The organism is Thermomicrobiales bacterium (genome assembly GCA_041390825.1).
In the GTDB taxonomy this organism is placed as follows: domain Bacteria; phylum Chloroflexota; class Chloroflexia; order Thermomicrobiales; family UBA6265; genus JAMLHN01.
The window spans coordinates 55,935-113,605 of record JAWKPF010000005.1; the positions used below are offsets into that span (position 1 = coordinate 55,935).

The following is a 57,671-nucleotide window of genomic DNA, read 5'->3' on the forward strand; positions in this document are numbered from 1 at the left end:
CTCCTTCTGTGGGGTGTCGGAAAGTCTCGCCTGCAGAACTTGTATCGCGGGGCGCTTTTTCTACCCACGATCGTGGCGTGGTCGGTCGCTTCGATCCTCTGGCTTTGGATGCTGAATTCCAACTACGGCGTTATCAACCAGGTGTTGGGCGTTTTCGGCGTCGACAACGTGAACTGGCTTGGGGAGCGGAATACCGCCATCTGGGCGGTCATCCTTGTTGCCACCTGGAAGACCTTGGGATTTCACATGTTGCTCTACCTGGCTGCGCTCCAGGCTGTCCCGCGCGACTATGTGGAAGCCGCGCAGGTGGATGGGGCTTCGTCGTATCAGGTCATGACGTCAATTCGATTCCCTTTGATCACGCCGACGTTTTTCTTCGTGCTAGTAACAACCGTGATCACCGTAAACGAGGATGTCTTTGCGGCCATCAATGTGCTGACTGATGGCGGCCCATTCGAGTCGACTACCAACATCGTTTACTACCTGTATCAACAGGGGTTCGTCTACTTCCAAATCGGTGCTGCCAGCGCAGTGGCAGTTATCGTGTTTCTAGCGACGGTGTTCTTTACCTGGCTGCAATTCCGCTACCTGGAAAGACATGTGCACTATGGATAGCGACAATGCTCGCCGGACCTCCAGCAGCCGAATCTACGAGTTGGTGATCGTCCTGATTTGCCTGATTACGATCTTTCCCTTTCTCTGGATGATTTCCACAGCGTTCAAAGAATCCACTGAGGTGTTCACGAAAGACATTCGGCTCATTCCTCAGCATCCCACTCTGCAAAACATTCCCGATGCACTCCAACTTTTTCCAGTTAAGAACTGGATTTGGAACAGCTTTGGAATAGCGGTGCTGATGACCGCAGGCAAGCTTGCTATCAGCATTCCGGCAGCCTTCGCGTTTGCGAAATTGCGATTCCGGGGCCGGGGCCTGCTCTTCGGGATGGTGCTCGCCACGATGATCGTGCCGTTTATCGTTACGGTTGTTCCGAACTACATCTTCACGTCCGACCGCGGGTGGATGAACAGCTGGACTGGAGTGATTGTTCCATCGATTCCGTTTACGGCTTTCTTTGTCTTCCTTTTGCGGCAGAACATGATGGTGTTGCCGCAAGATCTCATCGATGCGGCCAAGATCGACGGGGCTTCTACGATCAAGATACTTTGGCAAATCGTGGTTCCCAACATCAAGCCCGCGATAGCCGTGGTGACCATTCTCTCGTTTCTGGGCGCCTGGAACCAATACCTCTGGCCATTGCTCATCCTGAACGATTTCGAAGCCAAGACGCTCTCGACCGGCATGCAGTTCTTTACGAACAATGTCGAGTCAGCACAAATGTGGGGACCGATGATGGTCACCGCTGCTGTGGCAATTATTCCCCCCTTCATCGTCTACCTGGTTGCGCAGAAACAGATCATCGAGACGTTCGTGAACTCGGGCATGAAGGGGTAGCATCAGGGTCGGCTGGCGCGATTTTTTCCTACCAGTTCGTGAACGAGCCGTCCAGACGGTGAAGATGGGGGATCTCAGTCAGCTGGAATGGATGCGCCAGCGCGGCCTCACGGTCGAACTCGATGCCGAGTCCCGGACGGTCCGGCGGGAGGAGATAGCCGTTTTCCACGGAATCTGCGGAGCTGGGGACAAATGCTCGTCAACATGGTGCCGGGCATGCGCGGCTGCTCCTGAACCGCGAAGTTCGAGGTGGCCAAATTCAGTTGCAAACAGGCGGCCGACGACACGGGCCCGAGCGGGTTGCGGACTGCCGCTGCGGATGTAGTGGGTTTCGCAACTGCCCGCGATCTTGCGACTCGGTGAACCCGCCAGCAAGGCAGAGATCGATGCGGGCGAAATCGACCAGGTCTTCCTCGATGATCTGACGGAACTGCCATTTGGAGGTGAATTGCTCGGCAATGGGCACATCTGTGCCTGCGCGGACTGCGCGCAGAGCCTGCATGCTCTCGGCGCGCACCGTCTGATGAAGAAACGGCTGAACTGCCCAGTTCGTTGCACAGATAGACCGAGTCACGCTGATCGAGCCGTGTATGGATATCGAAGGTGATTTCGATCCGTCTCCAACCGCGTCGCGTACGGCTGCGAACTGCTCAATCGCCGTCTTCATGGCGTTCGCGGCTCGTGCACATCGCCCGACGGGAGTCCAAACGCACGAACTTCCAGCCGGTCTCGCAGGTTTCCAGGCACGACTCGACCAGCGCGGATCGGGGCTGCCAGCGGATAGGCGATCACCTGCATCCGTTCATAGACTGGCACATTCAGGGCTTTCCCTTGATGTCCCAGAGCGCAATATCGATTGCCGACAGTGCTGCCGCTACTGCGCCCCCAGCGGGGAAGAATCCGCCACGCGATGTCTGTTACAGGTGTTCGATGGAACGGATCCTGGCCGATCAGCAATGGTTTGAAATGCTCGATCGTGCCGGTGACGGCCAGTTCGCGGCCAGTCAGGCCCGATTCGCCAACGCCTGATGCCTTCGTCGGTGCCGGATGACCACGAACAGGAAGTTCCGAAAGCCGCCCCACGGGCACAGGTGACATCGGTGATGCGCATATGGGCCAGTCCTCTTCGCCGGTAATCAGTGCGTTGCTGCTTCAGGGTGTTCATGTCCCGGGCCCGCGGAGAGGAGGATGATGATCGCCATCCACACGGGCGTATGGAGCCAGGCCGATCCCACCACGAAGCACGCCGCGACCGGAGTCGCTGGCCGGCGAAGGGGAGGTCCGGGCTTCGGTAATATCGTGGAAACCCCAGAGACTGAGCAAGAAGATGGCGAGGGGGACTGCCATCAAGAGATGGGATTGTGTGCGGTCAATTCAACGGTCGTCGGTCGCGTAGTCGATGCACACCGCGGCCCTGGCGGATCGCGCCTCCAAAGATGGGCGTGCCCAGACGAACGTCTTGCGAATCGTGTATGATGTCGGGCGCGTTGTAGTCGAAGTAGACCCACCACATCATGTAAAGGAGGCGATGGTGGCGCCCACCGCGATGGCGGCGCGCTCGCCGTCGAATGTGCGCGTGTCGACGACTGTCATGAGCGATGCCGACAGGACCGCTTCGCCAAGGACGATGATGGTGAACAGACCGTGGCGCTGGATGATGTGATGCGATGCCAGGTGGTGGGCGCCGAATTGTTCTGCCCAGATAGGAACGAGTCGAGAATCGCTGCGGACGATCAAGACTGGCCAGGAGAACGAGTCTCGCAATGAATCCGAACCAAACCCATCCGATTTGCACCAGCGTGATGCCACCGGCGTATGCAGCGCGGTGGATCTGCGTTCGAGGTCGGAACGGGCAACACGTAACCACTGCCCAACGAGACAAGACGCATGATGACGTAACCGGCGATGCAGATCCGGAAGTCCTGCTCCGAGAACGCCTGGGGATTCCGGCCGCGAGAACCAGCGCGCCGGTCATCTGGATCAGCACCATAATCCGATAGATGATGCCACACATCGTAGGCGCTTGAAACCAGGTGAAGTTCAGCCAGGCGGGATTGATACAGGTTAAGAAGATCGGAAGAAGCTCAGATTCCGTGACGAATGGTTTTCGGAAATGTCGGGTGAAGAGCTGATGGGCGAAGCCGACGGCACGGTGACAAAGACCAGATCGAAGAAGAAATCAGCTATGTCGATACCGGTGCGGCTCGAAGAAAGCGCGGCGCCATCCTCTGATCCACCTGCCCACGCGGCGGCGGCCCTCCTGATTCCTGTGTTACGAGCGTTCACGGTCCCGCACGTTGCTCACGATCACAGGGAAGCATATCCGGTTCCGGGCGACAGTTGGTTCGCTGGTATGCTCGATATTCGTGCTTCAACCGTTCGCACTCTGTATGAAGGACAAAGGACCGCGCATGAAATTGGTCATCGCCACCGAAGAGGGCGACGCGTATTTTGCTGCTGGACGCGATCTCCAATCTGAGATCGTCCGGGTCGATCCGATGAGCAGCTGCAGGAGGATCGGCGACGCCGATGTGCTCTGCGGCCGTCCCGATGCTGAGGTGCTGGCGGCAGCGAAGCAGCTCAGGCTGGTCCAGTCGCAGAGCGCGGGTGTCGATTTCCTGATGAACTTTCCTGAGCTGGTCGAAAGCGACGTCGTCCTCTCGAAGACGCGTGGCGCGCACGCGCCGTCGATTGCCGAGCACGCGTTCGCGCTGTTGCTGGCCTTGACCCGCAAGATACTGGCTTCGCTCGACTATCAGCACAAGCACCAGTGGCGGTGGACGGTTCGTATCGTGAGCCTGCGAGATCATGGGCAGTCGTCGATCGGCATTCCCGGCTACAGGCAACCGGGCGGCAGCAGCGCGCCTCCGGCTTCGAGGTCGATGCTTGCGGTCGACGTGCATCCGGTGGCGATCGCTTGTCGATGCTGTCTGGCCGGTGGACAAGCTGCACGACATGCTGGCCATGTCCGACATTCTGATGGTGGCAGCGCCACTGACCCGGGAGACGCATCACACGTTGGGCGCCAGTGAATTTGCCGCCATGCCGAAGAACTCGATCGTGATTGCCGTTTCCGCGCTGGGGAATCATCGACGAACCTGCTCTGGCGGAGGCGTTGGCGTCGGGGCGTGGGGCGCTGGACTCGATGTGAATGAGGTGAACCGGTTCCGGCAGACAGTCCATTCTGGGACATATGCCGAATGTGGTGATGAGTCATCTGCCGGCTCGTCCTGGCAAAGGAACGCCGCTGCGTCGAGATTCTGGTGGAAAACGCGCCGCTTGCAGGACGGGGTCGAACTGATCAACGTGGTGGACAAGCGGGCTGGTTAGGGCGACCGAGAAACGATCGACGGGGACAGCCGGTGGAACGCACGAATTCGTTGCGCGTCCGCTATACGGGCGACGCAATCGAGAGTGAGCACGAGGCGGTTACGGTGGCGGACAGGGAGGCTGGCTGCTGCGGAGATCCTGATCTTCGCCTATTTTCGGTCGTCCGCGAAACCGTTCCAGGCGATTCCGCTCGTCGAGAGCGGCGCGGCGACGCGTTCGGATTCACCGTGACCTGAACTGGTTCTGTTGCTCGTCGCACTATGGCGAAGCCGGTCAACAACAGTCTGTCGCATGGTAATGCTCGAGAAGGTTGGAGCGGAGCCGGGGCTGCTGCAGTGCGGCGCGGCTCCACCGTTCGACGGGGCGGAGCTCGCGCGTTTGTCGCTTGGCCTCGTCGACGCGCCCTAATTACAGAACTGTTGCTCTGGCAAGCACGCGGGCATGTTGGCGACCTGCCTGCATCTCGGCTACCTGACCGAATCGTATTCGTCGCCGGAGCACCCGCTCCAACGGCAACCTCGAAATCGTGGCAGACGCGATGCAGGTCGATCCTGCTGCGGTGTCCTTGGCCGTGGACGGATGCAGTGTCCCGACGTTTGGCGCTCGATTGACCGACTGCAGCCTACGCAGCGCTCGCGCCCGGCGCAATCGCTCTTCGCCTGATGCGAACGCACGAATCCGCGATCGCTCGACTGCTTGGAGCGATGGCTGCGTATCCGGAGAATATTGCCGGTCCCGGTTCGATCGACACGAGTTGATGCGCCTGTCGAACGGATCCGTCGTTGCAGACGGGGCAGAAGGCTCTCTGCCTGGCCGTTCCTGCGCATGAGCTCGGGATCGCGATTCGCATATACGATGGGTCGTACCGGGTTTGAATGTGTTGGCCGTATCGGTGCTGAGCAACTCCGGCCTGGTCGAGCCGACCGTGCGATGAGATCGGAGTTGGTCCAGCCGGTGACCAATGCGAACGGTTGACCGGGCGGAGCAGGTGCGAACGAACCTCGTGTTGAACGCGCGGCCGCGGACGCGATCGAAGCCTGACTCGACCACGGCCGCAGGCTGGTCGCCTGGCTCCTGGACGGTTGCGGCGCTGGCGCCCACGTGTCGACACGCTCGGCCGCGATGCGGAGCGCCATCGTCAGTCTGTCCGCCTGGCATGGACGGCCATGATCGAATCATTCCCGATTGGCAGGCGATCCCGGACTGCGTGTGGAGTGACGTTGCCGACGATTGCCGTCTCACCGCTCGACCACGGCAACGGTGCGAACGGCATCAGATCATCGAGCCTCACGGAGCTGCCCTGACCGCGGTCGATGCGGGTGTCGGTCTTGACCGGCCAACCGGCAGCCACGGGGTGATCGCGCTGCCGACCGTTTTCTCGTTGCCGGCAAGTTTGTTCGCGTCGATCCGCTCGACCTTCCGCACCGCCTGCTCGCCTCCGCTGCCAAAACCCATGCGCAAGCTCGAGCCATCGGGAAAGTCCGGTCAACTCGGCGATCCAGGCACCCAAGTGTGTTCTTCATTCCTCACCAGCCGACCGCGATGAACGCCACTTGCACGATGACGATGATGGCGGTGAGCCAGGAACGCCTGCCAGGGTACATCTGCGACCAGTCGCCGGAGATGTTCAACAGCAAGTCCATGGCCGGGTAGAAGACCAGCGCGTTGATACCGGAGATGAAGACGAACTGCAACAGCAGCTCGTTCCAGGGGCGCAACGGCGGCTTGAGGAAGACCACTGCCAACGCGATCACGATCAAGACCAGATTGACGAATGTTCCGGCGAACGCGATCAGCGTCTGTTGCACATCCGAGAAACCGGTGGGGGCTTGTACGAGACATACCCGGAGAAGAAGTAGAAGCCGAAATCGAGTACCCGGCCGCCCATTGCCCAAATGGCAGCGGCGTGGCCAAGCCGTGCAACGCGACGGAAACGGAAGCAAGATGAAGAATGCGGCCTTACATCGACCGGTCGTATGGTGTGAAGTCGTTGTCGAAGATTGTTTCCCGGCGAGGATGAACTGAAAAAGAAAACGAACGCCGACAAAGCATGGAAGAGCGAAAGCAGCCCGAAACCGCCCAGGGGCATCGAAGTCGAATTTCTTGCTTTTTTCCGAGGGCGCTCGATGGGCGGCGTCAGGAACGCGCGCGAACCAGGCCCGCGCGTGTTCCGGGATCTGCAGGCGCTGAGCCAGCCAGATTGCGCTGAGCGTGGTGATGATACCAACAGGATCGAGATGGATGTGTTGGTCGCGTTGGCAACCGCTCCGCCAGCAACGCGCCCAACGGCGCGACCCCGGTCGAGACGCGATGTAGACGCTCATCACTCGGCCGTGCAGCTCGTCCGGCGCGGTGAGATTGGACAACGGTATTGGCCATAGCCATGGTGGACGCGAGCCCAACTACCGCGCTGATGACCATGGCGAGGATCAGCTGGGGCGCAATCCGGTCGCGGAGCCTGAGCAATCTCCTGGCGACCGAGCACCAGCCCAGTGGCAAGCATGTGCTTCGATAACTTGCCCTTGCTGGAAGCAAGGGCGCCCACCAACGCTCCCACACCAAGCGACGACATGAGCAACCTGAAGCCACCCGGCCCAGTGTCGATCTCTTGCTCGGCGAGCAAGGGCATCCAGATGCTGAAATTGACTCGAAAACGCCGACCAATCCGGCAAAGACGACCAGGTAGCCACGACGGTGTGGCGGACGTAAGCCAGCCCATCGCGCAGTGACTCCAACGCTGCGCCTGCGCACTGCCTGAGCGACTGGCGAGACGTACCATCAGCAGGCTACCGATCAATCGCCAGGTAGCTGAGCGTCGATGAAGAAGCAGATGGCGACTCCGAACGCCCCAGGACGAGTCCGGCGAGCGCCGGTCCCACAACCGCCCCATGCTGAAAAGCGTGGAGTTGAGCGCGATGGCGTTCGGCAAAATCGGCCTTGTCGCCCACCATCCAGAAACGAACGCTTGCCGCGCCGGCATGTCGAACGAGTTGTTGATCCCCACGATGAGCGCCAGCAGAGAGACGGTACAAAGATCGATATGATCGCCCAGATCAGAATGGCAAGCGTCAGTGAGCAGAGCGCGGCGTAGATCGTGGACTGCGGACGACGAGTAGACCGCGCTTCGGGACCCGGTCGGCCAGCACCTGGGCGAACAGTCCGGAAGACCAGCGTCGGCGCGAACTGGAGCACGTTGACCAGCGCAAGATCGATAGCGGAGGTGGAAGCCGAAAGCACCAGCCAGGACATTGCCAGGCTTTGCATCCAGGTTCCGGTGACGGAGACCGCCTGGCCGAAGTAAAGGCGGTAGTTGCGATGCTTGGAGAGCGCTGAAGCCGTTCGGTAGCGTGAGGTTGGTGGCGAGAATCTGGCGACGCGGCTGTTGGGTTGCGGTCGCATCGGCGCAGACCAATCATGGATAGATTCGGGAGAACCGCTACGGAGCGGTTCTCATTCTCTCATGGGTTGTGTCGGAGGCTCGATTCGATATGCCGAAGCATAGCGTGCATCGGAAAGCGATCTGAGCGGTTATCGAGAGGCGCTCGAGATGGTCAACTCAGGCGTCGACCCCGTCCTCGACTGGCAGCACGTGCGCAAAGCCGAGATCGAGGCTGGCCAGAGATCGTCATCGATCTGGATGGCGCTGCTGGAGACGGGTAATCGACCGCTGTTGCAGCAAGGCAGCCAGGAGCGGCCGAGGGTTCTGTCGAGGTGCTGGCAGAAACGCGTGGTGAGTTCGACACATAGTCCACGAAGGAGTTGGCCGGAGACTGGACGGAAAACGTCGCTGCCCGATCCCAGCGGCCAGTCGGATCCGGGAATTCGGACGATTGCGGGACTCCGGGATCGAATGGTTGCGAGCTGAGCAGGGCTTGCAGATCGCGATTGCGGGCGATGGTCCCCCAGGTGGCGCTCGGCAAGCGTGGGGTCGCTGGCAACCAGACTGCCCACAGGACGACGACAACGCCGCCGCGATGACCGCCTGCGCTGCGCATTTTTCCGAGGATTTCCAGCACAGTCCTTCGGCGATGCGGCCGTTGCCAACAGCTCGGGCCGTCACCATCGAGCATCGAGTTGATCCACACGACCGGCGATTTGCCCAGCCGGCGCTTCCCAAACCGCCGGTACCCGCGCAGGAAGCGCGCGGTAGGCGATGCGTACTGGCGCGCCGCCACCGTTCGCACCGACCAACGCAGAATCGAGCAGCGACGCCATCCCGGTGAGCGAGCTGAGCATCAGCAGGCCCGGCGCGCAGGACAGATCTGGCACCAGCTGTTTTCCGCACCGCCGTCGAACAGCGCGACCGCTTCGCTGATCGTTTCGGAATCGACGCCAGCGCCGAGTAGCGACTCTCGGAGCGCGCCCGTCCTCGATATCGAGCGGATCGCGTCGGATGCACTTCGAGCGAAGATCGAACAGCGCGGGATCAGAGGGCGCAAGAACGCCTGTCCGCGATCAGGTCGGCCGATGGAGCCGTCACCCACGCCGATGCCGGCTGGCGTGGTGGGCGCCAACGAAAGTCCCAGGTCGACCGCGATCGCGCCGCACTTTGCGCGGCGTCAGCACGACCACCCTCGTCGATCGTTGCAATGACCTCTGAAAGCGCTGGTAGACGCCAGTGCCGCGCTCTCGGGAAAGCGTCCCAGAAGCGCTTCCAGCACCGCGCCGCCGCTGCTTCCACCGGTGGGAAGTTGCGCATACCAGGAGTCGCTTGCGATGCCGGCGCGCACGCTATCCGCGTCGAACGCTTCCAGTCCGGGCCCAACATAGCGTCGCCGTCGACGTCACCATCGCCGACATAGCCGGCGCCGCGGCGTCCGACCGAGTTCATCAACGCGAAGAGCTGGACATTGTTGTAGGCCGCCAGCTGCCGGTGTTCGCGGCCGGCGGGTCGACAATGAGCACTTCCGTACGTGAGGCTGTCCAGCAGGCCAGCGATGATCTTCTTCGAAGGAGTTCTCGACACCGTCGTGCATCGATCCATGCACCAGCACTGGAATGAGCTGCTGGGGCGTTTCACCCGGTATCGGTCGCTGAGCAGCAGCGCGCGCCAGTGGAACAGGCAACCTGAGCGTGGCAATGGCCGCACCGAATTCGAGCGGGCGGAAATCGACCGTCTCGAACGCCAGACCTGATTCGCTTCCCCGAGGATCGCATCGATGGTCGCTCGATATGGATCCCAATCGGTCAGCACGGTAGCAGCGCCGCCCGCAGATTCTGAGCGGAATGACAGCTACGATGGCCGACCGTCGAATTGCGCAAGCGCAGCAGAGATTCGCGGCGCGGGCTGTTTCGCAGCTGGAGAAAGTGCCCAATGCCGCGCGCCCAGCGTCCTCGGTAAAGGGCGTTTCGGCCATATGGTTTGAACTCGAACGCCGGGCTGAGATGATCGGGCAGCACGACTATTGCGAGCGCATCATTTCGGCGGCCGACATATCCATCGTGACCGGCTCGAGCATGCGGCCAGCGGTCTCGGAATCGGATTGCGCGGTTGCCTGGAGATGCGGGATGGCTACCAGCGCCAGAACCAGCAGCAGGCGGATGAGCCGATTCATGTGAGCGACTCGTGGAAGATCGGGGGTTCGACCATTCTGCCCAGCCCCGGTCGTAGGTGAGACAGAAACCGGTATTGCGGAGCGCCAGCCAGGAAAGCGCGGTGTCGGATCCGGAATCCATAGACGACGGTCTCTTGCGTGGGATCGAGGCCGAGGTCGTTCGTGTGCTCGAAAAGCAGCTCAGGGGCCTTCAACCGGTTGTTGTCGTCGAGCACGTTGTCCCAGGGAAACCTGATCGAATCGGGATTGCCCCGGCGGCATCTGGCCGTCGAGGTCATCAACCCGCTCGGCGTCGGTTCGAATGTCGATCAGTTGCAGCGTTCGATTGTTCAGCCGGTTCAGTTGCTCCGTCACCAGGTAGAAGCCGGTTTGCGGATCGACTCGGCGACGTAGAGGTCGATGCCGCGACGATGAACCGACTTTCCGCATCCCAATCGGCAAACGCGGCATTCAGCAGCGCAGCGCGAGCGAATCCCAGGAAGCGAGGAACCAAACCATTCTCGCCGCGTGGAATCCGTCTGCGTCGTCGTATACGACAACATCATCGCCAGTGAAGAGGCCGGAGCGAATCGCGCACGCGCTGGCGATGCGCCTCTTCTTGTCGCTCTGGGTCAAGACCGCGCTAAAGACGGTAGTTGGGATCGACGGTATTCGCCACCAGGCATGAGTGGCTGACGCGATATGCCGGTCGCGGTAGACGTGAAGCTGGAGACATCGAGCAGCCTCAGGTCAGCCCGCATGCGCGCTCGCGCACCCAATCGAGATCGACGACGAACGGCATCGCCTTCCGAGCCTGATGCGGTTGCCAGCCGCGAGGAAGAGACCGGTTCCTGCGATGGTGGCCAGAAGGTTGCGGCGAGAGATGGGTTCGAGGTTCATACTGCGCGTCATGATCACAGACGAAGTGTAGTCTGGTGTCGAATGCGGACGCGCAGGCTCCGTGATCTTCGGCTCCCCGTCCGATTGTCCGCAAGGATGCGTTCGACTCGTGAAGGTGGCAAGATGGGCTTGTGGTCGATCCGGAGGCAGTAGTTCCGGGTTGGGGATTTGAACGGGCGTCGATGACTTCTTTGGCTGATTCGGCGGTCGCGACAGATTCGGATGGCGGCGTCTACATACTCAGCCGGGTGCCCATGTGGCGCACCGATTCGACGCGGATGGAACCTGGCTGGAGACTGGAAGCCGATTTCTGCCCGCACGGGCTCTGGATTGGTCCGGACGATCGGGTCTTTGTCACCACGGGCGAGCATGTCGTGCGCATCTTCGACCGGCATGGCAACCTGATGCAGGCCATTGCCTCGCCTGGAGTGATTGGCGCGCCCGGCACGCCATTCAACAGGCCAACCCGGGCGGTGCAGGGTCCATCGGGCGACATCTATACTCTGATGGATATGGACAGAACTGGGTGCATCGTTTCAAATCCCGAGGCGAGTTACGCGCTTCCTGGGGTGGTGACGGGTCGGAGCCCGGCCGGTTTCCAGACGCCGTGCATAGCATCTGGGTGGATGCGGACGAGCGCGTCTACGCGGCGAATGGCCGTGTACAGGTTTTCGACGACCAGGGCGCCGTGCTCGCGATCTGGGACGGATTCAGCTTTCCGCATGACATCTTCCAGACAAGGAGCGAAAGCATCGTCACCGATTGCACGACCCGCGACGACGATCCGCGCCCTATCACGAGCAACTTTCCAGCGCATCCGCTGGTCGAGCTGGAACGCTGGTGGCGAGCGGATCGGTACCGCCAGTGGGATCGGTCCAGGAGAATTTCCTGATTGCCCCCATTCGCTCTGGACTTCCGCCATCGGGCGACGTCTATGTCACCGAGGTCGTCAGCCACAATCGATTGCAGACGTTTCGGGCCAGCGAGGCTGAACGCGAAGAATGATGAAGCGGTTCGCCCCGCTCCGCCGTTCCGTTTTCGACAGCGATGAATTCCCCGTCACCGCTGTTCCCAGGTGATTACGATTCGATGAGCTGGTAAACGACGGTGACGTCCACTGATGGTGGGTCGTTCACCCGAATGGGAGCGGGCGCAACAGATTCTGCTGCCATGCCGCCGCTCCTTGCCATAGATCGGACTCCAGCCAGTTCGGTGATCGAACCACGGGACCGAGCGTCATGCCAGCGGCGGCGGCGAGCCCTGGGCGCTTATTGGCGCTACCCGACCGCGAGCGCACGGGCATCGCTGGTTGCCTGGGACGAATCCTCGAGATAGAAGCCCGTGACCGTGTTTGCGCCAGCGGCGAACGCGCCATCGAGCACGGGGCCGACATTGTCGATATCCCGCACGACCACATTGACCATGTTCTGCACCTGGAAGTTGGAGACTTCCGAGGGATTGCCGTTGCTGTCGTAGGTCGCACGACTGACACGTAGTAGCTCGAGGTTTGAATGTCCTCTTCCACGCCGGCAGCGGTGAGCGCGGCAATGACCGCCTGCATCTGGGTCGACGTCTGGTTCTGCGCGTCGGCAAGGGTCGGTTGGGTCACGGTGACGCCAAGCTGACCGACAGTGTCAGGCGTGGCTGGTTACGATCCCAATGCCACTGACGGAGACCGTGGCCTGAGTCGATGCCGTAGCCGGAGTGGCGTCCTGCGCGGATACCGCGCGATGCGGCGAACAGGGTGGTGGCCATCAGGGCAACCGCCCTGACCGAGGTGAGTTTGCGCAACGAAAGTCCCTGAGCGTTCAAGCAGTTTCTCCTACTTACCAATCCGGCCTCTCACTATTGGGCATTCCGTCCGGGCGATTCCGGACTGGGGTTCCGCCTGTTGAGAGAACGTATGAATGGTGAAAAAGGTTCCGCGTCCGCTTGCAGCGACTGGGCTACTAGAGCGGTTCTTCAAAGTAGGACTGCCATCGCCAAGAAGCGTGACCTTGCTGTTCCCCGCCGCGGCGAGGAGATCTGTCCACTCCGCCTCAGTCGGGATGACGGCATCTTCGCACGCAGGCACGTGTTTCGGCAACCGCTAGTCCAGCGAGTCCACGCCGCGCCGCCCGAACCAGGTGACGATGAGCCAGATGAGGATCATCAGGAGGGCGAGCTCGGCGATCCGCCACCAGGAGAGCGTGAACTCGCTGCTCCATCCGTCGGAAGCGGGCGCAGGGGTTGCGGTGGGGGTGGCGGTAGCGGTCGCTTCCGGGGTCGGAGTAGGGGTTGCGGTTGGTTCGGCTGTGGGCGATGCAAGACCCGGTTCCATCGCAGCTGCTGGGGCGGCCGGCGCCTCTTGCATAGCGGAACTTGTGAACCCGTCTTCGACCGGTGCTGAATCGGCAGCGGATTCGCTCATCGACTCGCCATCCGGTTCATCGGCTCGTTTCGCAGTTTGCGCGCCACCACCCGTGGCACTCTCCTGGAGCGCTGTCTGGCTCTGGCGCGGCGTTGCCGAAGCCGTTTCCACACGGCCCGAAGGCTCGGTTGCGGTAGCGGTTTGGGGAGCCTCGAACGTGAGCAGGCACATCGGCTTCCTGCTTCACCGTGGTGGGTCCCATGCTCTCCTGCGCGCTCTGGTTGGTCAGCACGTCGAATGCCGTTACGGAAATGAACAACAACGCTACGGCGATCGTTGCAGCCTTGATTGCTGGCACGCCGGGAAGCAGGCGTTCGGCAAACCGGTCGAGCCACCTGTTTCGGTTCGGCAGCTTGCTTGCGCTGGTGTGAGCTGGAACGACCTGCGCGGCATGACACTGGGCTTGCCGGGAGGTGCGGCGCGCTGCGGCAGCTGAGGCTTCCGCGAGCATGCATCCGGCGAGGCGGGCCTGGGCCTTGTCAGCGTCGCGTCCGGCCAACGTTCCATCCACCAGCCTGTTGAGCTCGGCATCGGTCAGGTGGTCTTGTGTGGTCTGCTTGGCGTTCGTTGGTCGGCATCGTCAGTCGCTTTCTCTGGTAGAAGAACGACCCGCCGTCAGAGAAGTTCCGCCCAGCGGGCGATGCAATGAGATCGCGTAGCTTCGGGCCTTACCGCGAAACAAGCGCGATTTCACGGTGCCGATGGAGATGGCCATGATCTCATTGCTTCGGCCAGCGGTAACCCCTGAATGTCGCACAACGTCACTGCCAACCGCTGCTCATCCGGGATCTGGCGAGCGCGGCTTCGAGCATGCGGCCCAGGTCTCCGGTTTCGGCGAACCGCACCGATCGACCGGATCGTTTGGGTGCTCCAGTCTGGCTCGGTTTCGAACTCGGCGGCGTCGAGTGAGCCGGTCGGTTTGCGCCCTTTCGAACGCAAGACGTCGTAGCAGGTACAGGCAATGCGCAGCAGCCAGGGCCGAACTGCGCCGCCCTTGAACGACTTGGCGTTGGTCCACGCTTTGATGAACGCGTCCTGGCCTCGCGTCTTCGGCTTCCGGCAGGGTGCCGAGCATGCGCCAGCAGAGGTTCAGATCGAGCGCTCGTGCCGGGTCACGAGCTGATTGAAGGCGTCCAGGTCTCCCTGGCAGCCGCAAAATGAGCCGCTCATCCTGATCCCGTTCGGGATCGCGGCGTGGTCGGCCTCGCTCTGGCGCTGGCAGCAGAGTTCAGTGTGCGTGACTAGCTCGCGCCCAGGGACGCAGATCGAGTTTTCGAGCACGGCGGATTGGCCACGCAGGCGTGGAGCATGCCGCGCAACGCGCAAAGCGCGGCATTGAGCGTATCGATGCGCACCTGCACTTTGGACCGCTCGGAGTAGTAGGCGTCGTGCGGGTCAGAATCATATCTGGCAGCGGCGCGAAGAGCGGAGAATCGGCTGGCAAAGGCTCGGGTACGACGACATCGAGTCCTGCAGCGAAGAGGCGACTCCTCGCTGAGCGCCGCGATGATGGCCTCCATATCCACGATGGCGCCCCGGGCGGTGTTGACCAGCACAGCAGTTGGTTTGACCCGGCGCGAAGAACGCCGCGCCGATCATTCCGCGGGTCTCATCGGTGAGCGGGCAATGCAACGATGATGTCCGACCTTGCTGCCAGCTCGTCCAGTGATACGAGCGCCCGACCCTTACCAGGCCACCGCCGGGTCGAGATAGGGATCGTCGACGACGATGCGGGAGCCGAACGGCTTCACTCGGCTCGCCCACCGCTTGCCTGATCTGCCCGAAGCCGACGATGCCAACGGTCAACTTGCGCAGCGGCGGCATGGGGCCCTCGCAGGATTTCGCGGGGGTGTGATAGGAGCCGATCGACCCAGGCGCCTTGTGCAAGCCTGGTGAAGACGATCTGCCGGTTGAGTGCAAGGATGAGCGCCATTGCATGATCGGCCACCTCATCGGTGCAGTAGTCGGGGCAGTGGCTCACCACGATGCCATGGTCGGTGGCGGCATCGAGGTCGACGTGGTCGATTCCGACCGACATGCGCGTGATGGCGCGGCAGCGGTCGAGGTTCTCGATGACGATGCGTGGCACGGCTTCGCGTGAGGAGACAACGAGCGAGTCGGCGTCCTTCGCCAGGGCAATGAGCTCATCTGGCGAGTTCACGACGCCGCTGACCAGCTCGACATCGATGTCGGTTAGCTTCGAGAGCGCCTCCACCTCATAGCCAAGATCGTATCGATCTGAGGTGTACACCAGACGAAACGAAGAGTCCGACATTCCCGCGCGCATCCTTTCCAGTGGCACCGTCGCAATTCGACAGCGCGACTATCGCATAGAAGTGGGTTGGGAGTCTTGGGTGAGGAGTGCGTTGGGGGCTGGAGGCCGAAGTCTTGGGTCCAGGGTCCAGGGTCCAGAGGGACGGGGCGGGGGCAAGTGATGTGGAGTGAGCGGCGCGACGGCAGAAGATTGCGATGCTGTCGGAGGAGAGAAAAAGAGAAGTCCCGACAAGCCTTGCACTGAGACTCCCCTGACCGGTTCGTTTCCCACAACACGCCCCGCAACGGTTGTGGTTCCCTTGCCGGTCCCGTTTCAGACTGGTTTCGAAGGACTACCCCGCATTGGTCCTTCGCCCGTTGACTGATCCGGTGGGAAGCCGTGAACGCACTCGGCTCCTCGGGACTGCACGGACACTATATCCGTACGTTCGGGGCGTGTCAAGGACTGTACGTACAGTCCATTCGTATACGACAACATTATCCGCGAGCGCGCTGTACGCCTTCCACGAGCACGTCGATGGCATCCTCGGTGTACGGGTCGAGCCAGACCATCAGGTGATCGACGCCAGCCGCCGCATAGCTCTCGATGAACTCGGCAATTTCCGCGGGTGTGCGGGGGTTCGGCGTCGAATCGCCATACTGGGTGTACACGCCCTTCGCCCCTTTCACATCGACAAAGACGCAACAAGAGCGGCCAATCGTGTCCGGGTCTCGTCCGACATCCTTGCAGGCGGCATCGAGCGCTGCAAGCCGGGGGAGAACTTCCTCGACCGAGTAAGTCCACGTGGTGTTCCAAATGTCGGCATATTGCGCCGTGAGCCGGAGCATGCGCGGGCCGTCGGTGCCGATCATGATCGGCAGGTCGCCCTTGCGCGGGCCGCGCGGCCGCACGACCGCTCCTTCGGTGGTGTAGTAGACGCCGTGGTAGGTCGAACCATCCTCATGGATCAGGTCGTACAGGATGCGAAAACCTTCCTCGAAGCGGGAGGCGCGGTGGTCATACGGAAAGCCATAGGTGGTGAATTCCGGTTCGTGCCATCCTGCGCCGAGCCCAAGGATCAGGCGGCCGTTGCTGATTTCGTCGGTCGTCTCGGCAATCTTCGCCAGCAACGCGGGGTTCCGGAAGCCCATGCAGGTGACCAACGGTCCAATTTCGACCTTCGACGTGGACGCCGCGATAGCCGCGAGCATCTGCCAACACTCCCATCGCCCCTCGGTCGGCGACTCGTGCAGCTCGAAGATCATGTGGTCTGCGACCCAGACGGAGTCGAGCCCGGCATCCTCAGATTTCTGCGCAAGCCGCAGCACGTCGCTCCATCGGTGGATGCCCGGGCTCATCTTGCCGTCGCCGTTCGGGAGATAGAGCCCGACCTTGATGTCCGCGGGCGAAACTGGCGTCATTCGATGTCCTCCTGGCAGCGTCGACTCCCCACCGTATCCATCGATCGTTCCGAATGGACCGGTATGAATCATCGCAAATTGCGGCAAATGTTCGATACTGTACGCGCTCTGAGTGGGTTGGGGCGGCAGAGGATTCACACAGCTTGGACTACGTCGTTGCCGGTTTTGGAATTGGCGCCATCCTGGCGCTGATCGGGTTTGCCCTTTGGGAGCTCTTTGGCACTGTCGAAGAGCCTGGTTCGAGTTGGTTGGGCCGTGCCGCGATCGGGTTGATGCTTGGCGCGCTGGTGATCTGGGCGGTCACCGGCGTTTCGCTCATCTCGCATGTCGATGATTCCACTGGTTCTCACCTGGTGCTGCTGACCACGCTGGTGACCCTGGTGGCGATCGCAGGAGGTTCGTTCTGGTACTGGCGCGCGGATCGGGCGCTGGCGGCTTCGCGGCCACGTCCTGCACGCGCTGCGTCGCGGCAGGCTGCCGCGGCTCCCGCCGTGATCGGCGATGTCGAACTGACGGAATGGGATAGCTGGCCAGAACGCGATGCCGGCAAGGGAAATGGAGCGGAAGACCGAGCCGGGACCGAAGCACCGCCGGTTGCGTTCGAGCCGGAGGTCGCCGTCGAAGCCGTTGCCGTCGAAGCAGCGGCCGCTGATAGCGCCGCCACTGGAGAGCCGAAGTCACCAGATTCGGTCGACCTACCTGCCATCGACGCGGCAAGCGGCGATTCGCCAGTCGATCAGGACGCTGCGTCCGAGCAACCGCTCCCCGCGAATGTCCGGCCGTTCCGCTCTCCGGTAGCGCCGCCGGCGCCAGAGGTGGCGGCTCCGGCCGAGGCGGTGGCCGTGGCGCCGACCGGCGACTCTGCGGAGAACGGCGATGTCGACCGACCTGGACCTATTGTCGAACAGGACGACGCTATCGTGGCCATGGCCGTCGATGAGCCCGATTCGGTTGCGGGCGAAAGCGCAGCAGCTCAACAGCCGGTTGCCAGTGAGATGGTGGATGCGCCCGTGGGATTCGAATCGTCGGTGCTCGCCGATATCGACGGTACATTGGCTGACGAAAACGGCGCCTACCGATCACCGCTGCTTTCCGATCTCGGTTCGGACCAACTCGAAGGAGTTGGCCTGGCGAAATGGCGTAGCGATGCCGCGTTGGTCGACGACGACGGCGAGCACGCCGATCAGCCGGCAGCTCGGCGATTCCGGCGCAAGTAGCGGCATCGTCACTCCGAACTGCCGCGGAACATGAACGAGGCGCCGATCGACCGGCGCCTTTGGTTTTCAGCCCACAGGAACAGTTGCTCAGCCGCCCAACGCCTGGAAGTACTCCGCGTACGCGAGCCGTGAAATCGCGACTTCCTCCGGGCGAATCCATTCGTTCGGCGCGTGGGCGCGGCTGCCGGGGAGTCCGAACCCGATGGTGACCGGGCCGATTCCGAGAATCTCCGTGAAGACATCAGTGATCGGCACGGTGCCGCCTGAACGCACCAACGCAGGCGACTCACCGACGACTGCAGTCAATACCGCCATCGCCTCGGCCATTCCGGGAGCGTCTTTCGAGAGCAAGGATGGGTTGGCCGATCCTTTGCCGGGAACCACTTCGATCGTCGCGCCAACCGGTGTGTGCCGCGCGATATGAGCCTCGATGAGCTTCAGGATCCTGGCGGGCCGCTGGTCGGGCACCAGTCGGCTGGTGATCTTGAGGTGCGCCTTGGCTGGCGTGACCGTCTTGCTCCCTTCGCCGGTGAATCCACCCCAGATGCCGTTGAAATCGATAGTAGGCCGGGTCCAGCGCAACTCCAGAACGGTGTAACCCGCCTCCCCAAGAATGGCCGTGACGCCGGCCTCTTCCATGAATTCCTCGTCGGAGCTCATCTCGGCAACTACGGCGATATCCTCGCGCTCCTCGTCCGTTAACGGCCGCACGTCATCGTAGAAGCCCTCGATGGCAACTGACCCATCGGGGTTGTGGAACGATGCCGCGAGCTCAGCAATGGCGCGCACGGCGTTGGGAACGGCGGCGCCATATGATCCGGAGTGCAGATCGGTCGAACTGGTCGTCAGATTGACCTGGCAACCGACCAGGCCCTTGACACCGATCGAGAGCGCCGGTTTCCCGACGCCCATCATGCCGCCGTCACCTGACATGATGAAGTCCGACTTGAGTTCGGACGCGTATTCGGCGACGACGTTTGGCAAGTTCGGGCTGCCGATCTCCTCTTCGCCTTCGAACAGCAGAATCAGGTTGATCGGCAGTTCACCCTTTGTCGCGGCCAGTGCTTCGATTCCCTGCAGGATGCCGAGCAGGTTCATCTTCATATCCGACGAACCACGGGCATAGATTCTGCCGTCGCGCTCGGTCGGCTCGAACGGATCGGAATCCCAGAGCTCGATCGGATCGACCGGCTGGACGTCGTAATGCCCGTAGATGAGCAGTGTCGGTTTTTCATTCGAGGTTTCCCACCGACCGTAGACGACCGGATGGAGCGGGGTTTCGATCAAGGAAACCTCGGTCACTCCTGCTTTGCGAGCGCGTTCCGCCACCCATTCCGCCGTCTTTCGCGTGTCAGCGGCGTGTTTCGGATCGGTGCTGACGCTTCGCATGCGCAGGAACTCGACGAGCTCGGCGTCGTACTGCGCGGCGTGCGCGTCGAGATACTCCCTGATGGTGGCGTTGGTCATTCCCTGCAGGTCCTTCCCGGAACGGCGTTGGTGTGGACGCCGGCGAATCTCGCGTCATGATGCCGCAAACAGTGCTCGCGCGGTTGCCGGCATCCGGGCGCGCCATTGCATGGAGCAAGAAAAGCAGACCCGCCATTCCTGCCGGGGCCCGGCTTCCGGGCCGAGGGAATCGGACACACGATCAGGCTGGGGTGAGGTCGACCTCGAGGAGCTCGTTGCTTGCGTTGCGGAGCTGGATGCGGTCGGCGAGGGACCAACCCGAAAGATCTCCGAGCGAAAGCGGCCGCGCGCCATCGACCTGCAAGCGCAGGAGACCGGCGGCAAACTCACGCGGCTCGACCGTAGTGACAAAATCGAGTTTTTCGATATGGCTTTTCAGCCCGAGCGCGGCAGACGCGCGTGGCACCCCATGCACCAGGAGGGTGGTGGTGGCAGTCGGTGAAAGCGTGCTCGCAGTTGGCGAGGCGACCGGCGGTGCTGCCGGCGCTTGCGAGACGACAGACTCCGCCATTTCCACAGCCGCAACGGTCTCGACGGTCTCGACCGGTTTCGGTGGTCTGGGCTTCGTTCGCGTCGCTGATGCAGCGTTGACCACCGCGGCAGCTTCGGGCGGCGCCTCGGTTGTCAGTCCGATGGCCGGCACCTCGCGTGATGCGCGCTGGGGAGCCGAACCGCTTTCCAGCTCATCGAGCGCTTCGGTTACGCGCCGGGCCAGTTTCTCGCTCTGGGATTGGAGCGCGGTCAAATCGTCGAGGACATCGGAAAGCACCGCGCGATACCTGCTCCGTTCGACGGCGAAATCGGAGTCGAGTCGGGCGGACGCTTCCTTGAGCAGGGCGCTGGACGATGCGATGTTCTGGCGAATGATCTCGTCGAACTGTTCGTAGAATGAAAGCCGCTCGCGGGCGAGATCGAGGTCGGTTTCGGCCTGGCTCTTGCTCTTGCTGGCGCTCATGCGTTGTCCCGATTCTGCACTATTTCGCTCACGATTGAACCCAATTTTCCGATTCTAGCACGGGATTTCGCGTACGCTCGCAGTGTTTCGCCGAGTTCGCGGCGAGCGCAATCACTTGTCCCGTACATATCCGCATTCGGTCAGTTTGCAGTAAGGCAACAGCTCTGCGAAACGAGCGTCGAAGGGGCTTGCCGGGAAATGCGCGCGCCGGTACGCTGCGCTCGATTGTCGAGCACTGGACGTTGGATTCTCGTAAGCAGCGGCAGGGGGGCATATGTCCAGGATCAGGGTAGGGGTGATCGGCTGCGGAGCGATTGCCCAGATTCAGCACCTCCCGCACTTGAAGGAGCTGCGCGGGGAATTCGAGATTTCGGCGCTGAGCGATATTTCGGCGAAGCTCCTCGCGGCTGTCGGCGCCGAATACGACGTGCCACCGGAACGGCAGTATCTCGACTACCACGAACTGGTGGCCAGTGAGCTCGATGCGGTAATCGTCTGCTCTTCTGGCTCACATGCCGGCCCGAGCATCGCTGCCGCTCAGGCCGGAAAGCACGTTCTGGTGGAAAAACCGATGTGCACCACCGTGCGCGAGGCCAGGGAGATGGTCGCTGCGGCGGAGACCGCTGGTGTCGTCCTGATGGTGGCGTACATGAAGCAGTACGAACCTGCGTATCGCTACGCGCGCGAACGGGTGCGGGAGATGAGCGATGTTCGGTTCATTCAGGTCAACCATCTTCATCCCGACAACAGCCTGCACATCTCCGAATTCGATGTTCTGCGGTTCGACGATTACCCCGCGAGCGCGCTCGAGGCGACCCAGGCCGAGCATCGCGCGCTGATTGCCGAAGCGATCGGCTATCCCGGTGGGGATGCCGTACCACCCTCGATGGAGTACGCCTATTCACTCATCCTCGGCAGCATGATCCACGACATCGGCAATTTGCATGGAACCTTTGGACCGCCGACTGCGGTGCTCAGCACCGAAATCTGGGCCGAGGGTCACGGCATTTCCACGGTGTTGGCTTATGACGACGAGAAGCGAGCCGTCTGCACGTGGGTCGACTTGCCCGACCTGTGGGAATTTAAGGAGACGATGGAGGTCTATGGCTCACGTGAACGGGTCATCGCATCGTTCCCAACCGGGTTTGCGCGTGGGTTGCCGTCGACGGTGTCGGTTCATGGTATGGACAGCGACCGTCTGCCATGGCGCAAGGAGTTGAGCTGGCACGACAACCCGTTCAAGCTCGAGCTGCAGCATTTCGGGGCGTGCATTCGCGAAGGCAAGCGACCAGAAACCGACGGCCGCAGCACGATTCATGACATTTCGCTCGTACGGGAGATCGTGCTCGCGTACCTCGGCAAGACGGAGATTCGGCATGAGCATTGAGGTCTTCGATTGCCGCAGCGATGTGCGCAATGTGGTGATCACACCGGAGATCCGCTCGCGGTTCCTTCGCATGGAACCGGGAGAGGTCGCGGTGCGCCATTCGCACGATCTGGGGCATGAGGTTTTTCTCATTCTGGAGGGGGAGTGCGAATTCGAGATCGATGGCGAGCGCGCGGTGCTTGGCCCTGGCCAGATGTGCTTTGCGCGACGCGATCAGATGCACCAGGTGCGCACGGTCGGTGATGTTCCGATGACGATGTATCTCTCGGTCACTCCGCATATCGACCCGACGCACACGTTGTGGAACGAAGATGGCGAGAAACTGCCCTACCACTACGGCGGCGCCACGATCAACGAGCGAGCCGCGCAAGCGGGATCAGACATCGATCTGGCGGAGCTTGGTCAACGCCATCGCGCAGCCGCGCGCGCTCTGGAAGTTGCCGCTCGCGCCAATACTGAAGCGCAGCTGGCAGGTATCGATGCGTTGACCGAGGCCATGAGTGCTGGTGACCGTGCTGCAGTGCGCGCTGCCGTGGATGCAATGTGGGCGCCGCTCTTCCAGACCTATCGGGCACTGCTCGATCTCAGCGAAACCTGGAACACGCTCGCGCCGGAGGCCGGAGCTCCGATCGAAGAATAGGGTCGTCACGATTTGAGAGTGAACGCCGTTCCTGGCGTGTTCGGGCGTAGCGGCGACTGCGCTCATCACGACTTGACGGTTTGCGCCAATATGTCGTGTCACGTCACCTACAATTCCCTGTATGAGTGATCTTCTCCAACTCGCCCGCGAGCGGGTAGTCGTTTACGACGGCTCGATGGGCGCCACCATTCTCAACATGCAGCTCACCGCCGAGGACTATGGCGGCAAGGAGGGATGCAACGACTACCTCGTGATGGTGCAACCGCACATCATCGAAGGGATTCATGCGTCCTATCTCGAGCTCGGCGTCGATGTCATCGAAACCGACACCTTTGGCGGCAGTCTGATCAAGCTCGAAGAGTATGGGCTTGGTGAGCAGACCTATGAGCTGAATCGCACCGCCGCTGCCCTGGCGCGCAAGATGGCGGACGAGTATTCGACTGCCAGCCAGCCGCGCTATGTTGCTGGCTCGATCGGTCCGACGGGACTCTTGCCCGCTTCCGAAGATCCGATGCTGGGCAATCATCGCTTCCTCGAAATCGTGGATCTCTTTACCGACCAGATTCGGGGGTTGATCGACGGCGGCAGCGACATTCTCATCATCGAGACCGTCCAGGACATTCTCGAACTGAAGGCAGCGATCTATTGCGCCATGAAGTTGCGGGAAGCCGGTGGCCGGGCGGTGCCGATTCATGCCTCGCTGACACTCGATACCTCGGAGCGCATGCTGCTTGGCACCGATATTGCCGCGGGGCTGAGCATTCTGGAGCATCTGCCGGTCGATTTCATCGGATTGAATTGCTCGACCGGTCCCGAGCACATGCGCGAACCGGCAAGATACCTGGGCGAGCACAGCACCAAACCGGTGGCGATCATTCCCAACGCCGGGATACCGATCAATCAGAACGGTTTGGCAGTCTTCCCGCTCGAACCAGACTCGATGGCGCGCCAGTTGCGCGAAATGACCGAGAGTTTCCAGGTCGGTATCGTTGGCGGCTGCTGCGGCACGACTCCCGAGCACCTGAAAGAGACGCTGCGGGAGGTCGGTAAACGCCCGGTGACGTTGCGGCCGGAATCGCCGCGACGGCAGATCGCATCGATGATCCGCGCGGTCGACCTCACCCAGGAACCCGCGCCGATGATCGTTGGTGAGCGGCTGAATGCGCAGGGTTCGCGCAAGGTCAAACGGCTGGCGCTGGCGGACGACTTCGACGGCATGGTGGCGATCGGGGTCGAGCAGGTCGAGGAAGGCGCGCACGCGCTGGACGTGTGTATGGCGCTCACCGAGCGCGCCGACGAGCAAGAGATCGTGCGCACGCTGGTAAAGAAACTCGCGCTCAATGTCGAGGCCCCGTTGGTGATCGACTCGACCGAGGCCGGCGTGATCAAGGACGCGCTCGAGCAGTATCCGGGCCGGGCCATCGTCAACTCGATCAATATGGAAAATGGCCGAACGCGCATCGATTCAGTCATGCCGTTGGTCAAGGACCATGGCGCGGCGGTGGTTGCGTTGACCATCGACGAAATCGGCATGGCGAAGACTCGCCAGCGCAAGCTGGACATTGCCCAGACCATCTACGACATCGTCACCCAGGAATATGACTTGCCGGGTGATTCCTTGATCTTTGATGCCCTGACGTTCACGCTGGCGACCGGTGATCCCGAGTTCAACGAATCCGCCATCGAAACGATCGAGGGCATTCGCGCGATCAAGGCGGCCATGCCCGAGGTCTATACGATCCTGGGCGTCTCGAACGTCTCGTTCGGGCTCAGCCAACCGGCACGGCGCGTGCTGAATGCGGTTTTCCTCTATCACTGCGTGGAGGCCGGACTCGATCTCGCGATCATCCATCCGTCCCATGTCATCCCCTTCGCCGAGATCCCCGAGGAAGAGCGCAAGCTCGCCGAAGACCTGGTCTTCTACCGGCGGCCGGAAGCGTTGCAGGAGTTCATTCAGTTCTTCGAAGGACGAGAGGACGTCGCGGCCAGCGGCGGACCCGACCCGATGGCGGGCATGACCGTCCGCGAACGGTTGCACTACCGCATCGTCTATCGCAAGAAAGAGGGCGTCGAGGCCGATATCGACCAGGCAGTGGCCGAAGCAGGCGATCCGGTCGATGTGCTGAACAACGTGTTGCTTCCGGCGATGAAGGAAGTCGGTGACAAGTTCGGCGCTGGCGAGCTGATCCTGCCATTTGTGCTGCAATCGGCCGAAGTCATGAAACGCGCGGTCGCCCAGCTCGAGACCTATATGGAACGGGTCGAGGGGGCGTCCAAGGGGGTGGTCGTGCTGGCCACGGTCTATGGCGATGTGCATGACATCGGCAAGAACCTGGTCAACACCATTCTGAGCAACAACGGCTACACCGTGCACGATCTCGGCAAACAGGTGCCGGTGACCAGAATCATCGAAAAAGCCGTCGAGGTCGATGCGACTGCGATCGGGCTTTCGGCGTTGCTGGTGTCCACGAGCAAGCAGATGCCGCTTTGCGTCGAGGAACTGCGGCATCGGGATCTTCATTTCCCGGTGATGATCGGCGGGGCAGCGATCAACCGCCCCTATGCCCAACGGACGCTGTTCGCCGGTGGCGACGGCGCCTATGAGTCCGGTGTCTTCTACGCTAAGGACGCGTTCGAGGGGCTTTCGATCATGGATCGCCTGATCGTGCCCGAAGAACGTTCGAAACTCCTTGCCAAGACGGTAGAGGATGCGACCAGAGCGCTCGACAAGCCGATGCGGCAGTCGTTCACCCTGCAGGAAGAGCTTCTGCAGGTGGCGGAATCGACGGTGCCGCTGGCGCCGATCGTGACACCGCCGTTCTGGGGCGTCATCGAACCGACCGATTTCACCCTGGCCGATGTCTGGCCGCATCTCGATCTGAAGACGCTCTTCCGGCTGCACTGGGGTGGCAAGGGCGTCAAGGACGACGAGTGGGTCGAACTTCTGCGCGAAGAGTTCCATCCGCGGTTGCAGCGCATGCAGGCCGACGCCGAGGAGAACGGCTGGCTGGAGCCTCGGGTGCGCTATGGGTATTTCCCGGTCAACCGCGACGGGAATGACGTCGTCTTCTTCGATCCGAACGACCCGGAACAGGAAGTCGGCCGGATGACCTTCCCGCGCCAACCGGCACGCGAGCGGCTCTGTCTGGCGGATTATTTCGCGCCAATCGAGGTGGGCGAACGCGACACCGCCGTGCTGCAGATCGTGACTGCCGGGAAGAAAGCAACCCAGCGAACCGAGGCGCTGCAGGCCGCGGGCGATTACTCCGAGAGCTACTTCACGCACGGGCTGAGTGTGCAAACCGCAGAGGGACTGGCCGAATACGTCCACCAGCGGGTGCGGGCGGAGATGGGAATCGGCCCGGAACAGGGGAAACGCTACTCGTGGGGCTATCCGGCCTGCCCTGACCTGTCGCATCATGAATTGGTCGAGAAGCTGCTGGATGCGCCCTCGATCGGCGTCAGGCTGACCGAGGGTTTCCAGTTCGATCCGGAACAGACGACTGCGGCCATCGTGGTGCATCATCCGGCCGCGAAGTACTACGCTATGCTCCGCGCCGGCGGGGATGAGTGATTCCGCCGGCTTGTGGCCCCAACCAATTGACCTAAGACGATGAATCGAAAGAGAGCAATCCTGTGAGCGAGCGATCGTTCTACATCACGACCGCGATCGACTATCCGAATGGGGAGCCGCATATCGGGCATACGCTCGAGAAGGTGTCCGCCGACGTAGTTGCGCGCTATCACCGGCTGTTGGGCGACAACACCGCGTTCTGCATGGGGCTGGACGAGAACAGCCAGCACATCGTGCGGGCGGCGAAGGAGAACAACGTCTCGCCCCAGGTGTGGACCGACCTGATGGACGAGAAGTTCACCCGGGCCTGGAACGCGCTGGAGATCAGCGTCGATGCCTGGACCCGCACCACCGAGCCGCGGCACATGCGCGCATCGGTGGAGCTGTTCGAGCGCGCGCAGCAGAACGGCGACATCTACAAGCATGTCTACGCCGGTTGGTATTGCCCGAATTGCAACAACTACTACACCGACGCGGAGCTGGTCGACGGGCGTTGTCCGAACCATCCGTCCATAACGCCGGACTGGCTCGAAGAAGAGAACTACTTCTTCGCGTTGAGCAAGTACGAAGACAAGCTGCGCGCGCATTTCGACGCGCACCCGGAGTTCGTTACGCCCGCGTCGCGCTTCCCGGAGATGAAGGCGCTGCTCGAATCCGGTCTGAAGGATTTCTCGGTCTCACGCCGTGTGCGCGACGGTAGCGATGCCTGGGGCATCCCCGTGCCGGGCGATCCGGGCCAAGTGATGTATGTCTGGTTCGACGCGTTGACCACATATCTCACCGCGGTTGGATTCCCGGACGACATGGAACGATTCAACACGTACTGGCCAGCCGATTCGCAAGTGATCGGCAAGGACATCACGCGCTTCCATTGTCTCTATTGGCCGGCAATGCTGATGTCGGCCGGACTGCCATTGCCACGGCGTATCGTGGTGCACGGCTTTCTGACGCTCGAAGGTCAGCGCATCTCGAAAACCACCGGCAATGTCATCGATCCGGTCGAGCTCGCGGAGGAGTTTGGGCCGGATCCGATCCGGTTCTACCTGACGCGCGATACCTCCTTTGCATCCGACGGCGATTTCTCGCGCGCCAATCTGATTCGCCGCTACAACGACGATCTGGGCAACGATCTCGGCAACCTGCTCAATCGCATCGTGGCGATGATCGGCCGGTATCGTGAGGGAGCGATTCCGGCGCCTGGTGAGGACGGGGAGATCGAGCGGGCGTTGCAGGCGGTCGCCGCTGAGGCGACCCGCGTTTCCGCCGAGCAGATCGAGAACTGGGAACTGAACGTCGCGCTGGAGAGCATCTGGGTGCTCGTGCGGCGGGTGAACCAGTATTTGGAAGAACGCAAGCCCTGGACGCTAGCCAAGGACCCGGAGAAGGCCAGGGAGCTCGACACCGTGCTCTGGTCAGCGGCTGAGGCGACACGTATTGCCGGGCTGCTCCTGGCGCCTTACATCCCGATGACAAGCGACAAGCTGATGGATCAGCTCGGGCTCGATCCGGTGGCCGCGGGTGATCTGGTGTCGAAGATCGGGTGGGGGAGCGTCGAGCTTGACTCGGTGCGGCCGGCAGGACCGTTGTTCCCGAAGTGGGAAGAGTAGGGCCGAGTCCGCTCGGATGCTCGGGGACCGCGCATCGAGACCCCGCGCGGTCCCACCGTTGAAACGCTGGGCTAAACTCCTCGGCAATCAGCCGATCTGCTTGTCAGACGCGATCAACCTGTTGCTGAAGACTCGATTCTCCATTTCCTATTTCCTATCTCCCATTTCCTATTCGTGTTTCCACCATCGTCTCCGAACCTCGGACCACCCAGAAACACGAAACGCCCGGTGCATTTGCACCGGGCGTCCGCTCTGTTTCGATCGCTGCCGAGGCATACCAGCTTGGCCGCGATCGTAGGCCAGGCGTCGGAGAGGAATTGTAGTGAAGCGATCGTAGACACCCCGGAGGGTATCGATACGACGCGTGGTGGAGGGAAATGAGAGGTATATCTTGCCAGGCGACCGGCTAACGTCGCCCAAGGCGGCTAAGGGAAAGTACCTCCGCGGGTCCAGCATGACTGCGTGAACGTGATTCCCGCGTGGTGGCTCGATTGGGCAGCGCCCAAGAGCCAATCGACTCACTACGTGTCGTCTCAGTTGTTAAGGTCAGCTGAGGCCCGAACTCCGTTGTCCGCCACTCTTCGTTTGCTAACGTGTCATCACTATAACACAGTTTCGTGATATGTGCATAGTCCGTGTGACAACGTCGACAATTGCAATGTTACCTAATTTCCTGCCCGGAACTGTAACGCACGCGCGACGTCGTCCAGGCGCTTCTTGTCGATCTCGTAATACTTCATCCCGCCGCGGGGCCGGACCCGAACCAGGCCCGCTCGTTCCAGCAGTGAGAGATGCCGCGATACCGCCGATTGCGCGATATTGAGGCGACCGACGATTTCCTGCGCATAGAGCTCCCGAGCGGAAAGGAGATCGAGAATCCGGAGCCGGTTCGAATCTCCGAGCGCGCGCAGAGCATCGAGAAACTGATCGTCGGTCAAGTCGATCGTGGCTTCGTTTACTTGACGCAGCGCATGCCCGTTTTGTGAGATGGCAGCACGCGACCGGTTGATGAACTCGGGGGCGGCGAAGAAGACGATGAGCTGCGGCGGATAGAGGATGTAGCTGACGAAGTTGTTCAGATAGTAGGAGGGGCAGAACGTCACCGTCTCGATGTCGTTCAGGCGGCTCACCAATGGCGCCGGCAGACGGTTGCCGGTGAGCTCGGGAAAGGCAAGACCGAATCCCTGGCTTGTCGTCTTGGCGGCCAGCTCGCCGGCTTTCTCGAGGATCTCATGATGCTTGGCATAGTCGGCCGCGTACCCTGCATCCCAGACACCCTGAATGAGCCCTATGGTGCGGCGTTTCAGGTCGGCCGGGTCGAGCACGAGCGCGTAGACATCCTCTGGCGAGGCGGTCGTCAGCGCAGGCAGCACGTATTCGCGCCAGGCGCGCGCGTCGCTCAGGGGCGGTGTGGTGGCGCCGGTCTGCAAATCCTGATGCACCCGCTGCAGGGAATGGAACGCCATCTCCCGGTAGTCTTCGGGAGAGAGTTGCTTCAGGAAGTGCTTGAACTCGTCGAAACTCGAGTTCTTCCGTTCAGGGCGCAGCGGCTGGAAGCGCATCGACGGCTCTTCCATGTAGTAAAGGAGCCGTCCGGAAAATCCATGCAGCAGATCGAGGTCGCTCTGGATCGGATCGGAGAGGGCGCGCCTGGCGGCGACCAGTGACGGATGGAGCCCGCTTCCAGGCACAGCCCGGTAGACGAGCGACATGTACGAGACCAAGTCGACCGGTAACGACACCGCGTACTTGATCTGGAAGGTCGGCCGGCCGAGAACGAGTTCACCCATACTGCATCCAGAGGCGATGCGGCGGAACGCCGCTCGTTTGACATAGCGTTATGAGTATATCGGCATCGAAATGTGCAGGTCAAGCATTCTTCCTGAGGCCAACGGCTCCACGCCACTCCCTGGCTGCGAACTGACGATGCGCTATCGGTCAGCGCGCGATCTATTCGGCAGGAATGACGTAGTCCTCGCGTGGCGGCGCGAAGACATCGACGACAAGGCAGCCCTCTGGTCCCGCGGTCGCGCCATGCACGGCGTTCGGTGGCGCGATGTAGACATCGCCAGCGCGCAAAGCGCGGGTTTCGCCATCGATGGTCATATGGATAAGGCCCTCGATCACCGTGCCACCCTGTTCGTGCGGATGCGCGTGAAGCGGAACCTCGGCGCCTGGATCGATGCGCACGAAGTTGATCATCATCCTCGACCCAGCCGCCGGCCACATGGTGACGCCGGGCAACGGGCTCAGGCTGGGCATCTCGTCGATCGTTCCCCAGTAGGTTGGGGGCACGTTTTCGTCGCTGGGCATTGGGGTTACTCCCGGTAGGGCCGAACGGTCGCAGGAGCCGATTGTAGATGAGCGATCCACGCACCACGGACCAGGCGAACGGGTTGCTCGATCTGGAGACTTCGGCGGAGCTGTTGCTGGATGCGGCCTCGGCTGGCCGGTTCGAGAGCGAGCTTGCGCGTTTGCTGTCCGACCTCGATCGTTCGTCCGAGGCGCGCGCGCCCGTCGACGACTTTCGTTTTCGCATGCTGATGTTCGATGTGGCGATCGTGTCGACGAACGACCCAGCGCTCCGGTGCGAACGGGCCGAAGACATGCTGAGTTCCGCGGTTGCGGCGGGCGAACCGGCCTGGTCGGCGATTCGGTCCTCGAGCCGGCTGGACGAGATCGAAATGCTGGCGACCGAACATGAGACCGGGTTTTCGCTATTGGAGCTGCTGGCGTATTCCACCGACGCCGGAATGCGGTCGTTTGCGGTCAGCCACATCGAGGCCGTAGGCATGCAACAACTCGATCGGGGAGCCGACAGCCGGAGTTGCGAGCGATTACTCCACGCAGTTGGCGCGTCACCCGAAGCGTATCGGCTCGAGGCGGATCGGAAGATGCGCCGGACGATCTCCTTTGACGATGATGTGCCGGGTGAGTTGCCTGACATGCTCGCCAATCGAACGATCGCACTCGCGGGAGGTCATGCCCAATTGCGCGTCACCGCGGCCGCGCTGCTACAACGACATGGCATCGAAGTCGCGTCGATACCCTCCTCGCGCGAGGCAGTCCGGCGGGAGCGGGACATCGTGCAGGTCTTGCAAGGGTGCGATCTGGCGGTCGTGCTGGTGCGTCTGATCACGCACAGCACCAGCGACCAGGTCAGGAGAGGGGCAGCGCGCATGGGCGTGCCGGTGCTCTTTTCGAACGCGCAAAGCGCAGTTTCCGTCGAGCGGCAGTTGCTCGACTACAGCGGATGGTCGAGAAAGGAGTAGTCATGTTGTTCATGGTGGTCGAACGATTCCCGGCTGGCAAGGCAGCGGAGGTCTATCGCAATTTCCGGGAGAATGGCCGACAACAACCGGAAGGACTCACCTATGTGAATTCATGGATCTCGGTCTCACTCGATGTCTGCTTTCAGCTGATGGAATGCGAAGACCCGGCGCTCTTGCAGGAGTGGATCGCCAGGTGGGAGGGATACATGCAGTTCGACGTGATTCCGGTGACGAGCTCGAGCGTGACGTTCGCCATCATGGAACGGATCGCAAACGAGCGGTCGGTTGCCGGCTAACGGTTCTCGCTCGACTGCAGGAGCCGCAGCGCAAGCTCATGGAGCTCGTTACGATGCTGCACCTGAGAGCTCCAGCGTTCTGGAATCGCCGCATATCCGTAGCGGGCGCCTGCCAGCGCGCCGGTGACGGCGCCGGTCGTGTCCGTGTCTCCACCCAGGCCGACAGCGGTGACAACGGCTTCTTCGAAGGTGTCGGTTTGCGAAAGCGACCAATAGGCCGCGCCGAGCGTGTCCAGCACGAATCCACCCGACCTCGTCTCGTCGCGGGTTGCCGATTGCGCATGCGCGATGGAGGCGACCACCTCCGGGTCGTCGATGCCGCGCGCCGAAGCGGTGATGGCGGAATCGACGGGCGCCCCATCGAGCAAGTCGGCAATTGCCTGGTCCACGGCCACCGAGGCCCAGGTGCAAAGCGGATTCGCATGCGTGATACGGGAGACATCGATCGAAACGGAGCGCACCCGTGCGGGATTCGCGCGAAAGCGCATGGCGATCGGAGCGCAGCGCATGATGGCGCCGTTGCCGGCCGAATCGCGCGGACCGCGGCTGATGTGCGCTTGCTCGCCAGCCTCGTCCCAGGGAACCCCGCGCGCCATGCGGTCGAGCGCGTCCCTGGTGGTGTTGCCGATGTCCTTCGGCTCCGAGTTCCGCCAGGCGAGGAACCGGGCGGCCATGTCGTCCATGTTCACGTCCGGAAACGCGGCCAGCGAACGGGCGACATCCAGCGCCATCTGCGTATCGTCTGTGATTTCCCCGGGAAGAGTTCGAGCCATCCGCCCCCGATGAATTCACGCAATCCATCGGGAAAGCGTTCGTCCATCTGCGCGCGGGTATCGAACTCGACCGGGCCGCCAAGCGCATCGCCGCAGGCAAGCCCGATGAGACAGCCGAGATAGCGATCCTCGCGCGAGATCACGCGAGCTCCGGGATGAGATCGCCGTGGGCGACGATCAGCTCGTCGACCATGGCGCGAATCTGTTCCGGGTCGAGCTCGGCCGCGGTATGCGGATCGAGCAGTGCGGCCTGATAGACAGACGCGCGCGAGTGACTGAGCGCGGCGTCGACCATCATCCGTTGCGGATTGATGTTGGTCGTCATCAATGATGCAAGTTGCGGGGGAAGCGCGCCGTATGGCTGCGGGTTGAGCCCGCGCTGGTCGACGTTGCAGGCAACCTCCACCACGCAATCGGCAGGCAGGTTGTCGATCAGGCCAGCGTTTGGAACATTGCCCCAGATCGTCGAGGGTTGACCGGTGGTCATGGCGTGGATGATGAGGGTGCCATATTCGCCAGAATGCCCAGTCTGGTGGGCGAGCCGCTCTTCGAGCAGCCGGGCGCGCAGGCGGCGCTCGCTTTCGGGATCGCGCAAGCGCTCGCGCGCCAGTTTGCGCTCCCAATTGCCGCTCAGGGTCTCCCCTTTGGCGGTTTGATAGGCAGCGATCGCGTCTGGACGATCAGAAAGGAGCGCGGCGCGCATGAGCGACCAGTCGGCGATCTGATCGACGCAGCGGGCGGGATATTCGTCCAGCGGGATGTTGTATCGGTCGATCAGGTCGTCGCGCCCGTCCTTGATGAGCCAGGGCACGTATTCGCTGAGGTGCTCGCTCGATTCGGTCACGAAGTAGCCGAAGTCGCGCATGAGTGTGAATCGTGGGGCTTCCCAGGCCGGATACTGCCTGGTCTTTTCCAATGCGCGGAGCGCAGGGTACAGATCCTCGCCCTGCCGTTCGAATCGGGTGTAGAAGGCCATGTGATTGATACCAGCGCAGTCGTAGTCGATCTCCTCGGTGGGGACATCGAGGAACGACGCCAGTTCGGCGGCGGTTCCTTGCACTGAGTGACAAAGCCCGACGGTCTCGATCGAGGTTGCCTTGGTGACCGCCCACACGAGCGGCGCCATCGGGTTGACGTAATTCATCAACAACGCATCCGGGCAGGAGCGCTCCATCTCTTCGGCGATTCCGTTGAGCACCGGGATCGAGCGCAGCGCGCGCATGATGCCGCCGATACCGAGCGTATCGGCAATCGTCTGCCGCAGACCGTACTTCTTGGGAATCTCGAAATCGGTGACAGTGGCCGGTTCATATCCGCCCACCTGGAACATGGTGATGACGAAGTCGGCGTCTGCCAATGCAGGTGGGAGCGTGGTGTGCGTCGTCACCGGTCCCGTGCCGCCGAATTCCTGCTTCACCCGATTGGCAATGGCTTCGGTATCGGCGAGCCGCGCTGGGTCGATGTCCATCAAACGAAGCTCTGCGCCGCGCAGCTCAGGAAACGTGAACGTGTCGCGGATCAACGCGCGGGCAAAGACCGCGCTGCCGGCGCCGACGAGGGCGATGCGAGGGGAACCCATGAGATCAGTCCTTTCGCTGCGCGTCGATGCGCCAGGAAATCGGGTCGAGATCGAGACCGCTCGGCGTTCGCTGCCGCCGATCGGTGAAATTGAGCCAGATCGAACGATTGCCGAGCGACACCCGGCGCAGGCCATCGGGAAGTTGCAACGGTTCGATACCCACGGCGCGTAGCTCGGATACGAGCAGCTCGTCGACGAGTGATCGGCTCCATGCGCCAATGGTGAGGCACGAACCATTGCGCACGACGGCGGTCATGCCCGAAAGCGGGCCGTCGTCGTATGCGATCACAGGCTCACCCGTGATCGTCTGGTACGACTCGGCCCACATCTCTACTCGGTGGCCGCCAGCAGTGACCGAGACCATCGGTGGCATCGCGTCGAAGTTCATCATGCGGCAACCGAGGAGATCGGCCAATGGCCCCGGTTGGCCACCCGGGTGGACGTTCCCGTTCAGGTCGCGGAGCCCGGTGCGGGGTCCGAACACCATCCGTGCGTGCCGGGCTGCGCGCGCAAGGCGGGCCGTTCTGGTCCCATCGATCAGTTGAATCGCAGGAGCAACGATCAAGCGGTAACGCGCGAGATCGGCATCGGGATGCCGGATATCGACATCGATGCCGAGTCCACGCAGCGCCGCGTAGAAGAGCATGAACTGCTTCCAGTAGGTTGCCCCAGCCGTCTGCGGGTGTTCGTCGTAGACCCAGAGCGATTCGTAGTCATGCAACAACGCGACCGTGCGGGGCGCATCCACGAGCTGCTCGCCATTCAGGGCGAAGGTGGCGATCTCTTCCGCGCCACGGTCGAGCGTTTCAGCGTGACGGACCAGCCCGGAGTGGGTGAGCTCTTGCCCATTGGTCGATGCTCGCCAGCGGAAATAGCTGGTGCACGCTCCTCCGTGGGCCCATGTCTGCGCGGTCCAGAGATCGACGGCTCCTGCTGCCGGCAATGGGTTCGAAGGCGCCCAATTGATCTGACCGGCCTGTTGTTCCATCACCCATGGATGGTGCGGCGCCGGTTTCATCCCCCGATAGAGATCATGATTGACGGAAACCAGATCCGGCTCACCGGTGCGTGCCCAGCGTGCCTTTTCCTCGACGGTGAGATCCGAGTACTCGACGCCGCCGGTGGGATAGGAATCCCAGGTGACGAAGTCGAGCGGGGCGGCTGCCGGATAGTGATCGAACTGGTCGCAGAAGCGCATGAAGTTGTGCGTCACCCAGCGATTCGGCGAATGGGCACGAATGATGGTGGCATGCTCGGTCAGGAACTCGGCGATCAGATTGCTGCTGAATCGATAGAAGTCGAGTAGATGGGCCGGGTTCGCGCCGCCGACCGTGAGATTCGGCAGATCGATTTGCTCCCAGGCGGTGTATTGCTGGCTCCAGAAGCGAGCACCCCAGGCGCGGTTCAGCTCCGCGACCGTGCTGTACCGTTCCGAAAGCCACCTGCGGAACCGGGCAAGCGCGGCGGGGCTGTAGCTTCGGCCCGTGTCGTGGTCGCCGAGCTCGTTGTCGATTTGCCAGCCGGCGACGGCCGGGTGGATCCCATACCGCCGGGCAAACTCGCCGCAGATGCGGGCCGCTTCACGCCGGTAGTCGTCGGAAGCCAGGTCGCAATGCCGCCGGGACCCGCCACGCAATCGACGACCTTCCTTGTCGACCGGTTTGATGTCAGGGAATGCGGCTGTCAGCCATGGTGGCGGCGCGGCGGTTGGCGTCGCGATGACGACGCGCAAGCCTTCGGCAGCCAGCGTATCGATTGCCTCATCGAGCCAGTCCCAGGTCAGCGCTCCCGGTTCGGGTTCGATGTCGCTCCAGGTGAAGTCGCCGACCCGCACATAGACGAGACCGAGCGCGCGCATCTGCCGCGCGTCGACGGTCCAGCGGTCCCTCGGCCATTGTTCCGGGTAATAGCAGACGCCCAACCGGTATCCGGCCACAGATTCCAGTTTCGCTCGCGTGCGCGCCACCGTTTACCTCTCCTGATATGCCCGATGGAGGGTAGCAAACCGGGAAAATTTGCGATAGCGGCGTTCCGTTTGGCAGAATCGCCCTGCGCATTTTCAGGCAGCGTCTGATTTGCGTTGCCTTTTTCTGCGAACGACCCACGAGGACACACCACACCATGCAATCTGCGACCGAACGACGGAGCCATGGCCACCGATGGATGAGCGGTTCCGAGGTCCGGCGTGCCTTCATCGAGTTCTTCGAGGAGCGTGGGCACAAGGAAATCGCCAGTTCGTCGCTGGTGCCGCATAACGACCCCACTGTGCTGCTGACCACCGCTGGCATGCAGCAGATGACGCCTTACTTTCTTGGGCTCGAGACGCCGCCCGCGGTGCGCATGGCCTCTGTGCAGAAGTGCTTTCGCACGGTGGATATCGACGAGGTCGGGGACGAGAGCCACTGCACCTTTTTCTTCATGCTCGGCAACTTCTCCGTGGGCGACTATTTCAAGCCCGATTCGCTGCGCTGGTCGTGGGAATTCCTGACCGAGGTGATGGGGTTGCCGGCTGAGCGGCTGTACCCGACCGTGCATCCGGACGACGAGGATGCCTATCGCATATGGAGAGACGAGATCGGCGTTCCGGAAGAGCGCATCGGCAAACTCTCAGACAACTGGTGGGGTCCAGTCGGTCCTACCGGGCCAAACGGGCCCGACTCCGAGATCTATTTCGATCTCGGACCGGAGGCGGGTGAGATCGGCGACGGGCCGGGTGAGAGCAACCGCTTCCTGGAGATCTGGAACAACGTCTTCATGGAGTTCTTCCAGGCGCCCGACGGCAGTCGAACCCCATTGCCGAAGCAGAACGTCGATACCGGCATGGGCCTGGAGCGGTTGACTGCGATGCTGCAAGGTGTCAGCTCGATCTATGACACCGATCTCTATCAGACCATCATTTCCCGTGCTGGCGAGCTGGCGGGCGTGACCTATGGGACCGATCCGGATGCGGATGTGGCGTTGCGCGTCATCGCCGATCACGCGCGTGGCGCAACGTTCCTGATCTCCGATGGCGTCCTGCCAGGGAATGAGGGGCGTTCCTATGTTCTGCGGCGCATTCTCCGTCGCGCGATTCGCTACGGTCGTCGTCTTGGCCTTACGCAGCCGTTCATGGCCGAGATGGCGCGGGTGGTGATCGGGCAGTTCGGCGCCGACTATCCGGCGCTGGTCGAGCGGCAGCGGCAGATCGAGAAGGTGCTGACGCATGAGGAAGAGACCTTCGGGCGAACGCTGAGCACCGGCATCCACCGTTTCCAGGACGAGGTCGCCAAGCTGCGCGCGGTGGCGCCGGCGGGCGAGGAGATCATGCAGCTCACGGTGCCCGGCGCGGTTGCGTTCCGGCTCTACGACACCTATGGCTTCCCGCTCGACCTCACGGTCGATCTTGCGCGCGAACAGGGCATGGCCGTCGATATCGAGGGATTCGATGCCGCCATGGCCGAACAGCGGGTGATCAGCCGCGGGGGCGCGGCCTTCAAAGACAATCAGCGCGAACGCAATGCGCTCTACGTCGAACGCGGCATGCTGTCCACAGACTTTCTCGGCTACGAGGAGACCGAAGCCGACGCCACCATCCTGGCGTTGCTCGATCCGGATGGGTTCATCGAGTCGGCGGAAGCGGGCGATGAGGTGGAGATCATTCTCGATCGCACTCCGTTCTACGGAGAATCTGGCGGCCAGATCGGTGACAAGGGTGAGATTCGCACCGACACTGGCGTGGTCAGCATCGACGATACGTTCAAGCCGACACCCACGCTTTTCGTCCATCGCGGCATCGTGGCGGAAGGATTCATCAAGACCGGAGAACCGGCCCGTGCCGCGATCGATGCCGAACGCCGCCAGGCGATCAAACGCAATCACACTGCCACTCATCTCTTGCACCGCGCGCTGCGCGAGGTGCTCGGTACCGATACCCATCAGGCAGGCTCGCTGGTGGCGCCCGATCGACTGCGTTTCGACTTCACCAGCATCGACGCGATGAGCGCTGAGCAGGTGGCGCGCGTGGGCGAGATCGTCAGCGAGCAGGTGCTAGCCTCGACGCCGGTGAGCACGCAGGTGCTGCCCTATGCGGAGGCCGTCGAAGGCGGCGCGATGGCGCTGTTCGGCGAGAAGTACGGCGACTCCGTGCGCGTGGTCACGATCGGGGACTTCTCGAAGGAACTCTGCGGCGGCACGCATCTGCGCCACACGGGTGAGGTTGGCCCATTCGCGATCGTATCCGAAGGGTCGGTTGCCGCGGGGGTGCGGCGCATCGAGGCCGTTACCGGACAGGCCGCTATCGAACGCGGGATGCGGCAACAAGCAGTTCTCGATTCCCTGGCGCGTGACTTCCGCGCGCCCTGGACCGAACTGCCCGAGCAGGTGGCCGCGCTGCGCGAGAAGCTGCGCGCCACCGAACGCGAGGTCGGCAAGCTGCGTGCGGAGCTGGCCGGTTCATCGGTCGGGGATTTGCTCGATTCCAGGGTGGATGTCGGCGGAATCCCAGTCGTGGCCGGAAAGCTCGCGGTCAACGAGAAGGGTGATCTGCGCACTGCGGGCGACCGCCTGCGCGACAAGCTTGGTTCGGGTGTCGTCGTCCTGGGGGCAGAAATCGATGGAAAGCCCAGTCTGATCGCGTTGGTCACGCAAGACGTCATCGCGCGAGGCATCAAGGCGGGCGATCTCGTTCGCGAACTGGCCAAACACATCGACGGCAAGGGCGGAGGTCGGCCTGATTTGGCTGAAGCGGGCGGCAAGGATGCGAGTGGCCTCGACGCCGCTCTGGCCGGAGTGGCCGAGCTGGTGAAGTCGGCGACGAGCAAGTCTTGACGGGTGCGCGGCATCTCGATCCCCGGGACTGAACCGGCATGACCAGAAGCATCACCGTTGCCCCCGGGCAGTCGATGAGCGACGTGCTCGCGGCGCTCAAGATCGCTGCCGGGGACGATCTCGTCATCGAGATCCCTGCCGACGCGTCCGTCTTGCTGACCGCGAATGAGTTTCGCGCGCTCTCGATCGCCGCAGAGCGCGACGACGTGGAAGTCTCGATCTATACCGAGGACCCTCTACGACGCCAATTGGCGACGCTCTTCGGCGTCCCGCTCGTCAACGAGATTCCTGAGCCTGTTCCCTACCAGGCGCCGGAGCTCGATCCGATCGATGAAACAGAGCCATTTGCGAATGGAGTCGAGGTGGACGACGAGGAGGGCGACGACGTCGCTCCCGTCCCGAAACCGCGCTCCGGGGGTGGCCGACGATCGCTGGGCAAAGTGCTCGGGGTACTGGCCGGAATAGCGGCCATCGCCGCGATTGCCATCGGCGTGTATTGGTTGTTCCTGTCTTCGATGACAGTCGATCTGCATCTGAAACGGCAAAGCGTCGCGTCTACCCTGGCATATCAGGTTACTCAGCCGGGGGCCGATGCAAGCGCAGCGTCGAGTGACGGCATCGTGATTCCCGGTCAGCCGGTCGAGTTCACGTTGAGCCGCTCGGCAACGGTTCCGGCAACCGGGCAAACCATCATTCCGGACGAGGCCGCTAGTGGCGAAGTTGTGTTGCGCAATCCGACTGACGCAATCGTGACGATCGAAAAGGGCACCCAGTTCGCAGGGTTCAGCGGCGTGTCATATTCCTTCTCGGAGACAGTGGAGGTTCCGGCGTCGGCCAATGGCGAGCCGGGAGAGGTCACTGCCCACATCGAAGCGTCTGAAGGTGGCGAGGCGGGCAACGCCGCGACCGGTATGCTCACCGGCCAACTGCCAAATGGCGTCTACTACAGCAACCGTTTGTCCGAGATTGCGGGAGGCACCCAGAAGACCATTACCACCATCTCCCAACAGGACCTCGATCAGCTGAAAGCCGAGATCGACAATGAGCTGCTGGCGTTGGCGACCACGACCGTGCTCGATCAGGGGCTTTTGTTGGTCCCGTCCACGGTGCAACCCATCAGCGACGCCGGCACTGCCACGCCCGATGCTGGCGGTTATGCGTTCAGCGGCCAGGTTGGTGACGAGGCAAGCGACGTCAGCGTCGACGCGACCATTACCTTCTCGGCAACCGCCTACGACCCAACCGCGCTCACCGATCAGGCAATCCCGCTCTTGCAGGCCGAGGTTCCGGCTGGCTCTTCATTCGATCCGAATTCGGTGAAGGTCAATACGCCTGCGGAGACTGGCAACGTGAACGGGGTCATCTCGTTGCTGGCTACGGTCACCGGGGATGCGGTGCCGGTGCTCGACGAGTCCGCCAAGTCGGCACTTGCGAGTCAACTCGCCGGAAACAGCCAGTCGGAGAACGACCAGATTCTCTCTGGACTTGACTACGTCGAGAGCTATACGGTGACGTACGCCCCGACCTGGTTGCCCGAACGTGTGCCTGGATCGTCCACCAACATCTCGATCGAGACGAGCTGATGAACGACTTGCCAACGAGCGGCCGTGTCCTTGGTCTGGATGTGGGCGAAAAGCGCATCGGCGTCGCGGTGAGCGACGATGGACAGATTCTCTCGACCCCGTTTGGCATGGTCGAGCAAGGCAAGCGCTCGATTGCAGAGATCGATCGTATCGTCCGGGAGACCGGAGCAGTCGCCATTGTTGCCGGGCTGCCCACCGGTATGTCCGGCCGGGAGGGCGCGCAGGCTGCCGAAACGCGCCGCTTTGCCGATGCGGTCGCGGACGAGCTCGGATTGCCGCTCGCCTATTGGGACGAACGGCTCACCTCGTCGCAAGCGGAACGCATGTTGATCGAGGCCGGAGTGAGCCGAAAGGACCGGCGTGGACAGATCGACGCGTTGGCCGCCAGCCTGATGCTGCAGACCTTTCTCGACGCGCGAATGCACCGCAAGAATCGGGCCGCAGCGTCACAACAACGTTTCACGCCATGACCTCAGGTATACTCGCCGCCGTTACGCACATGCAGCAGTAGCGGGCTTGCGAACCGGAAAGGATGAACCCGATGAACAAGCTCATCATTACGATCGTACAGAACGACGATGCCGATGCCGTGGTCGACGCGCTGTTGGAGTCCGATTTTCGGGCCACGCGTCTCGCAAGCACCGGCGGATTCCTGCGTCGTGGCAATACCACGTTGATGATCGGCGCGCAGACCGATCAGGTGGACACGGTGCTCGACCTCATTCGCAAGAACGCGCGCACCGGCATTGCCCGCGAGGACGAGGCTCCCGGGCTCACACCGCCCGCCGCTGCGACTGTTTTCGTCCTCGACCTCGAGGAATACGAACGCTACTAGGTTCGAATGCAGTCCTGAATCCTCAGCCCTGAGCATCGCGGCGCGCGCCGCTCGATTTCGTCTCAGGACTACAGGGACAGGACTTGGCACCCGTCGTCGGTGGGCGTCCAAATGGTCGGTCCCCGGATTTCGTATCAATTGGCGGGCATGCGGTTCACCATTGGCGCGATCGACATCGTGCTGGCGGTGCTCATTTTCTTTGGCGTGCTGCGAGAACGGATCGAACCGTCGTCGAACCCGGCGTTGATCGCAGGCGCCGGAGTCGCGTTGGTGGTCCTCGTCTTTGGGGTTAGTGTGCTGAGCGAGCGGTTGCGCTTGCGGCTGTCTCGTGTCGGGCCTCCGGCGCTGCCGATGGTCATCTCCGTTCCCACCGCGTGCGGTCCCACTGTTGTCGAGGCCAAGTCGAGCGTACGCGCGGCCCGCGCCGGGCTCATGGGCATGGGGATCGATCTGGCCATCGGCTTGATCGCGGTGGCTGTCTATCTGTTGGTCGAAGCAAGCGATCGCCGCATCAGCGATCTGGCAGCGGTTGCCGCCATCGCAATTGGGGGGAGCGCGGGTTTGCGCTTCCTGGCGGCGCCGTCGCTCAATGGCGGCCGGGTGATGCGCTGGATGCTGGGGTTCACGCTCGACGATGACGAGGATGCCCTGCGTGGCACGCGCTTCTTTGGCTATGTCGTTGCCGTGATGCTCTTCATCACCGGGATCGTCTTGCTCACTGCGGAGGGCGAGGCCGGGTTCTGGGGAGTGGCGATTGCGGCCATTGGAATCGATCTCGGGGTGCTTTCAGCGCTGGCGACACGGCAGACATTTTGGTTGCAGACCGCCGGAGAACGGTCCGTCGGGCAGTTGCTCGAGGCCCCACACGCGGTTGTCTCCGCATCCAGCCCACTCGACGAGATGGTGGCGGTGCTCGCGGTCGATGGACCGAGCGCTGTCGCTATCGTGCGCGACGGCAACGGTAGCGCGGTGGGCATCATGCAGTTCCAGCAGATGCGCGCAGGCGTTGGGCATCGCAACGAGGGACTCACGATCGGCGATGTCATGATCCCGCTTTCGGCGCTCCCGGAAGTCTCGCGGGACGCATCGCTGCTCGAAGTTACGCGGGTGCTTCTCGAAACGGGCAGTCCGGCAGTTCGATTCGAGAACATCCACGGCCGGACAGCAATTGCCACCGCGCGCGATATTGGTTTGCCGCGATAGAGCAGCGACGGTCGCATGGTTCGTTCAGAGAGCCTGTCGCAGGGCGTGATCGATGGCGGCCGGAATCACGCTTCCAGCCGAGCCTTCCAGCCGCAAGTCGGCCAGATGATCCTGCCGGGTCTCGGTGCGGTTGACGATGACAACCGGAGCGCCGTTACGTTTGGCGATGAGCGGCAGTTTGGCAGCGGGGTTCACCACAAGGGAACTGCCGATGACGAGCAGGAGATCGGCGTCGCGGGTGATCGCGATGCTTCGGTCGAGCGCCTCGCGCGGGAGCGGTTCGCCGAAGAGCACCGTGGCAGTGCGCAGAATGCCACCGCAAACGGGGCAACTCGGATAGAGATTCCCGTCCATGAGCCATTGCTGCACCAATTCCCCGGAAAAGACGGTTCCACAGCTGGTGCAGCGGACCACATGCGCTGAGCCGTGCAACTCGATGACTCGTTCGGGATGCGAACCTGCCCGCTGGTGCAATCCGTCGATGTTCTGCGTCACGATACCGGCCAGCTTGCCGCTGCGCTCCAGATCGACCAGCGCCAAATGGGCGGGATTGGGTTGCGCGGCCAGCAGATTGGGATAGGACTCCAGCCGCCGCTGCCAGTAGGAGCGCCGGGTCGCTTCGTTCTCCATGAAGTCGCCAATAGTCGGCGGCTTTCCGGTCGACCAAACACCGTTTGGGCCGCGATAGTCGGGGATGCCTGATTCGGTGCTGATGCCTGCACCGGTGAGCACCACGACGCGGTTGGCGTTGCGGATCGCTTCCCCGAGCGCGGCGATATCGGAATCAGATGGCTCGGTCTGAGCAATGTCAGCGGCAGGATCGGTCAACGCAATTGCTTCCTTGCGAATGCTTGTGTACGTACACTCAGTTTGCTAGAGTTGTGCCACGACAGTTGTGTGCACGATAGCCCGCTTCACTCCCCGTAGAAACGCGTGCGGCCGAATGTCGATCCCGCGCCAGAACGAACGTGCTCGACCGGATCGCCGACCGTCCCCGGAGTCATGCCATGCTGCTCACCGACTGTGGAATCGATCAATTCTCGCTTTGGCGGCACCGAATCGTTGGCCTCGTTAGCGAACTTGTGCTTGGTCGCCCAGCGATGGCGGAGGAATCGTATCAGGCAGCCTGGGCGCCAGCGGCCATGTTGGCCGGTTTGGAGGAAAGCGACGCCCTCCCGGAACCGAGTCTGGCGCGTTTCCGGTCCCAGCTCTGCTCGAAGCATAGTGGCGATGCCGATCTGGCCGGACATGAGCGACGCGCGCGCGTGCTGGCGCTACGCGGACTTTCGCAGGCGCGGGTTGGAGACTTCGAACGGGCGCAATCGTCGTTTGCGTCCGCCGCGCGGCTCGATCCGGCCCTCGATCTCGCCTTGTTGCCGTCGTTCTGGAATCTTCCCAGGCGCGCGCATGAGGCGGCGGTTGCAGCCCTGAACGACGCGAACCGCGACCGGGACGCCATCGCATTGACCGCCGCCATTCGCACGCACTTCCAGCCACGGGCGCTTCGTGCTATCAATCGCCCAAACGGAACAGCAGGCGATTGACACAGGATCGGAGTGAAATGGCAGCACATGTGCGGTTGGCGTCGGCGCCCATCAATTGGGGCATCGAGTCTCCAGACGGGGAGAGCAACCCCAGCGTCGACGAGCTTCTCCAGAACACGGCCGAGGCGGGATACACCGGTTTCGAGCTCGGTCCGTTGTTCTTTCTCGGAGCCTCGGCAGAAGCGATCAGCCAAAAGCTGAATCAATATGGGCTCGATTCGGTTGCCTATTGGGTGGCGGTGCCCCTGGAGCAGCCGTTCGGGGGAGCAGTCGAGGTTGAGGTCCGTGAAGCGTTGGCAACGCTCAAGGCGATCGATGCCGATGTCCTGATCGTGAGTGATTTCGGCGATGAGCGCCGTCTGGAGATTGTGTCGCGCGTCGAGGAGTTTCCGGACAGCTGGTGGACCGACGACGACTGGGCCGAGGTGCGCCGATCGTTCGAAGCAATCGCAGCGCTCGGCGCGGAATACGGTATCCCGATCGCCATGCATCCGCACGTCGGCGGCCACATCGAAAGCGGCCGGGAGATCGAGAGAGCGCTGGAAGCGATCGACGGCACCCCGGTGACGGTCTGTCTCGATACCGGGCATATTCGCATTGGTGGTATCGATTCCATCCCGTTGCTGCGGCGGCTGGGCGGCCGCGTCACGCACATCCATGCGAAGGATGTCGAGCCGAATCTGCTGGCGCGATTGCAGTCAGGCGAGATCGACTACTTCACCGCGGTCGGTCAGGGACTCTATTGCGACCTGGGTGAGGGGATCGTCGACTGGACCGGATTCGCCGAGGCCATCGATGAGATCGGGTTCGACGGGTGGGTCGTGGCGGAAGAAGACCAGATCCTCGTACCCGGACGGCAAGCGCCATTCGAGTCGAACACAAAGAACCGCGCATTCCTGGCGAACCTGTTGGGCGTCTCCGATTCGTGAACCAATATCCAGAGCGATGCATTAGAGTTGTCAGTCGGTAAACGACTGGAGGCTCGAACCTGGTGTTTTTGGGAAGTCGCGAAGAAATGGGACATGTTGGGTACGTCCCTGCCCGCTGTCCGAAATGCGCGCATCAAGGGCTCTTCAGCGTCTACGAATCGAAACGGAAGCTCACTGTGGTCGCGCTGGTGGCGGTGCCACTGTCGCAGCAGATGGTGGTGGAATGCCCAAAATGCAATGTGCGCATGGGCGTTCCACCAGAGCAGTCCGAGCAGCTCCATGAGCAGATGATTACGCCGGACCGGCTTGCCAGCATGGCAGCCAACGGTGCTGGCGCGCAGCAGCAGCTTGCACAGTCGCAGGTGGCGGCGCCGGTCGGCCGCACGGCGTACCAGGTGCTGCAGGTCGATCCGCTTGCCGAACAAGAGGTCGTGGAGGCCGCCTTCAAGCGGCTTGCGCTCAAGTACCACCCGGATACCTCGAAGGCGCCAGACGCGTCAGAGCGCATGCGCGAAATCATCGAGGCCCACAACGTGCTGACCGATCCCGGCAAACGCGAGCGTTACGACCGAAGCATCGGGATTCGACGGCCCGTCAAGCTTCCCCCGGCAATGCGCGCGAGCGATGTCTAGGAGGGTCCAGCACCCGAGGTAGAGAAACCCGCTCTGGACCCTGGACCCCGGACTCTGGACCCTACCTTCAGATCGTCAGAATGAACCGCGGTACCCCGTGATTCGGGTCCTTTTGCGTATCCAGATTTGGCCCAAGCTCGGAGATCGCACGGGCGACCGACGCGGAGACTTCCGCAAGCGACTGATTGACTGAACGCACCCAATCCGCGCACATGCGGTCCTGTTCGATCTCGAGCTCGAACTCATCGCGGTCGAGCACGGTGGCGGTGCCATCCGGCTCGACCCAGAGATCGAGTTCCAGATCGACATCGCGGTAGTAGTTCTTGCGGAGCTCGGTAAGCGGCAGCGAAAAGTTGACGTAATAGCCTACGGTCCGGTTGTCGCCAGTGCGAAAACGCAGGAGCGAATACCAGCGGTCCGGGAAGAACCACTGATCCGCGCCGGTGCGCTGCAATCGCTCGACGCCGGTTTCCGTGCGCACGTCGACCTCTTTGGGACGGTAGAAGGTGAATTGGTGATGGAGCAACCGGCGCTCGCCGGCCTCACTGGGAACTGAGATCCATCCGCCGTCTATCTCGTATTCCCAGCATGCGCCGCGGAGCTTTTCTTTCCGGTAATAGATCCGTTCTCCCATGGTTTACCCCCCGAGTGGATCGTGTTCCGGTATGCCAGGACGCCTCGGGTATCGGACGAGTGATGGGCCTATCTTATCCAGAATGACCAGCCGCGTCACCCCACAGCAGGAAACGCGCGGCAACAATTCGGCGCTGACGAGCGATCCGCCCAGCATTTCGATCGCTCTGCGCGCGCGTTCCACCTCGTCATTCGACTCTTCGCCTTTGGGCAGAAGCGCTCGTCCGCCGATTCGGAGAAACGGCAGGATCAGCTCGGCCAGCGCCGGCAATTGAGTTACAGCACGGGCGACTCCGATGTCGTATCTCTCGCGGAATGCTGCGTCGTGGGCGAGGAGTTCGGACCGCTCATGGATCGCCGTGACATTGCTCAATCCGAGCTCGGCGATGACGAGCTCGACAAAGCGCACCTTCTTGCCGGTCGCGTCGACCAACGTGAAATCGATGTCGGGACGCACGATAGCCAGGGGAATGCCGGGAATACCCGAGCCTGTGCCAATATCGATCGCGCGTAGCCCTGATGCGGTGGGCAGGAAGGGAGAGAGCCGCAGCGACTCGGCCAGCAAGCGCCCATCGATCGACTCGGCATCCCGCAAGGCAGTGAGATTGAACTTGCGATTCGAGTCGAGAATCAGATCGCGATAGGCTACCAGCAATGCTGCCTGATCAGGCGAGACACTGGGCCAGCACTCTGACATCAGAGCGTCGAGAGGATCTCGGAAGTTGCCGGAACAGGCGGCCGAGCCTTGACGACCTTTCGCACAGCGTCGACGACGCCGGCTGGTGAGAGCCCGGCCAATTCGCGCAGACGCGCCTGCGACGCCTGCTCCCAAACGCGATCCGGCACGCCGAGCACGTTCACCGGAATGTCGATCATCTCGGCAGACAGCAGTTCGAGCACGCCTGCTCCGAACCCGCCAACCACGGTGTTCTCTTCGATGGTCACCACCGCGCGGCAACGTTGCGCCAGCGCAACGATGGCGTCGCGATCGAGTGGTTTGACAAAACGGGCGTTGAAGACCGTGGCCTCGATGCCATCCAGCGCCAGTTGATCCGCCGCCTGACTGGCGACATCGACCATCGAACCGACGGCGAGAACTGCCACATCGTCGCCCTCACGCAGCACCTCGCCTTTGCCGATCGGCAGAACCTCGATCGGCTCGTCAGTCGGGACTCCCAATCCGGCGCCGCGTGGATAGCGCACCGCGCTCGGTCCGTCCTGAATGCTGAGCGCAGTCGCGATCATGTGCCGCAGCTCGTTTTCGTCTTTGGGCGCCATCAGGGTCATGTTCGGCAAGCAGCGGAGATAGCTCAAGTCGTAAACGCCGTGGTGCGTGCGTCCGTCGTCGCCGGCGAATCCAGCCCGATCGATCGCGAAGACCACGGGCAGCTTCTGCAAGCAGACATCGTGGAGCACCTGATCGAATGCGCGTTGCAGGAAGGTGGAGTAGATCGCGCAGACCGGCTTGATCTCCTGGGTGGCCAATCCGGCGGCAAAAGTGACCGCGTGCTGCTCGGCGATGCCAACATCGTAGAACCGCTCGGGATGCGCTTTCTGGAACTTGTCGAGCGACGTGCCGGTGGGCATTGCCGCTGTGATGCCGACGATCTTGTCGTCGGTTCGCGCCAGCTCGATCAGGGTGCTGGCGAAAACTTCCTGGTACTTGGGGGGAACAGGCGGCGAGCCGTTGGCTCGCGGTTTGGCCGGAGCCGAGACCGCGTGGCTGCGCTCGTAGTCCTGGGCCGCCGCTGGAAATCCGCGGCCCTTCTCGGTGACAACATGCAGAAAGACCGGGCCGTCGATCCGTTCGGCCTGACGCAACGCATGCACCAGCTCGCGGATATCGTGCCCGGCCACCGGTCCAAGGTAGGTGAACCCAAGCTCTTCCCACATCATGCGGTGATAGACGAACTCCTTGAAGGAGTCCTTCCAGCGCTTCCCGAGCTCCACCAGGAAATCGCCCTGCGGCAACCGTTCGAGGACGGACTGCACATCGTCGCGGCCGCGGGTGTAGCGTGGATCGGTGCGCACGCGGTCGAGATACTTGCTCATCGCTCCGACGTTCGGAGCGATCGACATCTCGTTGTCATTGAGCACCACGATGAAAGGGATGTCGAGATTGCCGGCGTTGTTCAGGCCCTCGTAGGCCATTCCGCCGGTGAGCGCGCCGTCACCGATGACGGCGACCACGCGGTCGTTGTCATTGGGATCGAGCAGGCGCTTGGCAACAGCCATACCGAGGGCGGCCGAAATGGCCGTGCTTGCGTGCCCGGCGCCGAACGCATCGTGAACGCTTTCGTCACGCGAGAGGAAGCCGGAAAGCCCTCCCTCTTGCCGGATGGTGTGGAAACGGTCCTGACGTCCGGTCAGGAGCTTGTGAGGATAAGCCTGGTGCCCGACGTCCCAAACCAGCAGATCGTCCGGCGAATCGAAGACGTAGTGGAGCGCGATGGTCAGCTCGACCGCGCCCAACCCAGCACCGAGATGGCCACCGGTCTGGGTCACGACATCGATCATCTCCGCCCGAATCTGGTCGGCGATCTGCTCCAATTCCGCAAGGGAGCAGCTCTTGAGATCGGACGGATCCTGAATCGAGTCGAGACTTGCCATCGAATTGCGTACCTTTCGGGGGCAGCGACCCGCGTATGCTGGTCGCGAAAGGCGCGGGTCTCGCTGCAAACGAACTCGCGCCGGCGGCAGATCCGGTCCGAATGGAGCCGGGAAGTGCGACGATCTGCCGCGCCCATGACCTCCTGATGATAAATCGCGGCAAGATGGGATGTCATCGCCAAGCGGATGAATTGCTCCGAAAGAGGGACTCGATGGATCGAGCGTTTTCCAGGAAACAGTCAGTGATGCCGGATCGAATGGTTGCCATCGACGTTGGCGCCGGCACGCAAGACATCCTCGTCTATGAGGCGGGAACCCCCTTCGAAAACCTGACCAAGCTGGTGCTGCCGTCCCAAACGCAGATCATCGGCAAGCGGATTCGCGCGGCTACCGCGGACCGTGTGCCGATCCATCTCAGCGGCGTCGTCATGGGTGGGGGCGCCTCGAGCGAGGCGATTCGCGAGCATCTCGCATCCGGGCTCGAGGTCACCGCCTCACCGGGCGCAGCCCGCACCATGCACAACGATCTGACACGGGTCGAAGCGATGGGCATCGATCTACGCGAGGATGCTCCGGCTGATGCGCGTGTCATCGAACTGGCCGATGTCGATCCTGCCGGATTGCGAGCGGGGCTCCGTCTGCTCGGTATCGAACTTCCGGAAGCAGCGGCAATTGCCGTGCAGGATCACGGGTATCGTCCCGGATTGGGCAACAATGATGTGCGATTCGACTATCTTCAGTCGTTGATTGCTGATGGGGGCAGGTTGGAGGCCATGGTTTTCGACGCGCCGCCGGACGGGATGACGCGCATGGCGGGCGTGCAGGAGACCTGGCCGGGCGCCTGGTTGATGGATACGGGAACTGCGGCGGTCATGGGCGCGTTGGGCGACCCGGCGGTGCGCGACGCAGCGGACGACCAGGGCGCCATTCTGGTCAATGTCGGCAATATGCACACCTTCGCGACGTTGGTTCGCCAGAGACGGCTCTACGGTCTGTTCGAGCACCATACCGGCGGGATCGACGCGGCCACGATCGCGCGGCTGGTCGACGGCTTGCGCAATGCCACCCTCGATCCGGCTACCTTTCGCATGCAGTTCGACGGGCACGGAGCCGCGTTCGACGATGCCTATCGCGATCTGGAACCGTTCCAGTTCGTTGCCATCACGGGGCCCAATCGTGGAATTGCCCGCGGATTGGGCTACCACGAAGCCGCGCCCCACGGGGACATGATGCTCACCGGTTCGTTCGGCCTGATCGACGCAGTCCGAGCACGCTACGCCATCGGATGACGCTTCAGGAATTCCACAAGAATCGGGAAGACTTTCTCCGGTTCTTCCATGTGGCAGAGGTGGGACGAGTTCTCGAAGATTTCGAGGCGTGACCCGCGGATGCCAGCATGAAGCGTTTCGGAGCATTCGGGAACGACTTCGTCGTAGCGGCCGCACATGATCAGTGTGGGTGTATCGATTTCGCCAAGTCGGTGCTGACGGTCCCAGGTCGCCAGATTGCCGGTGAGCGTGAATTCGTTTGGTCCCCACATCGTGTTGTAAACCGCGTCGCCCTCGTTCTGCATCGAGCGGACGAGTTCCTCCGGCCAGGGTTTGACACGGCAGAGGTGTTGGTCGAGGAGGACCTGCACAGCGGCGAGATAGGCCGGGTTGCGGTAGTCATGCGCGGCTTCGAAGCGAGCCATGGTTGCCACGGTCTCTGCCGGAAGCTGGGCGCGTAGACGGTTCATCCCGTCGAAGCATTGCCTGGTCGAGGCCGTGCCGCTGTAGAGCGTCAGGGTCTGCAGGCGCTCCGGATGCGCGAGCACGTACTCGAGCGCCAGAAAGGAGCCCCATGACTGCCCAAGGAGGTGCATGCGAGTAAACCCGAGAGCCGCACGCACGATATCGACCTCTCGGCGGAAGTGGTCGACGGTCCAGAGTGCGGGGTTGTCCGGCCGGTCCGATTTCCCGCAACCAAGCTGGTCGTAGCGAACAACCCGAAATCCATCGTTGGCAAGCGCCATGAGCGCTTCGAGATAGACCGACGACGCGCCAGGGCCCCCGTGGAGCAAGAGAAGGGGTTCGCCTTCTCCCACTGACTGGTACCAGACCTTCCCGTCTGGAACGTCGATGAATCCCTCGGTGGCGCCCGCAAGCAGCTTTGCGACCGACGACATGATAATCGTGCTCCCCGGTTCCCACTCGGCCCATGTATCCGGAGGCCGATGCTACCCGATCGTGGCAGTCATGTCCTGGCGCTCTGCAACGCGCGACTGGCTGGCGTTGCGCGTTCTGCGAGCCGAAGCAGCAGATCGGCCGAAAGCGCCAGCGCCGTGATGGCGACCGTTCCGGCCAGGATCATCGATGGGCGATTGAAGGCGATGCCGTCGAAGAGCAATGTACCAAGACCGCCGGCATCGATCCATGCGGTAACCGTGGCGAGTGAGATGGTGCTGACCGTGGCGATGCGCAGTCCGGCGATCAGGACGGGGAGCGCGAGCGGCAAGCGGACACGCATGAGCGACTGCCAGCCGGTCATGCCGACTCCGCTGGCGGCCTCGAGCACGGTCCTGTCCACGCCGGAAAGACCAGATTGAATATTGCGCACGAGGGCAAGCTGGGCATACGCCGCAAGCACGATCACCGCCGGTTTGGCGCCAAGGCCAAACTCCGGGATCAGGAATGCCAGGAACGCCAGGCTGGGAATCGTATAGATCGCACCAAGTAGCACCAGCGTCGGCGTGCGCATGCCGGGATAGGCGGCGATCACGATGCCAAGGGGAACTGCGAACAGGAGCGCCAGCCCGATCGCGATCGCGCACAGCTGAATATGCTCACGGGTAAGTTCCAGGACTTCGCGCCAGTGGTCGAACAGATAGTCGAGGTTCATGCGGCAATCTCGGCTGCATGTGTGCGGGCTATCTCGCGGACCGTGTCGAGATCGAGCTGAGCGACGAGGGCGCCGTCAGCATCTGTGAGCCCGATCGTCGTCACCCCGAGATCCAGCATGGTCGCAAAGACGGTGCGGACATCCGCCACGGCCGGCGCCACGTGTTCGGGGGGAATGGCCCCGATCCCGAGGGAGCGGCCTACGGCGCCAGCTTCGATCAGGCTGAGGCGGCGCAAAGCGTCGCTTGCGCCAACGAGATCGGAAACGAATCGGTCGGCCGGATCGGTCACGATCTCGAGCGGATCACCAGCCTGGACGATGCGGCCCTCACGCATGATGACGATCTTGTCGGCGAGCCGAATCGCCTCGTCGATGTCATGCGTGACGAAGATGATCGTCTGTCCAAGTTCCTGATGGATGCGGCGCAACTCGAGTTGCAGTTTGGAGCGAGTGATGGCGTCGAGCGCGCCGAAGGGTTCGTCCATCAGCATGGTGCCTGGGTCCACCGCCAGCGCTCTCGCCAGACCAACCCGCTGCTGTTCACCGCCGGAAAGCTGGGCGGGATAGCGGCGACGGTAGGCTTCGGGAGGCAATCCGACAAGATCCAGAAGTTCGTCGACCCGCGCGCTCGTGCGTTGCTTGTCCCATTTCAGCAGTTTGGGAACGACGGCGATGTTGTCTTCCACCCGCATATGGGGAAAAAGACCGGTCTGCTGGATGACGTAGCCAATGCGCCTCCGAAGCTCGGGCGCCGGCAGCGAGTGGATCTCCACGCCGTCGATGGAGATGGAACCGCTGTCCGGCTCGATCAGGCGATTGGTCATCTTGAGCAGGGTCGTCTTCCCGCATCCGGAAGGGCCCAGGAGGACGACCAGCTTGCCGCGCTCGACGGCCAGCGAAACATCGGACACCGCAGACCGGTTCCCATTGGGGTAGGTCTTGGTGACACGATCGTACGCAATCGCGATGTCCGATGCGTGTTGGCGGTCGTCGAGCACGTCCAAGCGGCCTCTGTTTCTCCGAGCCTAGGAGGGGATCAGCCCCTGCGCTTGCAGGAACTCCCTGGCGACTTCTTCCGGCGATTTCTCGTCCGGCCCCACGACCTGGCCGTTGAGCCCGATCTGGACCTCAGTGGTGATCAACTGCGCGACCGCATTGAGCGCATCGGCGATTCCAGGATTTGCTTCCAGGGTGTCCTGCCGCACCACGGGAGCGACGTGGTATGGGGGCCACAACGCTTTGTCGTCTTCGAGCACGACAAGATCGTTGAATCCGATTTCGGCGTCGGTGGAAAATGCCAGCACGACGTTCGCATCACCATCGACGAGCGCCTGGTATTTGATGCCTGGCGCCACACCGTTGACGGTTGCATCGAAGTCGCCATAGGTGTCCCGGAGCCCCTTCAGACCGTCCTCGCGCTCCTCGAAGTCTACCGGGGCCGAGAAGACGAGATCGACTTCTGAAGCGAGCGCGACCAGATCGGAAATCGTGGTCACCCCGTGTTCGTCAGCGAAATCGCGCGTCACCGCCAGGGCCTGGGTGTCGTTCATCGGAGTCTGGTCGAGCCAAACGAGGCCGTGCTCTTCGAGATACCGTTGGCTGACATAGTCATAGACCGCCACGGACGGGTCGACGGCGGCTTCCGGTGTGCCGTTCAGTCCCGGCACGGCATCCAGCGACTCGCCGAGCACGACCAGCAGTCCGGTGCCGGTGTATTCCGGATAGAGATCGAGATCGCCGGAAAGCAGAGCTTCCTGCGCGATCACTGTGCCTCCCAGATTCAGCTTCCGCTCGACGGAGAAGCCGGCATTTTCCAGTAGCAGAGCATAGATTTCGCCAATGATGATCGATTCGGGAAAGTCCTTGGAACCTACCTTGATAGCGTCTTGCGCGCCGACATCGAATCGGCCGAGCGTTAGCACGAGCGGGCTGAGAGCGGCTCCCTTCAGAATGGTTCGTCGCGTTGTTTGCACTGCAATCGTCCTTTCACGATTTCTGGTATATCCCCGAACATCGAACCGGGGATGTCGTCACGCAGGTACGGAGACCAACCGCTCCAGACCGGCAAGCGAGACTTCGGCTCCTAACGCAAGCAACGTGACGGGAATCGCCCCCACGAGCAAGAGACTGAAGTCGTAAAGCGTGAGACCACTGGTAATGAAACGGCCCAGGGTGCCAACCCCGATGAAGGCCGCGAAGGTGGCGCTGGCGATGACCTCCACCGCGGCGGTGCGTACCCCGGCAGTAATGAGGGGAAGCGCAAGCGGGAGCTGCACCCGGGCGAAAACCTGCGGACCGGTCATACCAAGCCCTTCAGCGTTTTCGAGGACCGCCGGGGAGACACCGCGCAGCGCGGCGTCGGTGTTGATGATCAACGGCGGTCCTGCCAACAACGTGAGCGCGATCAACGCGAGCACGAAATTCCGTTCCCAGAACGGCACGAACTGGCCAATCTGCCGGCGATAGGGATAGAGCAGGAAAAGCACCGAAATGCTGGGGATCACGCGTGCCGCGGAAACCACGCCAATGACCGCGGGGCCGCCCTTCCAGCGGGAGGCGAGGATGCCGAGGGGAACGAAGATGGCGATGCCGAGCAGGAGCGCGGTGAGACTGAGCTGGATGTGAAGCGTCAAGGCATCGACGAACCGTTGTTGGTTGTCCTGGATGTACTCGAGCGCGCCGCGCAACAGATTCACATTCATCCTCGGGGCGGACCCGGTTTCATCCGCTGGGCCGATTCTGGCTGGAATCCGTTCCGCTACGATCCAGCTGGGATGAATGGGCCCAACGTTTTCAGAACGCGGTGTCCGCGAGTTCGTGAGACGGAGTCGATTCGTTGTCGAGAAGCGTAGTGTGCCTCATCGCGTGAGCGCAGATTGCCTGTGATAGGCTTCGCGATTGATCTGCGAAGCGCACGGCCGTCGAACTGACCGCAGCGTTGCGCTTTCCCGCCGCGCAGAATGGGCTTATCTGGTTTCCTGTAATCGATTGGGAGAAGCACGTGGCCGCAACTCAGCCGCAGTACAGTATTCAGGCCGTCGGGATTCACAAGACGTACGACACCGGCACTGCCAAGGTTCCGGCCTTGCGTGGCGTCGATCTTGCCATTGCGCCCGGGGAGATGGTGGCCGTCATGGGGCCATCCGGTTGCGGCAAGACCACACTGCTGAACTGCCTTTCCGGGCTCGACAAGGTCGACTCAGGAGAGATCTGGCTCGAGGGCAGGAATCTCGCGACGCTATCCGATCGGGACCGCACACAATACCGTGCGTTGCGCATGGGTTTCGTTTTCCAGGTCTACAACCTCCTTCCCGTACTCAACGCGGTGGAGAATGTGGAGCTTCCCCTGCTGTTGTCCGGCGTCAAGCCGAAGGTCGCGCGCGAGCGGGCGATGACCGCGCTCGAACAGGTGGGATTGCGCGAGTGGGCAACACACCGCCCGGCAGAGCTCTCCGGCGGTCAGCGGCAACGCACCACCATCGCACGCGCGCTCGTGAATCACCCGGCCATTGTCTGGGCTGATGAACCGACTGGCGCGCTCGACTCTTCGACCGCGAACGAGATCATGGGCCTGATGCGCCAGCTCAACAAGGACGAAGGATTGACCATCGTGCTCGTGACGCATGACGCGCACGTCGGCGCGCAATGCGAGCGGCTGATCAGCATGGTCGACGGTGAGATCGTGACGGACAACGCGCAGATCGTCGAGGTCCCCGAGCTCGTTGGCGCGTAGGGCAGCCGTCCGCTGCTACGACTGTCCGATCCGGAAACCCGGGAGTAAGCGAATCCCATGAACGAAATCTTTGGCATCCCCATGAACTCGATCATGGCCGTACTGCTGGTCATGCTCGGAATCTGTCTGCTCATGGTGCTTTGGATCGCCTGGCGGCGGACCCTTCTGTTCAAGATGGGTTTGCGCAATGTGCCGCGCCGTCCGGCGCAGACGATCCTGGTCATCATCGGGCTGATGCTCTCGACCCTGATCATCGCGGCCGCGTTCGGCACCGGCGACACTATCGACAACTCCGTCACATCGCTCACCTACAAGGTGCTCGGCCCGGTCGATGAGATGGTGCTCTACAGCAACTCCGAGGACGGGGAAGCAAACCTCAACGGTGGCGCGAACCAGACCATTCCGGCCGATACGGTGCAGCGGGTCGACCAGCTCTTCGAAGGAACCGGGTTGATTCACGCAACCATGCCGCTGGTGTGGGAGGACGTTCCGGCCTTCCTGTTCGAAGGCGAAGCGCCCGCGAATGCGCAGGACCTAATGGCCGCGGCGCAGGAAGGCCGCATTCTGCAGGCCGAGCCAAGCGTGAGCCTGGTCGGGGTCGATCCGGCGCTGGTGGACGAGTTCGGCGGCCTGAAGTCGATCGATGGCTCCCAGATCGATCTTGGGTCGCTGACCGAAGGCCAGATCGTCATCAGCGAATCGACCGCGGACAAACTCGGCGCCGAAGTTGGCTCGGAGCTTGGATTCAGCTTCGACAACGTGCCGCACGCGGCAACCGTGGCAGCGATCGCACAGGACTCGATCCTCAGCGGGGAAACCGGCGGGATGATCAGCGGCATGACCATGCCGCTCGCGCATCTTCAGGCGATCACAGGCGACGACGACATCACCATGGTCGCCATCTCGAATACCGGCACGACGCACGACAGCCTGGCGAACGGCGCCGAGATCGTCGAGAAGCTGACCGCCGAGTTCGAGGGCGACCCGATCGGCGTCAACGCTATCAAGCAAGACACCCTCGATCAGGCGGCATTGGCTTCCAGCGCGTTCACATCGCTCTTCGTCGTCTTTGGGCTCTTTTCGATTGGCGTCGGCATTCTGCTCATCATCCTGATCTTCTCGATGCTGGCGGCCGAGCGGCGTTCGGAGATGGGCATGGCGCGCGCGGTCGGCGCGCAACGCGCGCAACTTGTGCAGCAGTTCCTCAGCGAAGGAACCATCTATGCGCTCCTGGCGGGACTGGTTGGGGCGTTCCTCGGCGTTGGCGCGGCGTATCTCATCGCGGTCGTTCTCGGACGGCTCTTCGGTGATCTCTTCGACATCGAGCCGTATGTCAGCCCACGTTCGATGGTGGTTGCCTACTGCCTCGGCGTGGTCATCACCTTCATCGCTGTGGTCTATGCCTCGATTCGCAACAGCCGCCTGAACATCGTCGCCGCGATCCGCGATATCCCCGATGTCTCCAGCCCGGTGCGCAAGAAGCGGACACTGGTGATCGCCGGTCTGGCGCTGGTGATTGGCGGCCTGCTGACGATCACAGGGTTGAACGCCAACAGCGCCTTCTCTGCCTATAGCGGTCTCAGCATTCTGCCGTTCGGCATCGCGATGATCCTGCGCTACTTCGGCGTTTCCAGCCGGCTGGTCTATTCGATCGTCGGCATCTACCTGATCGTGCTCTGGTTGTTGCCGGACAAGCAGTCGCAGGACCTGTTCGGTGAGCTCAACGGCAATATCGAGATGTTCTTTCTCTCCGGGATCTTCCTGGTCGCGGGGGCGACCATCCTGATCGTGCAGAACCTGGATGTGCTGCTCGGTTTGGTGAACCGGATCGGGGGGCTGTTCGGAGGAGCGTTGCCCTCCGTGCGCACCGCGGTCGCTTTCCCCGGCGCCACACCGTCGCGCACTGGCATGACGATCGCCATGTTCAGTCTGATCATCTTCTCGCTGGTGATGTTCAGCACCATCAACGAGAACTTCTCCAAGGCGTTTCTGGGCGATGAGGCGAATGCGGGTTGGGACGTGCGGGCCGATACCGGAGGCGCAAACCCCATCGGTTCCGCGCAAGACTTCGAGACGCTTTTGCAAGACCGTGGCTTCGACACCAGCCAAATCTCCGCGATCGGTATGGGGACGACTGGATTCGGGGGCAAGGTCCGCCGGGAAGGCGGCGAGTGGGGGAATATCTTCATCCATGGCATGGACGAGGGGTTGATC

The 57,671-nt window shown here is 62.2% G+C and carries 56 protein-coding genes (2 of these 56 cut by a window edge); 24 read left to right on the forward strand and 32 right to left on the reverse strand.

Annotated features, from left to right (window positions below):
• Both R2855_01475 and R2855_01480 read left to right on the forward strand, forming a co-directional pair.
• On the forward strand, window positions 1-615 hold the 3' portion of the coding sequence (locus R2855_01475; GenBank protein ID MEZ4529673.1) for a sugar ABC transporter permease. It extends 294 nt beyond the left edge of the window; only the last 615 of its 909 coding nucleotides appear in the window; the start codon falls outside the window, past its left edge; it ends in the stop codon at window positions 613-615.
• Window positions 608-1,453, forward strand: a complete 846-nt coding sequence (locus R2855_01480) for a carbohydrate ABC transporter permease (protein ID MEZ4529674.1) — start codon at window positions 608-610, stop codon at window positions 1,451-1,453. Before R2855_01475 ends, R2855_01480 begins: the two co-directional genes overlap by 8 nt.
• A 28-nt stretch (window positions 1,454-1,481) precedes the next feature.
• On the opposite strand, the gene R2855_01485 is transcribed toward R2855_01480, so the two are convergent.
• The 4 genes from R2855_01485 to R2855_01500 form a co-directional block, all read right to left on the reverse strand.
• Window positions 1,482-1,622: a hypothetical protein gene (locus R2855_01485; protein MEZ4529675.1), complete on the reverse strand. Its 141-nt coding sequence runs from the start codon at window positions 1,620-1,622 to the stop codon at window positions 1,482-1,484.
• A gap of 494 nt (window positions 1,623-2,116) precedes the next feature.
• Window positions 2,117-2,269 carry a hypothetical protein gene (locus R2855_01490; GenBank protein ID MEZ4529676.1) on the reverse strand — a complete coding sequence of 51 codons (153 nt, stop codon included), beginning with the start codon at window positions 2,267-2,269 and terminating at the stop codon, window positions 2,117-2,119.
• Window positions 2,270-2,965: 696 nt separating this feature from the next.
• Window positions 2,966-3,364, reverse strand: coding sequence for a low temperature requirement protein A (locus R2855_01495; protein MEZ4529677.1), 399 nt, complete (start codon window positions 3,362-3,364; stop codon window positions 2,966-2,968).
• Between the two features lie 153 nt (window positions 3,365-3,517).
• Entirely contained in the window at window positions 3,518-3,739 is a 222-nt protein-coding gene (locus tag R2855_01500) for a hypothetical protein (GenBank protein MEZ4529678.1), read from the reverse strand.
• A gap of 125 nt (window positions 3,740-3,864) precedes the next feature.
• Between R2855_01500 and R2855_01505 the strand changes: the two genes are divergently transcribed.
• Both R2855_01505 and R2855_01510 read left to right on the forward strand, forming a co-directional pair.
• The gene (locus tag R2855_01505) at window positions 3,865-4,485 is read left to right on the forward strand and encodes a hypothetical protein (protein ID MEZ4529679.1); all 621 of its coding nucleotides are present in this window, start codon (window positions 3,865-3,867) and stop codon (window positions 4,483-4,485) included.
• A complete protein-coding gene (locus R2855_01510; GenBank protein MEZ4529680.1) occupies window positions 4,472-4,783 on the forward strand; it encodes a hypothetical protein in 312 nt (103 codons plus the stop codon). Before R2855_01505 ends, R2855_01510 begins: the two co-directional genes overlap by 14 nt.
• A gap of 1,287 nt (window positions 4,784-6,070) precedes the next feature.
• Here the strand turns inward: R2855_01510 and R2855_01515 are convergent.
• From R2855_01515 to R2855_01530, 4 genes are all read right to left on the reverse strand, one after another.
• The gene (locus R2855_01515) at window positions 6,071-6,238 is read right to left on the reverse strand and encodes a hypothetical protein (GenBank protein ID MEZ4529681.1); all 168 of its coding nucleotides are present in this window, start codon (window positions 6,236-6,238) and stop codon (window positions 6,071-6,073) included.
• Window positions 6,239-6,309: 71 nt separating this feature from the next.
• On the reverse strand, window positions 6,310-6,591 hold the full coding sequence (locus R2855_01520; GenBank protein ID MEZ4529682.1) for a hypothetical protein: 282 nt from the start codon (window positions 6,589-6,591) through the stop codon (window positions 6,310-6,312).
• A gap of 2,248 nt (window positions 6,592-8,839) precedes the next feature.
• Entirely contained in the window at window positions 8,840-9,052 is a 213-nt protein-coding gene (locus R2855_01525; GenBank protein MEZ4529683.1) for a hypothetical protein, read from the reverse strand.
• Between the two features lie 157 nt (window positions 9,053-9,209).
• Window positions 9,210-9,749 (reverse strand): hypothetical protein, encoded by a 540-nt coding sequence (locus R2855_01530; GenBank protein MEZ4529684.1) that lies wholly within the window; start codon window positions 9,747-9,749, stop codon window positions 9,210-9,212.
• 4 nt (window positions 9,750-9,753) lie between these two features.
• Here R2855_01530 and R2855_01535 point away from each other — a divergent pair, with 4 nt between their 5' ends.
• The gene (locus R2855_01535) at window positions 9,754-9,918 is read left to right on the forward strand and encodes a hypothetical protein (GenBank protein MEZ4529685.1); all 165 of its coding nucleotides are present in this window, start codon (window positions 9,754-9,756) and stop codon (window positions 9,916-9,918) included.
• Between the two features lie 267 nt (window positions 9,919-10,185).
• Here R2855_01535 and R2855_01540 read toward each other — a convergent pair whose 3' ends face one another.
• A complete protein-coding gene (locus R2855_01540; protein ID MEZ4529686.1) occupies window positions 10,186-10,338 on the reverse strand; it encodes a hypothetical protein in 153 nt (50 codons plus the stop codon).
• Window positions 10,335-10,616 (reverse strand): hypothetical protein, encoded by a 282-nt coding sequence (locus tag R2855_01545; protein MEZ4529687.1) that lies wholly within the window; start codon window positions 10,614-10,616, stop codon window positions 10,335-10,337. The genes R2855_01540 and R2855_01545 overlap by 4 nt, the downstream gene beginning before the upstream one ends.
• Before the next feature lie 1,127 nt (window positions 10,617-11,743).
• Here R2855_01545 and R2855_01550 point away from each other — a divergent pair.
• On the forward strand, window positions 11,744-12,109 hold the full coding sequence (locus tag R2855_01550; protein ID MEZ4529688.1) for a hypothetical protein: 366 nt from the start codon (window positions 11,744-11,746) through the stop codon (window positions 12,107-12,109).
• Between the two features lie 385 nt (window positions 12,110-12,494).
• On the opposite strand, the gene R2855_01555 is transcribed toward R2855_01550, so the two are convergent.
• The 5 genes from R2855_01555 to R2855_01575 form a co-directional block, all read right to left on the reverse strand.
• Window positions 12,495-12,641: a hypothetical protein gene (locus R2855_01555; GenBank protein MEZ4529689.1), complete on the reverse strand. Its 147-nt coding sequence runs from the start codon at window positions 12,639-12,641 to the stop codon at window positions 12,495-12,497.
• A gap of 665 nt (window positions 12,642-13,306) precedes the next feature.
• Complete coding sequence (locus tag R2855_01560; protein MEZ4529690.1) at window positions 13,307-13,627, reverse strand: hypothetical protein; 321 nt, start codon at window positions 13,625-13,627, stop codon at window positions 13,307-13,309.
• Window positions 13,628-13,643: 16 nt separating this feature from the next.
• Complete coding sequence (locus tag R2855_01565) at window positions 13,644-14,126, reverse strand: hypothetical protein (protein ID MEZ4529691.1); 483 nt, start codon at window positions 14,124-14,126, stop codon at window positions 13,644-13,646.
• A gap of 1,248 nt (window positions 14,127-15,374) precedes the next feature.
• On the reverse strand, window positions 15,375-15,902 hold the full coding sequence (locus R2855_01570) for a hypothetical protein (GenBank protein ID MEZ4529692.1): 528 nt from the start codon (window positions 15,900-15,902) through the stop codon (window positions 15,375-15,377).
• Window positions 15,903-16,378: 476 nt separating this feature from the next.
• Complete coding sequence (locus tag R2855_01575) at window positions 16,379-17,302, reverse strand: LLM class flavin-dependent oxidoreductase (protein ID MEZ4529693.1); 924 nt, start codon at window positions 17,300-17,302, stop codon at window positions 16,379-16,381.
• A gap of 143 nt (window positions 17,303-17,445) precedes the next feature.
• On the opposite strand from R2855_01575, the gene R2855_01580 reads away from it, so the two are divergent.
• The gene (locus tag R2855_01580) at window positions 17,446-18,519 is read left to right on the forward strand and encodes a hypothetical protein (protein ID MEZ4529694.1); all 1,074 of its coding nucleotides are present in this window, start codon (window positions 17,446-17,448) and stop codon (window positions 18,517-18,519) included.
• Between the two features lie 87 nt (window positions 18,520-18,606).
• Here R2855_01580 and R2855_01585 read toward each other — a convergent pair whose 3' ends face one another.
• Together R2855_01585 and R2855_01590 are read right to left on the reverse strand one after the other, a co-directional pair.
• Complete coding sequence (locus tag R2855_01585) at window positions 18,607-19,986, reverse strand: dipeptidase (protein MEZ4529695.1); 1,380 nt, start codon at window positions 19,984-19,986, stop codon at window positions 18,607-18,609.
• Window positions 19,987-20,167: 181 nt separating this feature from the next.
• Window positions 20,168-20,941, reverse strand: coding sequence for a hypothetical protein (locus R2855_01590; protein MEZ4529696.1), 774 nt, complete (start codon window positions 20,939-20,941; stop codon window positions 20,168-20,170).
• A gap of 295 nt (window positions 20,942-21,236) precedes the next feature.
• On the opposite strand from R2855_01590, the gene R2855_01595 reads away from it, so the two are divergent.
• From R2855_01595 to metG, 4 genes are all read left to right on the forward strand, one after another.
• Window positions 21,237-22,328, forward strand: coding sequence for a Gfo/Idh/MocA family oxidoreductase (locus tag R2855_01595; protein ID MEZ4529697.1), 1,092 nt, complete (start codon window positions 21,237-21,239; stop codon window positions 22,326-22,328).
• Window positions 22,318-22,968, forward strand: coding sequence for a cupin domain-containing protein (locus R2855_01600; protein ID MEZ4529698.1), 651 nt, complete (start codon window positions 22,318-22,320; stop codon window positions 22,966-22,968). The genes R2855_01595 and R2855_01600 overlap by 11 nt, the downstream gene beginning before the upstream one ends.
• Window positions 22,969-23,089: 121 nt before the next feature.
• The gene (gene metH, locus R2855_01605) at window positions 23,090-26,542 is read left to right on the forward strand and encodes a methionine synthase (protein MEZ4529699.1); all 3,453 of its coding nucleotides are present in this window, start codon (window positions 23,090-23,092) and stop codon (window positions 26,540-26,542) included.
• Window positions 26,543-26,604: 62 nt separating this feature from the next.
• Window positions 26,605-28,149 (forward strand): methionine--tRNA ligase, encoded by a 1,545-nt coding sequence (metG, locus tag R2855_01610; GenBank protein MEZ4529700.1) that lies wholly within the window; start codon window positions 26,605-26,607, stop codon window positions 28,147-28,149.
• Window positions 28,150-28,814: 665 nt separating this feature from the next.
• On the opposite strand, the gene R2855_01615 is transcribed toward metG, so the two are convergent.
• A complete protein-coding gene (locus R2855_01615) occupies window positions 28,815-29,939 on the reverse strand; it encodes a metalloregulator ArsR/SmtB family transcription factor (GenBank protein ID MEZ4529701.1) in 1,125 nt (374 codons plus the stop codon).
• Between the two features lie 160 nt (window positions 29,940-30,099).
• Window positions 30,100-30,462 (reverse strand): cupin domain-containing protein, encoded by a 363-nt coding sequence (locus tag R2855_01620; GenBank protein ID MEZ4529702.1) that lies wholly within the window; start codon window positions 30,460-30,462, stop codon window positions 30,100-30,102.
• 47 nt (window positions 30,463-30,509) lie between these two features.
• Between R2855_01620 and R2855_01625 the strand changes: the two genes are divergently transcribed.
• A complete protein-coding gene (locus R2855_01625; GenBank protein ID MEZ4529703.1) occupies window positions 30,510-31,421 on the forward strand; it encodes a DUF2325 domain-containing protein in 912 nt (303 codons plus the stop codon).
• 2 nt (window positions 31,422-31,423) lie between these two features.
• Window positions 31,424-31,717, forward strand: a complete 294-nt coding sequence (locus tag R2855_01630; GenBank protein ID MEZ4529704.1) for a DUF3303 family protein — start codon at window positions 31,424-31,426, stop codon at window positions 31,715-31,717.
• Here R2855_01630 and R2855_01635 read toward each other — a convergent pair.
• From R2855_01635 to R2855_01650, 4 genes are read right to left on the reverse strand one after another with little or no spacing between them, the layout of a single operon-like run.
• Window positions 31,714-32,448: an ADP-ribosylglycohydrolase family protein gene (locus tag R2855_01635; protein ID MEZ4529705.1), complete on the reverse strand. Its 735-nt coding sequence runs from the start codon at window positions 32,446-32,448 to the stop codon at window positions 31,714-31,716. The genes R2855_01630 and R2855_01635 overlap by 4 nt on opposite strands.
• The gene (locus R2855_01640) at window positions 32,403-32,633 is read right to left on the reverse strand and encodes an ADP-ribosylglycohydrolase family protein (GenBank protein MEZ4529706.1); all 231 of its coding nucleotides are present in this window, start codon (window positions 32,631-32,633) and stop codon (window positions 32,403-32,405) included. The genes R2855_01635 and R2855_01640 overlap by 46 nt, the downstream gene beginning before the upstream one ends.
• Window positions 32,630-34,069: an alpha-glucosidase/alpha-galactosidase gene (locus R2855_01645; protein MEZ4529707.1), complete on the reverse strand. Its 1,440-nt coding sequence runs from the start codon at window positions 34,067-34,069 to the stop codon at window positions 32,630-32,632. The genes R2855_01640 and R2855_01645 overlap by 4 nt, the downstream gene beginning before the upstream one ends.
• Window positions 34,070-34,073: 4 nt before the next feature.
• Window positions 34,074-36,035: a beta-galactosidase gene (locus R2855_01650; GenBank protein ID MEZ4529708.1), complete on the reverse strand. Its 1,962-nt coding sequence runs from the start codon at window positions 36,033-36,035 to the stop codon at window positions 34,074-34,076.
• 197 nt (window positions 36,036-36,232) lie between these two features.
• Between R2855_01650 and alaS the strand changes: the two genes are divergently transcribed.
• The 5 genes from alaS to R2855_01675 all read left to right on the forward strand — a co-directional run bounded on the left by alaS (window position 36,233) and on the right by R2855_01675 (window position 42,496).
• The gene (alaS, locus tag R2855_01655; protein ID MEZ4529709.1) at window positions 36,233-38,875 is read left to right on the forward strand and encodes an alanine--tRNA ligase; all 2,643 of its coding nucleotides are present in this window, start codon (window positions 36,233-36,235) and stop codon (window positions 38,873-38,875) included.
• A gap of 38 nt (window positions 38,876-38,913) precedes the next feature.
• Complete coding sequence (locus R2855_01660; GenBank protein ID MEZ4529710.1) at window positions 38,914-40,458, forward strand: hypothetical protein; 1,545 nt, start codon at window positions 38,914-38,916, stop codon at window positions 40,456-40,458.
• A complete protein-coding gene (ruvX, locus tag R2855_01665) occupies window positions 40,458-40,928 on the forward strand; it encodes a Holliday junction resolvase RuvX (protein ID MEZ4529711.1) in 471 nt (156 codons plus the stop codon). The genes R2855_01660 and ruvX overlap by 1 nt, the downstream gene beginning before the upstream one ends.
• A gap of 71 nt (window positions 40,929-40,999) precedes the next feature.
• On the forward strand, window positions 41,000-41,293 hold the full coding sequence (locus tag R2855_01670) for a cyclic-di-AMP receptor (protein MEZ4529712.1): 294 nt from the start codon (window positions 41,000-41,002) through the stop codon (window positions 41,291-41,293).
• A gap of 111 nt (window positions 41,294-41,404) precedes the next feature.
• The gene (locus R2855_01675; protein MEZ4529713.1) at window positions 41,405-42,496 is read left to right on the forward strand and encodes a hypothetical protein; all 1,092 of its coding nucleotides are present in this window, start codon (window positions 41,405-41,407) and stop codon (window positions 42,494-42,496) included.
• 24 nt (window positions 42,497-42,520) lie between these two features.
• Here the strand turns inward: R2855_01675 and R2855_01680 are convergent, their stop codons facing one another.
• The gene (locus R2855_01680) at window positions 42,521-43,324 is read right to left on the reverse strand and encodes an NAD-dependent deacylase (GenBank protein MEZ4529714.1); all 804 of its coding nucleotides are present in this window, start codon (window positions 43,322-43,324) and stop codon (window positions 42,521-42,523) included.
• A gap of 179 nt (window positions 43,325-43,503) precedes the next feature.
• On the opposite strand from R2855_01680, the gene R2855_01685 reads away from it, so the two are divergent.
• From R2855_01685 to R2855_01695, 3 genes are all read left to right on the forward strand, one after another.
• Entirely contained in the window at window positions 43,504-44,040 is a 537-nt protein-coding gene (locus R2855_01685) for a hypothetical protein (protein MEZ4529715.1), read from the forward strand.
• Window positions 44,041-44,057: 17 nt separating this feature from the next.
• Window positions 44,058-44,969, forward strand: a complete 912-nt coding sequence (locus R2855_01690) for a TIM barrel protein (GenBank protein ID MEZ4529716.1) — start codon at window positions 44,058-44,060, stop codon at window positions 44,967-44,969.
• 62 nt (window positions 44,970-45,031) lie between these two features.
• Window positions 45,032-45,601 (forward strand): DnaJ domain-containing protein, encoded by a 570-nt coding sequence (locus R2855_01695; protein ID MEZ4529717.1) that lies wholly within the window; start codon window positions 45,032-45,034, stop codon window positions 45,599-45,601.
• Window positions 45,602-45,668: 67 nt separating this feature from the next.
• Here the strand turns inward: R2855_01695 and R2855_01700 are convergent, their stop codons facing one another.
• From R2855_01700 to dxs, 3 genes are read right to left on the reverse strand one after another with little or no spacing between them, the layout of a single operon-like run.
• A complete protein-coding gene (locus R2855_01700; protein ID MEZ4529718.1) occupies window positions 45,669-46,235 on the reverse strand; it encodes a DUF402 domain-containing protein in 567 nt (188 codons plus the stop codon).
• A 3-nt stretch (window positions 46,236-46,238) separates the two neighbouring features.
• Window positions 46,239-46,931, reverse strand: coding sequence for a 16S rRNA (guanine(527)-N(7))-methyltransferase RsmG (gene rsmG, locus R2855_01705; GenBank protein ID MEZ4529719.1), 693 nt, complete (start codon window positions 46,929-46,931; stop codon window positions 46,239-46,241).
• On the reverse strand, window positions 46,931-48,844 hold the full coding sequence (gene dxs, locus R2855_01710) for a 1-deoxy-D-xylulose-5-phosphate synthase (GenBank protein MEZ4529720.1): 1,914 nt from the start codon (window positions 48,842-48,844) through the stop codon (window positions 46,931-46,933). The genes rsmG and dxs overlap by 1 nt, the downstream gene beginning before the upstream one ends.
• Window positions 48,845-49,089: 245 nt before the next feature.
• On the opposite strand from dxs, the gene R2855_01715 reads away from it, so the two are divergent.
• On the forward strand, window positions 49,090-50,133 hold the full coding sequence (locus tag R2855_01715) for a DUF1786 domain-containing protein (protein ID MEZ4529721.1): 1,044 nt from the start codon (window positions 49,090-49,092) through the stop codon (window positions 50,131-50,133).
• On the opposite strand, the gene R2855_01720 is transcribed toward R2855_01715, so the two are convergent.
• The 5 genes from R2855_01720 to R2855_01740 form a co-directional block, all read right to left on the reverse strand.
• Window positions 50,118-51,011, reverse strand: coding sequence for a proline iminopeptidase-family hydrolase (locus tag R2855_01720; GenBank protein MEZ4529722.1), 894 nt, complete (start codon window positions 51,009-51,011; stop codon window positions 50,118-50,120). The genes R2855_01715 and R2855_01720 overlap by 16 nt on opposite strands.
• Before the next feature lie 68 nt (window positions 51,012-51,079).
• Window positions 51,080-51,724: an ABC transporter permease gene (locus R2855_01725; protein MEZ4529723.1), complete on the reverse strand. Its 645-nt coding sequence runs from the start codon at window positions 51,722-51,724 to the stop codon at window positions 51,080-51,082.
• Window positions 51,721-52,722, reverse strand: a complete 1,002-nt coding sequence (locus tag R2855_01730) for an ABC transporter ATP-binding protein (protein ID MEZ4529724.1) — start codon at window positions 52,720-52,722, stop codon at window positions 51,721-51,723. The genes R2855_01725 and R2855_01730 overlap by 4 nt, the downstream gene beginning before the upstream one ends.
• A gap of 27 nt (window positions 52,723-52,749) precedes the next feature.
• Window positions 52,750-53,697, reverse strand: a complete 948-nt coding sequence (locus tag R2855_01735; GenBank protein ID MEZ4529725.1) for a glycine betaine ABC transporter substrate-binding protein — start codon at window positions 53,695-53,697, stop codon at window positions 52,750-52,752.
• 57 nt (window positions 53,698-53,754) lie between these two features.
• Window positions 53,755-54,420 (reverse strand): ABC transporter permease, encoded by a 666-nt coding sequence (locus R2855_01740; GenBank protein MEZ4529726.1) that lies wholly within the window; start codon window positions 54,418-54,420, stop codon window positions 53,755-53,757.
• 305 nt (window positions 54,421-54,725) lie between these two features.
• Here R2855_01740 and R2855_01745 point away from each other — a divergent pair, with 305 nt between their 5' ends.
• Together R2855_01745 and R2855_01750 are read left to right on the forward strand one after the other, a co-directional pair.
• Window positions 54,726-55,457 (forward strand): ABC transporter ATP-binding protein, encoded by a 732-nt coding sequence (locus R2855_01745; GenBank protein MEZ4529727.1) that lies wholly within the window; start codon window positions 54,726-54,728, stop codon window positions 55,455-55,457.
• Between the two features lie 57 nt (window positions 55,458-55,514).
• Window positions 55,515-57,671 carry the 5' portion of an FtsX-like permease family protein gene (locus tag R2855_01750; protein MEZ4529728.1) on the forward strand. It continues 906 nt past the right edge of the window, so only the first 2,157 of its 3,063 coding nucleotides appear in the window; its start codon is at window positions 55,515-55,517; its stop codon lies beyond the right edge, outside the window.

Coding starts and splice junctions, on each gene's coding strand:
- R2855_01545 (MEZ4529687.1), bottom strand. CDS start 10,616: ATGACCTCGACGGCCAGATGCCGCCGGGGCAATCCCGATTCGATCAGG.
- R2855_01480 (MEZ4529674.1), top strand. CDS start 608: ATGGATAGCGACAATGCTCGCCGGACCTCCAGCAGCCGAATCTACGAG.
- R2855_01585 (MEZ4529695.1), bottom strand. CDS start 19,986: ATGACCAACGCCACCATCAGGGAGTATCTCGACGCGCACGCCGCGCAG.
- R2855_01660 (MEZ4529710.1), top strand. CDS start 38,914: ATGACCAGAAGCATCACCGTTGCCCCCGGGCAGTCGATGAGCGACGTG.
- R2855_01515 (MEZ4529681.1), bottom strand. CDS start 6,238: ATGGGTTTTGGCAGCGGAGGCGAGCAGGCGGTGCGGAAGGTCGAGCGG.
- R2855_01670 (MEZ4529712.1), top strand. CDS start 41,000: ATGAACAAGCTCATCATTACGATCGTACAGAACGACGATGCCGATGCC.
- R2855_01625 (MEZ4529703.1), top strand. CDS start 30,510: ATGAGCGATCCACGCACCACGGACCAGGCGAACGGGTTGCTCGATCTG.
- R2855_01635 (MEZ4529705.1), bottom strand. CDS start 32,448: ATGGCGCTGGATGTCGCCCGTTCGCTGGCCGCGTTTCCGGACGTGAAC.
- R2855_01725 (MEZ4529723.1), bottom strand. CDS start 51,724: ATGAACCTCGACTATCTGTTCGACCACTGGCGCGAAGTCCTGGAACTT.
- rsmG (MEZ4529719.1), bottom strand. CDS start 46,931: ATGTCAGAGTGCTGGCCCAGTGTCTCGCCTGATCAGGCAGCATTGCTG.
- R2855_01720 (MEZ4529722.1), bottom strand. CDS start 51,011: ATGTCGTCGGTCGCAAAGCTGCTTGCGGGCGCCACCGAGGGATTCATC.
- R2855_01685 (MEZ4529715.1), top strand. CDS start 43,504: ATGCTGCTCACCGACTGTGGAATCGATCAATTCTCGCTTTGGCGGCAC.
- R2855_01615 (MEZ4529701.1), bottom strand. CDS start 29,939: ATGGGTGAACTCGTTCTCGGCCGGCCGACCTTCCAGATCAAGTACGCG.
- R2855_01700 (MEZ4529718.1), bottom strand. CDS start 46,235: ATGGGAGAACGGATCTATTACCGGAAAGAAAAGCTCCGCGGCGCATGC.
- R2855_01645 (MEZ4529707.1), bottom strand. CDS start 34,069: ATGGGTTCCCCTCGCATCGCCCTCGTCGGCGCCGGCAGCGCGGTCTTT.
- R2855_01690 (MEZ4529716.1), top strand. CDS start 44,058: ATGGCAGCACATGTGCGGTTGGCGTCGGCGCCCATCAATTGGGGCATC.
- R2855_01540 (MEZ4529686.1), bottom strand. CDS start 10,338: ATGAATCGGCTCATCCGCCTGCTGCTGGTTCTGGCGCTGGTAGCCATC.
- metH (MEZ4529699.1), top strand. CDS start 23,090: ATGAGTGATCTTCTCCAACTCGCCCGCGAGCGGGTAGTCGTTTACGAC.
- R2855_01575 (MEZ4529693.1), bottom strand. CDS start 17,302: ATGACGCCAGTTTCGCCCGCGGACATCAAGGTCGGGCTCTATCTCCCG.
- R2855_01715 (MEZ4529721.1), top strand. CDS start 49,090: ATGCCGGATCGAATGGTTGCCATCGACGTTGGCGCCGGCACGCAAGAC.
- R2855_01560 (MEZ4529690.1), bottom strand. CDS start 13,627: ATGAGCGAATCCGCTGCCGATTCAGCACCGGTCGAAGACGGGTTCACA.
- R2855_01630 (MEZ4529704.1), top strand. CDS start 31,424: ATGTTGTTCATGGTGGTCGAACGATTCCCGGCTGGCAAGGCAGCGGAG.
- R2855_01600 (MEZ4529698.1), top strand. CDS start 22,318: ATGAGCATTGAGGTCTTCGATTGCCGCAGCGATGTGCGCAATGTGGTG.
- R2855_01570 (MEZ4529692.1), bottom strand. CDS start 15,902: ATGTCGGACTCTTCGTTTCGTCTGGTGTACACCTCAGATCGATACGAT.
- R2855_01590 (MEZ4529696.1), bottom strand. CDS start 20,941: ATGAGCGCCAGCAAGAGCAAGAGCCAGGCCGAAACCGACCTCGATCTC.
- R2855_01555 (MEZ4529689.1), bottom strand. CDS start 12,641: ATGGTCAATGTGGTCGTGCGGGATATCGACAATGTCGGCCCCGTGCTC.
- R2855_01505 (MEZ4529679.1), top strand. CDS start 3,865: ATGAAATTGGTCATCGCCACCGAAGAGGGCGACGCGTATTTTGCTGCT.
- dxs (MEZ4529720.1), bottom strand. CDS start 48,844: ATGGCAAGTCTCGACTCGATTCAGGATCCGTCCGATCTCAAGAGCTGC.
- R2855_01675 (MEZ4529713.1), top strand. CDS start 41,405: ATGGTCGGTCCCCGGATTTCGTATCAATTGGCGGGCATGCGGTTCACC.
- ruvX (MEZ4529711.1), top strand. CDS start 40,458: ATGAACGACTTGCCAACGAGCGGCCGTGTCCTTGGTCTGGATGTGGGC.
- alaS (MEZ4529709.1), top strand. CDS start 36,233: ATGAGCGGTTCCGAGGTCCGGCGTGCCTTCATCGAGTTCTTCGAGGAG.
- R2855_01620 (MEZ4529702.1), bottom strand. CDS start 30,462: ATGCCCAGCGACGAAAACGTGCCCCCAACCTACTGGGGAACGATCGAC.